This window comes from Sporichthya brevicatena (genome assembly GCF_039525035.1).
Classification (GTDB): Bacteria; Actinomycetota; Actinomycetes; order Sporichthyales; family Sporichthyaceae; genus Sporichthya; species Sporichthya brevicatena.
Genome location: NZ_BAAAHE010000017.1, coordinates 1 through 56,148, shown reverse-complemented (window position 1 = coordinate 56,148; position 56,148 = coordinate 1). Strand labels below are relative to the sequence as shown.

The 56,148-nt window shown below is 71.3% G+C and carries 53 protein-coding genes and 1 riboswitch (1 of these 54 only partly in view); of the genes, 35 read left to right on the top strand and 18 right to left on the bottom strand.

The window, feature by feature from the left end:
• From ABD401_RS11755 to ABD401_RS11735, 5 genes are all read left to right on the top strand, one after another.
• On the top strand, nt 1–2,091 hold the 3' portion of the coding sequence (locus ABD401_RS11755; RefSeq protein ID WP_344604867.1) for an LPXTG cell wall anchor domain-containing protein. Its footprint begins 1,746 nt before the window's first position; only the last 2,091 of its 3,837 coding nucleotides appear in the window; the start codon falls outside the window, past its left edge; it ends in the stop codon at nt 2,089–2,091.
• A 163-nt stretch (nt 2,092–2,254) separates the two neighbouring features.
• Nucleotides 2,255–3,373 carry a pyruvate dehydrogenase (acetyl-transferring) E1 component subunit alpha gene (gene pdhA / locus ABD401_RS11750; protein ID WP_344604865.1) on the top strand — a complete coding sequence of 373 codons (1,119 nt, stop codon included), beginning with the start codon at nt 2,255–2,257 and terminating at the stop codon, nt 3,371–3,373.
• A gap of 11 nt (nt 3,374–3,384) precedes the next feature.
• Nucleotides 3,385–4,398, top strand: coding sequence for an alpha-ketoacid dehydrogenase subunit beta (locus ABD401_RS11745; RefSeq protein WP_344604943.1), 1,014 nt, complete (start codon nt 3,385–3,387; stop codon nt 4,396–4,398).
• Between the two features lie 22 nt (nt 4,399–4,420).
• Nucleotides 4,421–5,929 (top strand): dihydrolipoamide acetyltransferase family protein, encoded by a 1,509-nt coding sequence (locus ABD401_RS11740; RefSeq protein WP_344604863.1) that lies wholly within the window; start codon nt 4,421–4,423, stop codon nt 5,927–5,929.
• Nucleotides 5,930–5,948: 19 nt separating this feature from the next.
• Complete coding sequence (locus ABD401_RS11735; protein ID WP_344604861.1) at nt 5,949–6,719, top strand: carbon-nitrogen family hydrolase; 771 nt, start codon at nt 5,949–5,951, stop codon at nt 6,717–6,719.
• Here ABD401_RS11735 and ABD401_RS11730 read toward each other — a convergent pair.
• On the bottom strand, nt 6,699–7,427 hold the full coding sequence (locus ABD401_RS11730) for a TetR/AcrR family transcriptional regulator (RefSeq protein ID WP_344604859.1): 729 nt from the start codon (nt 7,425–7,427) through the stop codon (nt 6,699–6,701). The genes ABD401_RS11735 and ABD401_RS11730 overlap by 21 nt on opposite strands.
• A gap of 230 nt (nt 7,428–7,657) precedes the next feature.
• On the opposite strand from ABD401_RS11730, the gene ABD401_RS11725 reads away from it, so the two are divergent.
• Complete coding sequence (locus tag ABD401_RS11725) at nt 7,658–8,911, top strand: SLC13 family permease (protein WP_344604857.1); 1,254 nt, start codon at nt 7,658–7,660, stop codon at nt 8,909–8,911.
• Nucleotides 8,912–9,208: 297 nt separating this feature from the next.
• Here the strand turns inward: ABD401_RS11725 and ABD401_RS11720 are convergent, their stop codons facing one another.
• Complete coding sequence (locus ABD401_RS11720; RefSeq protein WP_344604855.1) at nt 9,209–11,038, bottom strand: acyl-CoA dehydrogenase; 1,830 nt, start codon at nt 11,036–11,038, stop codon at nt 9,209–9,211.
• 134 nt (nt 11,039–11,172) lie between these two features.
• On the opposite strand from ABD401_RS11720, the gene ABD401_RS11715 reads away from it, so the two are divergent.
• On the top strand, nt 11,173–11,985 hold the full coding sequence (locus ABD401_RS11715; protein WP_344604853.1) for an alpha/beta fold hydrolase: 813 nt from the start codon (nt 11,173–11,175) through the stop codon (nt 11,983–11,985).
• On the opposite strand, the gene ABD401_RS11710 is transcribed toward ABD401_RS11715, so the two are convergent.
• The 4 genes from ABD401_RS11710 to ABD401_RS11695 all read right to left on the bottom strand — a co-directional run bounded on the left by ABD401_RS11710 (nt 11,982) and on the right by ABD401_RS11695 (nt 15,728).
• A complete protein-coding gene (locus ABD401_RS11710) occupies nt 11,982–12,302 on the bottom strand; it encodes an antibiotic biosynthesis monooxygenase family protein (RefSeq protein WP_344604851.1) in 321 nt (106 codons plus the stop codon). The genes ABD401_RS11715 and ABD401_RS11710 overlap by 4 nt on opposite strands.
• Nucleotides 12,303–12,364: 62 nt before the next feature.
• Nucleotides 12,365–13,033 carry a response regulator gene (locus ABD401_RS11705; protein ID WP_344604849.1) on the bottom strand — a complete coding sequence of 223 codons (669 nt, stop codon included), beginning with the start codon at nt 13,031–13,033 and terminating at the stop codon, nt 12,365–12,367.
• A complete protein-coding gene (locus ABD401_RS11700; RefSeq protein WP_344604847.1) occupies nt 13,030–15,009 on the bottom strand; it encodes a sensor histidine kinase in 1,980 nt (659 codons plus the stop codon). The genes ABD401_RS11705 and ABD401_RS11700 overlap by 4 nt, the downstream gene beginning before the upstream one ends.
• Nucleotides 15,010–15,038: 29 nt before the next feature.
• The gene (locus ABD401_RS11695; protein ID WP_344604845.1) at nt 15,039–15,728 is read right to left on the bottom strand and encodes a hypothetical protein; all 690 of its coding nucleotides are present in this window, start codon (nt 15,726–15,728) and stop codon (nt 15,039–15,041) included.
• Between the two features lie 229 nt (nt 15,729–15,957).
• Between ABD401_RS11695 and ABD401_RS11690 the strand changes: the two genes are divergently transcribed.
• On the top strand, nt 15,958–16,362 hold the full coding sequence (locus ABD401_RS11690; protein ID WP_344604843.1) for a hypothetical protein: 405 nt from the start codon (nt 15,958–15,960) through the stop codon (nt 16,360–16,362).
• 4 nt (nt 16,363–16,366) lie between these two features.
• Here the strand turns inward: ABD401_RS11690 and ABD401_RS11685 are convergent, their stop codons facing one another.
• Entirely contained in the window at nt 16,367–17,068 is a 702-nt protein-coding gene (locus ABD401_RS11685) for a winged helix-turn-helix transcriptional regulator (RefSeq protein WP_344604841.1), read from the bottom strand.
• A gap of 137 nt (nt 17,069–17,205) precedes the next feature.
• Between ABD401_RS11685 and ABD401_RS11680 the strand changes: the two genes are divergently transcribed.
• The 4 genes from ABD401_RS11680 to dinB are packed head-to-tail and all read left to right on the top strand — an operon-like array spanning nt 17,206 to nt 20,805.
• Complete coding sequence (locus tag ABD401_RS11680) at nt 17,206–17,718, top strand: DUF5701 family protein (RefSeq protein ID WP_344604839.1); 513 nt, start codon at nt 17,206–17,208, stop codon at nt 17,716–17,718.
• 23 nt (nt 17,719–17,741) lie between these two features.
• On the top strand, nt 17,742–18,758 hold the full coding sequence (locus tag ABD401_RS11675; RefSeq protein WP_344604837.1) for a sigma-70 family RNA polymerase sigma factor: 1,017 nt from the start codon (nt 17,742–17,744) through the stop codon (nt 18,756–18,758).
• Nucleotides 18,759–18,794: 36 nt separating this feature from the next.
• Nucleotides 18,795–19,592, top strand: coding sequence for a DUF899 domain-containing protein (locus ABD401_RS11670; protein WP_344604835.1), 798 nt, complete (start codon nt 18,795–18,797; stop codon nt 19,590–19,592).
• Nucleotides 19,570–20,805: a DNA polymerase IV gene (gene dinB / locus ABD401_RS11665; RefSeq protein ID WP_344604833.1), complete on the top strand. Its 1,236-nt coding sequence runs from the start codon at nt 19,570–19,572 to the stop codon at nt 20,803–20,805. The genes ABD401_RS11670 and dinB overlap by 23 nt, the downstream gene beginning before the upstream one ends.
• A gap of 7 nt (nt 20,806–20,812) precedes the next feature.
• On the opposite strand, the gene ABD401_RS11660 is transcribed toward dinB, so the two are convergent.
• The 3 genes from ABD401_RS11660 to ABD401_RS11650 form a co-directional block, all read right to left on the bottom strand.
• Nucleotides 20,813–21,895: a class I SAM-dependent methyltransferase gene (locus ABD401_RS11660; protein ID WP_344604831.1), complete on the bottom strand. Its 1,083-nt coding sequence runs from the start codon at nt 21,893–21,895 to the stop codon at nt 20,813–20,815.
• Between the two features lie 84 nt (nt 21,896–21,979).
• Nucleotides 21,980–22,498, bottom strand: coding sequence for an O-acetyl-ADP-ribose deacetylase (locus ABD401_RS11655; protein ID WP_344604829.1), 519 nt, complete (start codon nt 22,496–22,498; stop codon nt 21,980–21,982).
• Between the two features lie 16 nt (nt 22,499–22,514).
• Nucleotides 22,515–23,099, bottom strand: a complete 585-nt coding sequence (locus tag ABD401_RS11650) for a mismatch-specific DNA-glycosylase (RefSeq protein WP_344604827.1) — start codon at nt 23,097–23,099, stop codon at nt 22,515–22,517.
• A gap of 38 nt (nt 23,100–23,137) precedes the next feature.
• Between ABD401_RS11650 and ABD401_RS11645 the strand changes: the two genes are divergently transcribed.
• The 5 genes from ABD401_RS11645 to ABD401_RS11625 all read left to right on the top strand — a co-directional run bounded on the left by ABD401_RS11645 (nt 23,138) and on the right by ABD401_RS11625 (nt 28,447).
• Nucleotides 23,138–24,358, top strand: a complete 1,221-nt coding sequence (locus tag ABD401_RS11645; RefSeq protein WP_344604825.1) for an acetyl-CoA C-acetyltransferase — start codon at nt 23,138–23,140, stop codon at nt 24,356–24,358.
• Between the two features lie 48 nt (nt 24,359–24,406).
• Complete coding sequence (locus ABD401_RS11640) at nt 24,407–25,519, top strand: ABC transporter substrate-binding protein (protein ID WP_344604824.1); 1,113 nt, start codon at nt 24,407–24,409, stop codon at nt 25,517–25,519.
• 68 nt (nt 25,520–25,587) lie between these two features.
• Entirely contained in the window at nt 25,588–26,673 is a 1,086-nt protein-coding gene (locus ABD401_RS11635; RefSeq protein ID WP_344604823.1) for an iron-siderophore ABC transporter substrate-binding protein, read from the top strand.
• 22 nt (nt 26,674–26,695) lie between these two features.
• Entirely contained in the window at nt 26,696–27,751 is a 1,056-nt protein-coding gene (locus ABD401_RS11630; protein WP_344604821.1) for an ABC transporter substrate-binding protein, read from the top strand.
• Nucleotides 27,752–27,799: 48 nt separating this feature from the next.
• Nucleotides 27,800–28,447: an ABC transporter permease gene (locus ABD401_RS11625; protein ID WP_425566118.1), complete on the top strand. Its 648-nt coding sequence runs from the start codon at nt 27,800–27,802 to the stop codon at nt 28,445–28,447.
• Here ABD401_RS11625 and ABD401_RS11620 read toward each other — a convergent pair.
• Nucleotides 28,422–29,207: an alpha/beta fold hydrolase gene (locus ABD401_RS11620; RefSeq protein ID WP_344604819.1), complete on the bottom strand. Its 786-nt coding sequence runs from the start codon at nt 29,205–29,207 to the stop codon at nt 28,422–28,424. The genes ABD401_RS11625 and ABD401_RS11620 overlap by 26 nt on opposite strands.
• An 83-nt stretch (nt 29,208–29,290) precedes the next feature.
• A riboswitch (guanidine-III (ykkC-III) riboswitch) is annotated at nt 29,291–29,355 on the top strand.
• Between the two features lie 15 nt (nt 29,356–29,370).
• Between ABD401_RS11620 and ABD401_RS11615 the strand changes: the two genes are divergently transcribed.
• A complete protein-coding gene (locus ABD401_RS11615; protein WP_344604817.1) occupies nt 29,371–29,685 on the top strand; it encodes a DMT family transporter in 315 nt (104 codons plus the stop codon).
• A gap of 19 nt (nt 29,686–29,704) precedes the next feature.
• Here the strand turns inward: ABD401_RS11615 and ABD401_RS11610 are convergent, their stop codons facing one another.
• Entirely contained in the window at nt 29,705–30,475 is a 771-nt protein-coding gene (locus tag ABD401_RS11610; RefSeq protein WP_344604815.1) for an SDR family NAD(P)-dependent oxidoreductase, read from the bottom strand.
• Between the two features lie 93 nt (nt 30,476–30,568).
• Here ABD401_RS11610 and ABD401_RS11605 point away from each other — a divergent pair, with 93 nt between their 5' ends.
• Complete coding sequence (locus tag ABD401_RS11605; protein WP_344604813.1) at nt 30,569–31,336, top strand: SDR family NAD(P)-dependent oxidoreductase; 768 nt, start codon at nt 30,569–30,571, stop codon at nt 31,334–31,336.
• A 121-nt stretch (nt 31,337–31,457) separates the two neighbouring features.
• Here the strand turns inward: ABD401_RS11605 and ABD401_RS11600 are convergent, their stop codons facing one another.
• The 5 genes from ABD401_RS11600 to ABD401_RS11580 are packed head-to-tail and all read right to left on the bottom strand — an operon-like array spanning nt 31,458 to nt 36,367.
• A complete protein-coding gene (locus ABD401_RS11600; RefSeq protein WP_344604811.1) occupies nt 31,458–32,540 on the bottom strand; it encodes an alpha/beta fold hydrolase in 1,083 nt (360 codons plus the stop codon).
• On the bottom strand, nt 32,537–32,779 hold the full coding sequence (locus ABD401_RS11595) for a hypothetical protein (protein WP_344604809.1): 243 nt from the start codon (nt 32,777–32,779) through the stop codon (nt 32,537–32,539). Before ABD401_RS11595 ends, ABD401_RS11600 begins: the two co-directional genes overlap by 4 nt.
• Complete coding sequence (locus ABD401_RS11590) at nt 32,776–33,603, bottom strand: alpha/beta fold hydrolase (RefSeq protein WP_344604807.1); 828 nt, start codon at nt 33,601–33,603, stop codon at nt 32,776–32,778. The genes ABD401_RS11595 and ABD401_RS11590 overlap by 4 nt, the downstream gene beginning before the upstream one ends.
• Complete coding sequence (locus ABD401_RS11585) at nt 33,600–34,421, bottom strand: alpha/beta fold hydrolase (RefSeq protein ID WP_344604805.1); 822 nt, start codon at nt 34,419–34,421, stop codon at nt 33,600–33,602. The genes ABD401_RS11590 and ABD401_RS11585 overlap by 4 nt, the downstream gene beginning before the upstream one ends.
• 2 nt (nt 34,422–34,423) lie before the next feature.
• Nucleotides 34,424–36,367, bottom strand: a complete 1,944-nt coding sequence (locus ABD401_RS11580) for a flavin-containing monooxygenase (protein ID WP_344604803.1) — start codon at nt 36,365–36,367, stop codon at nt 34,424–34,426.
• A gap of 175 nt (nt 36,368–36,542) precedes the next feature.
• Here ABD401_RS11580 and ABD401_RS11575 point away from each other — a divergent pair, with 175 nt between their 5' ends.
• The 10 genes from ABD401_RS11575 (at nt 36,543) to ABD401_RS11530 (ending at nt 46,808) form a co-directional block, all read left to right on the top strand.
• Entirely contained in the window at nt 36,543–37,697 is a 1,155-nt protein-coding gene (locus ABD401_RS11575; protein ID WP_344604801.1) for a Zn-dependent alcohol dehydrogenase, read from the top strand.
• Nucleotides 37,694–39,487, top strand: a complete 1,794-nt coding sequence (locus tag ABD401_RS11570) for an AMP-dependent synthetase/ligase (RefSeq protein ID WP_344604799.1) — start codon at nt 37,694–37,696, stop codon at nt 39,485–39,487. The genes ABD401_RS11575 and ABD401_RS11570 overlap by 4 nt, the downstream gene beginning before the upstream one ends.
• 16 nt (nt 39,488–39,503) lie before the next feature.
• Nucleotides 39,504–40,172 carry a TetR/AcrR family transcriptional regulator gene (locus ABD401_RS11565; protein WP_211210868.1) on the top strand — a complete coding sequence of 223 codons (669 nt, stop codon included), beginning with the start codon at nt 39,504–39,506 and terminating at the stop codon, nt 40,170–40,172.
• A gap of 65 nt (nt 40,173–40,237) precedes the next feature.
• Nucleotides 40,238–41,026: an enoyl-CoA hydratase/isomerase family protein gene (locus ABD401_RS11560; protein ID WP_344604795.1), complete on the top strand. Its 789-nt coding sequence runs from the start codon at nt 40,238–40,240 to the stop codon at nt 41,024–41,026.
• 52 nt (nt 41,027–41,078) lie between these two features.
• Nucleotides 41,079–41,864 carry an alpha/beta fold hydrolase gene (locus ABD401_RS11555; protein ID WP_344604793.1) on the top strand — a complete coding sequence of 262 codons (786 nt, stop codon included), beginning with the start codon at nt 41,079–41,081 and terminating at the stop codon, nt 41,862–41,864.
• Between the two features lie 12 nt (nt 41,865–41,876).
• Nucleotides 41,877–43,004 carry an acyl-CoA dehydrogenase family protein gene (locus tag ABD401_RS11550; RefSeq protein WP_344604791.1) on the top strand — a complete coding sequence of 376 codons (1,128 nt, stop codon included), beginning with the start codon at nt 41,877–41,879 and terminating at the stop codon, nt 43,002–43,004.
• A gap of 10 nt (nt 43,005–43,014) precedes the next feature.
• The gene (locus ABD401_RS11545; RefSeq protein WP_344604789.1) at nt 43,015–44,214 is read left to right on the top strand and encodes a thiolase family protein; all 1,200 of its coding nucleotides are present in this window, start codon (nt 43,015–43,017) and stop codon (nt 44,212–44,214) included.
• A gap of 5 nt (nt 44,215–44,219) precedes the next feature.
• Complete coding sequence (locus ABD401_RS11540) at nt 44,220–44,978, top strand: SDR family NAD(P)-dependent oxidoreductase (RefSeq protein ID WP_344604787.1); 759 nt, start codon at nt 44,220–44,222, stop codon at nt 44,976–44,978.
• 70 nt (nt 44,979–45,048) lie between these two features.
• On the top strand, nt 45,049–45,816 hold the full coding sequence (locus ABD401_RS11535) for a crotonase/enoyl-CoA hydratase family protein (RefSeq protein ID WP_344604785.1): 768 nt from the start codon (nt 45,049–45,051) through the stop codon (nt 45,814–45,816).
• Entirely contained in the window at nt 45,813–46,808 is a 996-nt protein-coding gene (locus tag ABD401_RS11530) for an acyl-CoA dehydrogenase family protein (protein WP_344604783.1), read from the top strand. Before ABD401_RS11535 ends, ABD401_RS11530 begins: the two co-directional genes overlap by 4 nt.
• Before the next feature lie 39 nt (nt 46,809–46,847).
• Here the strand turns inward: ABD401_RS11530 and ABD401_RS11525 are convergent, their stop codons facing one another.
• Entirely contained in the window at nt 46,848–48,095 is a 1,248-nt protein-coding gene (locus tag ABD401_RS11525; protein WP_344604781.1) for an LLM class flavin-dependent oxidoreductase, read from the bottom strand.
• 189 nt (nt 48,096–48,284) lie between these two features.
• Between ABD401_RS11525 and ABD401_RS11520 the strand changes: the two genes are divergently transcribed.
• The 6 genes from ABD401_RS11520 (at nt 48,285) to ABD401_RS11495 (ending at nt 56,009) form a co-directional block, all read left to right on the top strand.
• A complete protein-coding gene (locus ABD401_RS11520) occupies nt 48,285–49,583 on the top strand; it encodes a cytochrome P450 (protein ID WP_344604779.1) in 1,299 nt (432 codons plus the stop codon).
• 235 nt (nt 49,584–49,818) lie between these two features.
• Nucleotides 49,819–50,946 (top strand): hypothetical protein, encoded by a 1,128-nt coding sequence (locus ABD401_RS11515; RefSeq protein WP_344604777.1) that lies wholly within the window; start codon nt 49,819–49,821, stop codon nt 50,944–50,946.
• 30 nt (nt 50,947–50,976) lie between these two features.
• Complete coding sequence (locus tag ABD401_RS11510; RefSeq protein ID WP_344604775.1) at nt 50,977–52,947, top strand: branched-chain amino acid ABC transporter permease; 1,971 nt, start codon at nt 50,977–50,979, stop codon at nt 52,945–52,947.
• A 2-nt stretch (nt 52,948–52,949) separates the two neighbouring features.
• Nucleotides 52,950–54,461, top strand: a complete 1,512-nt coding sequence (locus ABD401_RS11505) for an ABC transporter substrate-binding protein (protein WP_344604773.1) — start codon at nt 52,950–52,952, stop codon at nt 54,459–54,461.
• Nucleotides 54,462–54,463: 2 nt separating this feature from the next.
• Nucleotides 54,464–55,312: an ABC transporter ATP-binding protein gene (locus ABD401_RS11500; RefSeq protein ID WP_344604771.1), complete on the top strand. Its 849-nt coding sequence runs from the start codon at nt 54,464–54,466 to the stop codon at nt 55,310–55,312.
• A 4-nt stretch (nt 55,313–55,316) separates the two neighbouring features.
• A complete protein-coding gene (locus ABD401_RS11495) occupies nt 55,317–56,009 on the top strand; it encodes an ABC transporter ATP-binding protein (RefSeq protein WP_344604769.1) in 693 nt (230 codons plus the stop codon).
• Nucleotides 56,010–56,148 lie beyond the last annotated feature (139 nt).

Below are 56,148 nucleotides of genomic sequence, written 5' to 3'. Positions count from 1 at the left end.
TCGAAGACCCCGGGCGACGAGCTGCGTCCGACCGGCCAGATGGCCCCGGTCGAGGACCCGCCCTCGAGCGACGACGGCCCCCAGGGCGGTAACGGCGGCGACGGCGCGGTCGGCAACATCGGCAACGGTGGCGACGCCAAGGGCACCGCGACCGGCAACGGTGGCAACGGCACCATCGCCGGCGTCGGCAACGGTGGCGACGACAAGGGTTCCTCCTCCGGCAACGGTGGCAACGGCACCGGCGTCGAGGCTGGCACCGGTGGTGGCGACAAGGGCTCCGAGAGCGGCAACGCCGGCAACGGTGGCGTCGCCGAGGTCTCGAAGGCCGGGTCCTCGGACCGCGGCCACAACCACGGTGGCGACGGCACGGTCGCGGGCGTCGGCAACGGCGGCGGCGGCGCGAAGCCGAACTCCGACGGTGCGCGCAACGCGAACCCGGCCAACGGCGTCTCGGGCGCCACGGGCGCGCTGCTCAACGCCGGCAACGGCGGGCGCTCCTCCGGTGGCGGCACGGGCAACGGCGGTGCGGGCACGCTCGTCGACGCGGGCCTCGGCGGCAACGCCGGTGGCGGCAACGGCAGCGACGGCACGGGCGGCATCCTCAACGCCGGCAACGGTGGCGACGGCGCGGCGTCGAGTGACGGTGCCGGTGACGGCAGCGACGCCGAGCGCAAGGGCCTGATCAACATCGCCAACGGTGGCGACGCGATGTCCGACGGCTCCGGCTCCGGTGGCGACGGCTCGCTCGTCGAGGCCGCGACCGGTGGCGTCGGCGAGAACGACGACCACTCCGGCGACTCGGACAACCCGAAGACCGCGGGCAAGCCGGCCGACGGTGGCCTCCTCGCCCTCGGCAACGGCGGTAACTCCTCGGGCAACGGTGACGGCGGTTCGGCCGCGGTCGTCGGTGCGGCCAACGGCGGCAACGGCAAGCACGAGGAGAACGACAACAACCCGAACAGCGACGACGACACCAGCGGTGGTGGCGACGGCGACGGCGACGACGACGGCGTCCTGCCGGGCGGCGACGGCGCGCTGATCTCCCTGTTCAACGGCGCGGACAACGGCAAGAACCACCTCATCGAGATCGGCAACGGCAACAAGCCGCTGGTCGACGTCGCGAACGGTGGCCCCGGTGCCGGCACCCCGGCCGGCGCGAACGACGCTCCGGGCGTCCACATCGGCAACGGCGGCGCGGGCGGCAACGTCGGCTCCGACGAGCCGAGCGACGACGACTCGGGCACGTACAACGAGGGTCAGATCATCGAGGCCTTCAACGCGGCGGACGCCGACGGTGCGGGCCCGGACAAGGGCGACATCCCGCTCATCTCGGTCGCCAACGCCGGTGACGGCGCGGGCGCCAACACCGGTCCGGACACCGGCCGCAGCCCCGGCGCGATCGACGTCGGCAACGGCGGCAACTCCGGCAACACCGGCGGCCCTGCTCCGCACTCGCTGCCGACCCTCATCGAGATCGCCAACGGCGGTAACGGTGGCGGCCTCGACGGCGACGGTGGCGACAGCAACATCGTCCGCGCGGGTGAGGGTGGCGACGGCTCCGCCGGCGCCGGTCACTCCGGTGGCGACGGTGGTTCCGTGGCGGTCGTCGGCGCCGGCAACGGTGGCGACGGTGGCGCGGGCGACGAGTCCGGCGAGAACGGCGGCGACGTCGTCCTGGTCGGCCTCTACAACGGTGGCCCCGGCGGTAACGGCACCGGTGGCAAGGGTGGCGACGGTGGCCCCGGCGGCATCACCTCGATCGTCAACGGCGGCGACGGCGGCACCGGCCCCGGCGACGACGACGGCGGCCGTGGTGGCCCGGCTGACGGCCTGGTCAGCGTCGGCAACGGCGGCGACGGCATCCCGGGCAGCCCGTACGACGGTGGCTCCGGCGGTGGCATCGGCATCGGCAACGGTGGCGACGTCGGCGAGGTCCAGGTCAACGTCACCCCGCCGAGCGCCGGTGGCGTCGAGGTCGAGGAAGAGCTTCCGGCGACCGGTGGCAGCGCGGACGGTATGGGCGCGGCGGCCGGCCTCGGTGCGGTGCTCATGCTCGGTGGCGCGGCTCTCCGCCGTCGCTTCCGCGACTAGGACCCGCATCGCGCAAAACTGAACACAACGGACAACACGAACTCCCCCGTCGGCCTCGGCCGGCGGGGGAGTTCGCGTTGGGGGCGTGTGAGCGGCCCAATGTCACCGCGGGAACGGGTGCGAGTGGATACCGTGGATCTTCGGTGAGGTCTTCCTGACGGGAGTGGCCGTGACCCCTGACGACGCCGTCGAACTCGTGCAACTGCTCACGCCCGAGGGCGAGCTGGTCGAGCATCCGGAGTACCGGGTCGAGTTCAGTGATGAGGAGCTACGGGGGCTGTACCGCGACCTCGCACTCGTTCGCCGCATCGACGCCGAGGCGACCGCGTTGCAGCGCCAGGGCGAGCTCGGGATCTGGGCCTCCCTGCTCGGGCAGGAGGCGGCGCAGATCGGCTCGGGCCGCGCGATGGGCCCGAACGACCACGTCTTCCCGACCTACCGCGAGCACGGCGTCGCGTGGTGCCGTGGGGTCGACCCGCTCAAGCTGCTCGGCCTGTTCCGCGGTGTCGACATGGGCGGCTGGGACCCCGAGGAGCACCACTTCCACCTGTACACGATCGTCATCGGCGCGCAGACGCTGCACGCGGTCGGCTACGCGATGGGCATCCAGCGCGACGGCATGACCGGCGACGCCGACCCGGCGCGCAACGCGGCTGCCGTCGCGTACTTCGGCGACGGCGCGACCAGTCAGGGCGACGTCAACGAGGCCTTCATCTGGGCGGCGGTGAACAACGCCCCGGTCGTCTTCTTCTGCCAGAACAACCAGTGGGCGATCTCCGAGCCGCTCGAGCGGCAGTCGCGCATCCCGCTCTACCAGCGGGCCCGGGGCTTCGGCTTCCCCGGCGTGCGCGTCGACGGCAACGACGTCCTCGCGACCTACGCGGTCACGCAGGCGGCGCTGGCCCGAGCCCGGGAGGGCAGCGGTCCCACGTTCATCGAGGCGTACACGTACCGGATGGGCGCGCACACCACCTCCGACGACCCGACGCGGTACCGCATCGCCGCCGAGGTCGAGTCGTGGAAGCTCAAGGACCCGATCGAGCGGCTGCGTTCCTACCTGATCCGTACCGGCAAGGTCGACCAGGCGTGGTTCGAGGCGCTCGAGCAGGAGTCGGACGAACTCGCCAAGCACATCCGCTCCGGTTGCATCGAGATGCCGGACCCGGACCCGTTGTCGATGTTCGACCACGTCTACGCCGACCCGCATCCGCCGCTGGCGCGGCAGCGCGACGCGTTCGCCGCCTACCTGGCGTCGTTCGAGGGTGTGGAGGAGGAGCAGTGACGAGCACACCGGTGTCGAGCACGGCGGCCGCGGCTCCCGCGGCCGGCCAGACGACGACCCTCGCCAAGGCGATCACGATGGGCCTGCGCGCCGCGATGGAGCGCGACCCGAAGGTCGTCCTGATGGGTGAGGACATCGGCAAGCTGGGTGGCGTCTTCCGCGTCACCGACGGACTGCAGAAGGACTTCGGCGAGGACCGCGTCATCGACACCCCGCTCGCCGAGTCCGGGATCCTCGGCACCGCGATCGGCATGGCGCTGCGCGGCTACCGCCCGGTGTGCGAGATCCAGTTCGACGGCTTCGTCTTCCCGGCCTTCGACCAGATCGTCTGCCAGCTCGCGAAGATGCACGCGCGGTCCAAGGGGCACTCGAAGCTGCCGGTCGTCGTGCGCATCCCCTTCGGTGGGGGCATCGGTGCGGTCGAGCACCACTCCGAGTCGCCCGAGGCGTACTTCGCCCACACCGCCGGCCTGCGCGTCGTCGCGTGCTCCAACCCGGTCGACGCCTACTGGATGATCCAGCAGGCCATCGCCTCCGACGACCCCGTCATCTTCTTCGAGCCGAAGCGGCGCTACTGGGAGAAGTCCTCCCTCGACGTCTCGGCCGGGCCGCCGCCGGAGGGGCTCGACCAGGCGCGCGTGGTCCGCGAGGGCGCGGACATCACGGTCGCGGCCTACGGACCGATGGTGAAGGTCTGCATGGACGCCGCGTCCGCCGCGGCGGAGGACGGCACGAGCATCGAGGTGCTCGACCTCCGTTCGCTCTCACCGCTCGACATGGACACGATCGTCGCGTCGGTGCGCCGCACCAGCCGGCTCGTCGTCGTCCACGAGGCACCGGTGACGCTCGGCATGGGCGCGGAGATCGCAGCCGCGGTCACCGAGGCCTGCTTCCACCACCTCGAGGCGCCGGTGCTGCGCGTGGGCGGGTTCGACACGCCCTACCCGCCGTCGCGGATCGAGGAGGAGTATCTGCCGGACCTCGATCGTGTGCTCGACGCCGTGGACCGCTCGCTCGCGTACTGAATCGTCGAAGGGAAGGTCGCAGGTGGCTCGTCGCCAGTTCAAGCTCCCCGACGTCGGTGAGGGTCTCACCGAGGGCGAGATCCTGCAGTGGTTCGTCCAGGTCGGCGACCGCGTGACGACCAATCAGACCCTGGTCGAGATCGAGACGGCCAAGGCCGCGGTCGAGCTCCCCAGCCCGTACGAGGGCGAGGTCGTCGAACTGCTGGCGAGCGTCGGCGACATGGTCGACGTGGGTGCTCCGATCATCACCATCGAGACCGAGCCGGGATCCGCGCCGGCGGCCCCGTCCGAGGCGCCGGCCGTGCCGGCGCAGGCCGCGGTCGCCGAGGCGATGGGTGGTGCCGACGAGGAACCCGCGGTCGCCGCCGGTCTGATCGGCGGCGAGGCGCCGGGCGGGCGCACCGCCGTCCTCGTCGGGTACGGGCCGCGGAACACGACGGCGAAGCGTCGCCCGCGACGCGCAGTCCACGACGGAGCTCACCAGCCGCCGCCCGCGGGCGACCCGGAGGTCCCCGGCGGTCCGCTCGGCAGCGAGGGCGTGAAGCCGGTGCGCCACGGCGGCCTCGAGGTCGGTCGCCTGGTCGAGGCCCGCGAAGCCCCGCACGCCGGCTCGGCCGTCCCGGCCCGCACCATCGCGGTCGAGGAGCAGGGCGAGATCGGCAAGGTCACCGTCCTGGCCAAGCCGCCGGTCCGCAAGATGGCGCGCGACCTCGGCGTCGACCTGCGCACGGTGACCCCGACCGGCCCGGGCGGGACCATCACCCGCGCCGACGTCGCCGCGGCGGCCGGGCCCTCGGCCGTCTCCCTCGCCGGGGAGTCGCGCCCGTCGACCGCCCGCGAGGAGCGGATCCCGATCAAGGGCGTCCGCAAGATGACGGCGCAGGCGATGGTGACGAGTGCGTTCACCGCGCCGCACGTCACGGAGTTCGTCACCGTCGACGCGACGCGCACGATGGACTTCGTCGAGCAGTTGAAGAAGCACCCCGGCATGGCCGGCATCAAGGTCTCGCCGCTGCTCGTCCTCGCGAAGGCCGTGTGCCTCGCGGTGCGCAACACCCCCGAGGTGAACGCGACGTGGGACGAGCAGGCGCAGGAGATCGTCCTCAAGCGGTACGTGAACCTCGGCATCGCCGCGGCCACCCCGCGCGGGCTGATCGTCCCGAACATCAAGGACGCGGACGCGATGTCCTGGCCGGAGCTCGCCACGGCGCTCAACCAGCTCACCGAGACCGCGCGCGCCGGGCGCACCGCGCCGTCGGACATGGCCGGCGGCACGTTCACCATCACGAACGTCGGCGTGTTCGGCGTGGACACCGGAACGCCGATCATCAACCCCGGCGAGTCCGCGATCCTCGCCTTCGGCGCGATCAAGCCGCAGCCGTGGGTCGTCGAAGGCGTCGTGATGCCCCGTCAGGTGACGACGTTGGCGCTGTCCTTCGACCACCGGATCGTCGACGGTGCGGCCGGGTCGAAGTTCCTCGTCGACGTCGCCAACGTCATCGAGAACCCCATCGCGGCCCTGCTCTTCTGAGGGCGGGCAGGATGGGGGGATGAGGGTCTGCCTGGTCCAGCTCGAGGTCAACCTGGCGCAGCCGCTCGCCGAGCGGGTGGCGCAGGCGTGCGAGACGGTGCGGAGCTGCGCCGGGGCCGACCTGGTCGTGCTCCCGGAGCTCTGGCCGCAGGGCGCGTGGGCGTACCGCGAGTGGGAGCAGACGGCGGAGCCGCTCGACGGGCCGACGGTCGCCGCGCTCGCCCAGGCGGCCAAGGACGCCGGCGTCATGCTGCACGGCGGATCGGTCGTCGAGCGCGCGGGGGACGACCTGTTCAACACCTCCGTGCTCCTCGGTCCGCACGGGGACCTGCGCGCGATCTACCGCAAGATCCACCGCTTCGGCTTCGCCGAGGGGGAGGCCGCGGTGATGACCGCGGGCGACGAGTTCCTGACCGTGACCGGTGGCGAACTGACGATGGGTGTCGCCACCTGCTACGACCTCCGGTTCCCGGAGCTGTTCCGGCGCCTCACCGAGGCCGGGGCGCAGATGTTCGTCATCGCGTCGTCGTGGCCCGAGCGGCGCCTCGAGCACTGGCGCCTGCTCACGCGCGCGCGGGCGGTGGAGAACCTCGCGTACGTCGTCGCCGCCGACGCGTGCGGTGAGCACCACGGCGTGCGGCAGGCCGGGCACAGCGTCGTCATCGACCCGTGGGGCGAGGTCGTGGCCGAGGCCGGCACCGAGCCCACGGTGATCGACGTCGAGATCGACCCGGCCCGCGTCGAGCAGGTGCGGGCCGACTTCCCGGCGCTACGCGACCGGCGACTCTGACGCAGTCGAGCCCGCAGAATCTGACGACGCCTCAGCTTCTGATGGAGCGTCGGACTCGGTCGGATCCCCGAAGCGCCGTGCGAGATGCGCGCGCACGAGGCGCTTGGCCTCGCCCAGCACCGCCTGGTCGCCGTTCGGGTCACGCTCGAACGCGTAGCGGGTCAGGACGTCGGCGATCTTGACGGCGATGACCATGTCCAGCTCGAGGTCGACGTCCTCCGCCACGTCGACCGTCGGCCGGATCAGCTTCACGAAACGCTCGGCGACGACGCTGTCGTTGTCGCGCACCGGGTCGAGCAGATGAAGATCCGCAACGTCGCCGAAACGGATCGTCTGGAAGCCCGGGATGTCGTGGTGCATCGCGACATAGGCGTCGAGCACGGCGTTGGTGAGGTCCCACCAGGTCGTGTGCTCCTTCGACCCCGCGAGGTCCGTGAGGCGCTCGGTGAAGCGCTCCAGGTTCCGCAGGGCGACGGCACGGACGACCGCCTGCTTGTCCGGGAAGAACTGGTACAGCGAGCCGATCGAGACGTCTGCGCGCTCGGCGATCAGCGTCGTCGTCAGCGCGTCGTACCCGACCTCGGCGACGAGTTGCTGGGCGGCGTCGAGCATCCGCTGGACACGCTCGACGCTGCGACGCTGCATGGGTGCGCGTCGGAGTGGCTGCAGCGGTGTCCCGGAGCCGGTCTCGAAGTGCTGGAGGGTCATGGACCTCGTCCTCGCCTGTCGGGGGAGACCGCCGGCGGTAGCGGTGTCGTCCAAGATCTTCTTTCTACAAAGCCCGAAGATTACTCCTGCTTGTGCACCGACGCGCTACTCGGTCCTCACCGACGGCTCGCCGACCAAGATCATCTTTGCCACTTTTCGGGCGGAAAACGAGATCGCCACGCCCGTCCGATTTGTGCAACTGACGAGGCATCGGAAAACGGGAGAGCAGCATGGGGCTGGTGATGGCGCTCGTGTTGCTCGCCGTCACACTTGCGGCAGCCATCGTGCGTCCGCCCCGGTTCACCGAGGCGGTCGTCGCGGTGCCCGCCGCCGCGCTGTGCGTCCTCGGCCCGACGAACGTGCGGACCGCCGCCGACGAGGTCGAGGCGATCGCGCCGACGCTCGGCTTCCTCGCCGCCGTGCTCGTGCTGGGGCGGTTGTGCGCCCGGGAGGGCCTGTTCCGGTGGGCCGGTGCGGTGCTCTCGGCCGCGGCCCGGGGGCGCCCGTCCGCCTTGCTGGCGTGGGTGTTGTTCGTCGGGACAACGATCACGACCGTGCTGAGTCTGGACGCGACCGTCGTGCTGTTCACGCCGGTCGTGATCGCGGCGGCAGTGCGCGTCCGGACCCCCGCCCGTCCGCACCTGCACGCCACCGTGCACCTGGCGAACTCGGCGTCGCTCCTGCTGCCGGTCTCGAACCTGACGAACCTGCTGGCCTACGAGGCGAGCGGTCTTTCGTTCGCGAGGTTCGCGGCGCTCATGGCGCTGCCGCTGCTCGTCGTGCTGGTGGTGGAGTACGTCGGGACGCGGGTCTGCTTCGCGGGCGACCTGCGGCCGGCCGCGACCGCGCCGGTACCGGACCGTACTGCCGGGCCGGACGAACGCGCGCCGGTCCTCGCACTCGCGGTCCTCGTCGTCACCCTCGCCGGGCTGGTGGCGAGTTCGCCGCTCGGCATCCACCCGGGCTGGGTGGTCGCGGCCGCCGCGCTGGTGCTGGCGGGGAAGCAGTGGCGGGGCGCCGGGCCGACACCGGTCGACCTGGTCCGCTGGTGCGAGCCGGGGTTCCTGCTGTTCGTGGCCGCGCTCGCCGTCGTCGTGCGCACGGCCACCGACGAGGGCCTGGGCGACGTCGTCGACGGGCTCGTCGACCAGCCCGACACCCTCGCGGGGCTGCTGGTGATCGCGGTCGTCGGCGCCGTCGCCGCCAATCTGCTCAACAACCTGCCCGCGACGTTGCTGTTGCTCCCGTTCGTCGCGCCGAGCGGCAGCGGCCCGGTGCTCGCCCTGTTGCTCGGCGTCAACATCGGGCCGAACCTGACCTACGTCGGCTCGCTGGCCTCGATGCTCTGGCTCCGCGTCTCGCGCTCCGAAGGCGCGCACCCGAAGCTCGCGGACTTCACCCGCCACGGTCTGGTCACCGTCCCCGTCGCTCTCCTCGGAGCAACCGCTGCCCTCTGGGCGAGCCTCCACACCATCGGCGCCTGACGCCGCACGCCACGGGGTCGCGAGCGCAGCGAGCCGTCCCCCCGCCGAGCGCGACGCGTGCGGAGCACGCACCAGAGAAATTGATACGGGTGAGGCGCGCGGCTGCCGATCCGCTGCGCCTCACCCGTATCGGGGCCGGTCGCTGGTGCCGGTGTTGCGACCTGCCGGTGGCGACTCGGGAACCCCCACCAGGTGCCCAGTCGCCCGATATCGAACGAGGGACCGTGGCGACGTGCTCCACGGTCCCTCGTCGATTACCCGGGCAAACGGCGTCGTACACCTGCCTCGGCGAAATTCCTAGAAGCTGTCCTCGGCGACGTCCATGAGGCTGTTGTCGACCGTCCCGGCGATGACGCGCTGGGCGGTGAGCAGCGGCAGGACCTGCGCGGCGAAGAAGCGGGCCGCGGCGACCTTGCCCTCGTAGAACGCCTTGTCGCGGGCGGACGGCTCGCCGGCGAGCTTGGTCAGAGCCACCTCGGCCTGACGGAGCAGGAGCCAGCCGATGACGAGGTCGCCGGCGGCGAACAGCAGGCGGTTCGCGTTCTGGCCGACCTTGTACATCTCGGTGACCTCGCCCATGGCGTTGGTCAGCGACTCCACCATCGTGCCGACGATGCCCTGGACGTCCTCCAGCGCGCGGGCGAGCAGGGCCCGCTCGATGGCCAGCGGGCCGTCCTGGTCGGAGGTCGCGAAGGTCTCGATCTCGCCGGCGAGGCGGGTGAGGGCCTGGCCGGAGTCGCGGACGATCTTCCGGAAGAAGAAGTCCATCGCCTGGATCGCCGTGGTGCCCTCGTAGAGGGTGTCGATCTTGGCGTCGCGGATGTACTGCTCGAGCGGGTACTCCTGCAGGTAGCCGGAGCCGCCGAAGATCTGCAGCGCCTCGCTCAGCAGGGCCCAGGAGCGCTCCGAGCCGACGCCCTTGACGATCGGGAGCAGCAGGTCGTTGAGACGCTCGGCGTCGGAGTCGACCTCCCCGCCGGTCGCCTGGGCGGCGTGGATCTCGTCCTGGATGCTCGCGGTGTAGAGCACGAGGGCGCGCATGCCCTCGGCGTACGCCTTCTGCATCATCAGCGAGCGGCGGACCTCCGGGTGGTGGAGGATCGTGACCCGCGGCGCGGCCTTGTCGGTGAAGCGGGTGAGGTCGGCGCCCTGGACGCGCTCCTTGGCGTACTCGAGCGCGTTGAGGTAGCCGGTCGAGAGCGTCGCGATGGCCTTGGTGCCGACCATCATGCGGGCGTTCTCGATGATGAGGAACATCTGCGCAATGCCGTTGTGCACGTCGCCGAGCAGGGTGCCGACGGCCGGGATCGAGTCGCCGAGGGTGAGCTCGCAGGTCGTCGAGACCTTCAGGCCCATCTTGTGCTCGACGTTGGTGACGAAGGCGCCGTTGCGCTCGCCGAGCTCACCGGTCTCCAGGTTCACGTGGAACTTGGGGACGATGAACAGCGAGAGGCCCTTGGTGCCGATGCCGGCGCCCTCGGGGCGAGCCAGCACGAAGTGCACGATGTTGTCGGCCATGTCGTGCTCGGCCGAGGTGATGAAGCGCTTCACGCCGGTGATGTGCCAGGTGCCGTCGGGCTGCTGGACGGCCTTGGTGCGGCCGGCGCCGACGTCGGAGCCCGCGTCGGGCTCGGTGAGGCACATCGTGGCGCCCCAGCGCTTGTCGACCATGAGCTGCGCGAGCTTGCGCTGGTCCTCGGTGCCGTTCTGGTACAGCATGCTCGCGAAGCCGGGGCCGGCCGCGAACATGTGGATCGCGGGGTTGGCGCCGAGCACCATCTCCTGGACGGCCCAGCGCAGCGAGGCCGGCGCGCGCGTGCCGTCGAGCTCGACGGGGATGTCGAGACGCCACATCTCGGAGTTCATGTAGGCGTTCATCGACTTCTTGAACGACTCCGGCATCGTCACCGAATTCGTCTTCGGGTCGAAGACGGGCGGGTTGCGGTCGGAATCGATCATCGAGTCGGCGAGGTCCTCCACCGCGAGGCGCTCGACCTCGTCCAGGATGGAGCGGGCGGACTCCACGTCCATGTCCGCGTACGCGCCCGAGCCGAGAATCTCGTCGCGCCGGAGGAACTCGAAGAGGTTGAACTCGATGTCGCGGCGGTTGCTCTTGTAGTGACCCATGTCAGCCCCCTGGCCGAGCGTCCCGGGCTACCCCGGAACAATGCGGGAAGTCGTTTCCTACTGCTTGGTAACCTTAGCATACTCGCCAGTAACTTAGGCCGATCCGGCCCAGGATCCGCAAGGAGATGCACCCGATGGCGGCACGCCGGACCGAGATCGTCCTGGAACACACCCGGACCGGCGAGGGCCCGCCGCTCGTGCTGCTTCACGGGATCGGCGGCCGCCGCGCCATGTGGGACCCGATCGTTCCGCTGCTGGCGCCGCACCGCGAGGTGATCACGATCGACCTGCCCGGGTTCGGGGCCAGCCCGCTCCCGGAGGGCCAGGACCTGCGCGCGGTCGGGATCGCGCGGACCGTCGCGGACTTCTGCGCCTCGATCGGGCTGGAGCGCCCGCACTACGGCGGCAACTCCCTCGGCGGATGGCTGTCGCTGGAGATCGCCAAGGCCGGCCGCGCCGCCTCCGTCACCGGCATCGCCCCGGCCGGGCTGTGGCGCACCCGCGTCCCGCGGTACACGAAGTGGCAGGTCGTCAGCCTCTACGACCTGCCCAAGCTGTTCGGGCCGCTGATGGACCCGGTCACCCGCATCACCCCGCTCCGCCTGGCGATGACGGCGAACGTCATGGGCAAGCCGTGGCGGACGCCGCGCTCGGTCCTGCTCGAGGACTCCCGCGCGATGCTCGCCTCCGAGGCGTTCAAGCTGACGATGGCGTCGGCGTCCGGGCAGCGCTTCGCCGACGGGCACGACATCGACGTGCCGATCACGATCGCGTTCGGCACGCGCGACGTCATCCTCGGCCCGGGCTGCCGCTACCGCGGCGAGCTGCCCGAGCACACCCGCTGGCTCACGCCGCGCGGCTGGGGGCACATGCCGATGTACGACGACCCGAAGGGCGTCGCGGCGGTCCTGCTCGACGGCTCGAGCGTCTCCGCCCTGGCGGCCTAGGAGGAGGGGGCGACGTCCAGGACGACGTCGAAGGCCCACAGCTCGGAGCCGGAGGCGGCCATCGGGCCGTTCTGCTGGCGCTCGGCGTCGTGGGCGGCGGCGCCCATGCCGTCCCGCCACTTCTCGAAGGCGGCCTTGCTCTCCCAGCGGGTGAAGACGAAGTACTTGTCGGTGCCCTCGGCGGGGCGCAGGAGCTGGAAGCCGCGGAAGCCCTCGGACTTCTCGACCATGCCCGCGCGGGCGCTGAAGCGCTCCTCCAGGTGGGCACCCATCTCGGCGGGGACGGTCAGCACGTTGATGGCCACGTAGTCACTCATGAGCGGCAGCTTAGGCCCCCCTAACTTCTCGCCGAAAAGGGTGACACCCTTTCTGGTGATCGTCAGTCCGGGTCGAGGCCGAGGCCGGCCTCGCGGGCCCGGACGATCGCGGCCGAGCGGTCGGGCAGGTTCAGCTTCGTGAGGACGTTCGCCACGACGTTGCGGACGGTCTTCGGGCTGAGCGAGAGGCGCCGGGAGATCGCGGTGTTGTCGTGCCCGCGGGCGACGAGGTCGAGGACCTCGCGCTCCCGGTCGGTCAGCTCGGGGAACGCGCCGCCGCCAGTGGTCCGGGTGCCCGCGACGTAGCCCATCGCCCGGGCCGCGACGGCCGGGCCGAGGATCATCTCGCCGTTGGCGACGGCCCGGAGGGCGCGTTCGACCTCGGCGGGCGTCGCACCCTTGAGCAGGTAGCCGCGGGCGCCGGCCCGGATCGCGGCGAACACCGAGTCGTCGTCCTCGTGCATGGTCACGACCAGCACGCGCAGGTCCGGGTGGGCGCGCACCAGCGTGCGGGTGACGTCGATGCCGTTCCCGTCGCCGAGCTCGAGATCCATGAGCACGACGTCGACGTCCGCACCGACGGTCGCCTCCGCCTCGGCGGCGGAGGACGCCTGGCCGACCACTGCGATGTCGTCGAGGGTCTCCAGCAGCGCGACCATCCCGAGGCGGAACATCGGGTGGTCGTCGACGACGGCGACGCGGATCTCCGACCCGCGGCTGGGTCCGCTCATGTCCGAACTCCGGTGGGGACGGGAAGACGGGCCTCGACGCGGGTGCCGCCGGTCGGCAGCGCGCCGATCCGGACCGAGCCGCCCTGCTCCTCGGCGCGCTCGCGCATCGAGCGGGTCCCGACCCCGGGCGGCGCGTCGGGGGCGAGGCCCCGCCCGTCGTCGTCGACGCGCACGACCAGCTCGGCACCCTCCGCCCGGACCTCGACGCGCGCGGACCGCGCGCGGCTGTGCCGGGCCACGTTCATCATCGCCTCGACCGCGATGCCGTAGACCGCCGCGGCGAGGTCGCCCCGCAGGTCGGCGGCGGCGCAGTCCACCTCGACGGCGAGCCCACCCGCGCGGTGCCGGGCGGCGAGCTCGTCGAGCGCGGGTCCGAGACCGGCGGTGTCGAGCGTCGGCGGGAGCAGGCTGCGGGACAGGGCACGCACGTCCTCGACCCGGCCGTCGAGCTCGTCCTGCAGGGCGGCGAGCAGGGTTTCGGCCTGGACCGGGTCCCGGGTCAGCAGGTTCCGCGCCCCCTGCAGCCCCAGCCGGATCCCGGCCAGCGCCGGCCCGAGCCCGTCGTGGAGCTCGCGGCGCAGGACGCGGCGTTCCTCGAGCCGGACCGACGCGAGCCGGTCCCGGGCCTCGGCCAGGTCCGCCGACGACCGTGCGAGGGCGACGCCGGTCGTGATCAGCGGCACCAGGTCGTCCAGGGCCCGGCGGGCGCGGCCGTCGAGCGTCTCGCCGGGCGGTGCGGTGACCGCGAGCTCGGCGATGACGTCGTCCCCGCGCACGAGCGGGACGATCAGCGGCGGACCGGTCGGTGTCCCGGTCGCCGCGGCCGGGGTGCCGTCCAGCAGCAGCGTCACCGACTCCAGGCGGAGCGCGGCGGCCACGTTCGCGGTCAGGCCGGTGAGCAGGTCCTCGACCGTCCCCGCCCCGAGCGAGGATCCGAGCCCGCGCAGGGCGGAATCCGGTTCGACGCCGGTGCCGTAGACGAGCCGGTGGACCCGGCGGTTGAGCCAGAGCCGCGAGGGCTGGACCGCGACCGCGACCGCGGCGGCCGCCATCACCTGGGCCGCGCCGTCCCACGGCAGCGCCGCCGTGACCGCCGCGGTGACCGCGACGTAGATCGCGACGAGGCCGACGGTGAGGGTCGAGGCGAGGGCGGTCCGGCTGATGGCGAGGTCCATGCCCCACAGCCGCTGGCGGAGGACCACGACGAGGATCGCCGCGGGGAAGAAGGCCTGCGACGCCAGGTGCAGCGTCGGGGTGAACCACAGCGGCAGGTCGAAGCCGTCGTTGCGCGTCAGCGGGACGAACGTCGCGGTCATGATCCCGGTGCCGAGGGCCAGCCAGCCGAGCCCGATGCGTTCGGCGGCCGGGCCGCGCAGCCGCCGCCACCCCACCTCGAGCGCGGCGAGGGTCCCGCCGACGACGGTGAGGGCGAACATCAGGCGGAAGTCCCAGTCCGACCTCGCGAAGCTCCACCAGGTGAGCACCGCGGTGATCGCGAGCCCGACGATCAGGCCGGCACCCGCCACCGGGGTCAGGCGCCGCTCCCGCACCAGGTACGGCAGGACGCACATCAGCGCGATCGTGCCGGGGACCCACGCCTGGCCCTGCAGCTGCAGCGCCCACTCCGGCGCCGGGAGGTCGGGATGCCGGATCGTCAGAACGGTCCAGGCGTAGGAGAGCGCGGCCACCCCGCCCCCCACTGCGGTGAGCGCGAGGATCCACCCGACCGGGTGCCGCCGGCGGGCGAGCGTCACCGCGGCGACCGTGCCGTAGACGCAGGCGTCGGTGGCGTCGACGACGTAGAAGAGCAGGTTCTCGTCGACCGGCGGCCGGCCGGCGACCAGGATCCCGAGCGAGATCAGGGCGAGGGCCCACGCCGAGGTGACGACGGCGAACGCCACCCGGGGCAGGCCGCCCTCGGGACGCGGTTCGGCCCCGGGAGAGGGGGCTCCCGGGGCCGAGTTTCCGGACGTCATTCGCTGGACTCTACGAGCGCGAAGGACGATCAGCGGGTCGAACGCTCGCTGAGGGTGAAGCCGAGGGCGGCGACGAACAGCCACACCGGGGCGAAGAAACCGGCCATGTACTGCAGCGGGCTCACACCGAAGGCGGTGGTGATGCCGCCGAGCACGAGCGAGACCCAGCCGATCCAGCGCGGGGCGGCGTCGTGCTTGAGCGCGGCGATGCCGACGGCGAGGGCGGTCACGCCGGCGCCGACCCACAGCCACGGCACGGTGCCGACCCAGTGGCCGAAGAACATCGCGTTGGACTCGGAGAAGCCCTCGTCCTCGCCGAGGCCGAACAGGAACTCGGTGTCGAGCGCCGACCCCATCAGGCCCGCAACCGAGACCAGCAGCAGACCCGACGCCGCGACGTTCGGCAGCAGGCTCCCGACGGGGGCCTGCTCCTCCAGACGCCGCTTGAGGCCGGCGGCGAACACGAGCAGCAGGAGGACGGTCGCCATCGTCGCGGTGTGGAACACGACGAGCCAGCCGCGGTCGTCGGCGAGGGTCTCGACCGTCGCGGCGCCGTTCGCGAGGTGGTCGTCCTCGTAGACCGGGGCGCCGTAGGTCAGCGAGGCGAAGATGCTCAGCGCGCCCGTCAGGCCGGCCGCGATGCCGGTGACGGCCCAGGCGCGGGACCGGCCCAGGACGGAGGCCGGGGAGTACGTGGCCGAGGGGGCGAGGGTGGTCATGGCAGTTCCTTCGTGAAGTTCGGCGGAGTACGTGCGGACCGTCCCGGCGCGGGTTGCGCCGCGGGGCACACGAAGGACTCTGGGGCGCCCGGCGTCCCGGGTACGAGGGCGCGGCGCCCGAGTTCCCGGGCAGTTCTCCCGGGTCGCTGTGGCGCATGTCATGCTGACACCCGCCCGGATACCCCCGGTCCGGCGCAGCAGATGCAGACCTCGAAAGGCACGACTTTCCATGACCGACCAACCGATCGACGAGGTCGTCAACTGCGAGATCCACGAGGCGTACCGCGTGGAGTTCGCGGCGATCGAGGACGTCGACTGGGCCTCCTACGCGGCCCCGGATGCCGACAACGCGCTGCAGGTGTGGCTCGGCAAGGACACCGAGGCCGGTGACACCGAGCTGCTGAACCTGCTCAAGTACGAGTCCCGCAGCTCGTTCGCCGACCAGGTGATCTTCGCCGGCCTGTTCGGTGACGGCACGACCCACGCCTCGATCACGGCCAGCAAGCAGCCCGGTGGCGACGTCTGGGCCGTCACCCACGCCGTCGTCTGCACCCTCGAAGAGGTTCCCCCGGAGGAGGCCGAGGAGGAGGACGAGTTCGGCTACCTCGAGGACGACGACCTGTTCGAGGAGTAGATCCTCAGGCCGGCACCGGCTCCGGTGCCGGCACCCCGTCCCCGAGCCGGAACGCGACGGTGAACGCCGTCAGCAGCGCCTCCGGGTCGGGGGCCGGGCCGTCGAGGTGGACCAGCCCGGCCGCGATCGCCTCGCGCGCGGAGACCTCGCCCGCGAACAGCCGCCGGACGTCGGGGCCGCCCACGATCACGAGGTCCGCCTCCGGGCCGGGGCCGGGCCCCGCCTCCAGCATGGCGCCCTCGACGCGGGCGAAGAACACCGTGGGTGCGTCCGGCGGACCGAGCACGAACCGGAACGCGGCCTGCAGGTCGGTCGCCGCGGACGGGCGGAACATCGCGCGCAGCGCGATCACCATCGCGTCCGGCGTCAGCACCTCGCCCGGCCGCGGGTCGGCCAGGTGCGCTGCGCCCCAGCTCCCGAGGCGCAGCACGACGTCCTCCAGCGCCCGGCCGTAGTCGGTCAGCTCGTAGACGACCCCGGAGTCCGGGCGCGGCAGCGGCCGTCGGCGGACGACACCGCCCTCCTCCAGTTCGCGCAGCCGCGTGCTGAGCACGTTGGACGGGATCTTCGGCAGCCCGCGGCGCAGGTCGGTGAACCGCTTGGGCCCGACCAACAGGTCGCGGATCAGCAGCAGGGCCCAGCGCTCGCCGACGAGATCGAGGGCGCGCGCGAGCCCGCAGTACTGTCCGTAGCTGCGTTCGGCCATGGTCCGGATTCTAGAGTCCAGTTCTCTTGACAAGCAATGGTTGTAAATAGCAACCTGACTGCGTGGCGCCCCGCGGAACTTCTCCGAGCACCCACTCGTCCGGTCCTGGTCGGTCCGGATCGGCAAGGGGAGTCCGAATGACAGACGCCGGTACGAGCGTGGCGGTGGCGGAGGTCGTCGTCCCGGCGGGGCCGGTGGACGTCGCCGCGGCGATGGCGCAGATCCGGATCGGGGACAAGCCGGGGTTCGTCTCGGCCGATCTCGCGGACTGGGGACGGTTCGCCCCGCGGCCCGACCTGGAGATACCGACCGGGTCCTACCGGCTCGTCGACGTCGAGCGCGGCGACGAGTACCGAAACTGGTCGCCGGACGAGGCGCTCCCGGCGATCACCGAGCGCGGGCGCACCCCGCTCACGATCGTCGAGGGCATCGCGCTGGTCACCGCGCACCCCGATCTGCTCGTGGCGAACCGCTGCTTCATGCTGCTCGGCTCCCGGTGCGGCGACAAACGCGTCCCGGCCCTCTGGATCAGCGGCGGCACCGGCAAGGACGGCCGCGAGCGCAAGGGCGCGGCCAAGCTCGGCTGGTGCTGGGCCGGTAACCGACACACCTGGCTCGGTCACGCCTCGGCCGCGTCCCGCGTCCCCTGACCGACCCGACCCCGGGAGTGCTCATGACGTCCTCCGTGCTCGACCCCGCCGGCGACCCCGCGGCCGCCGACGTCCTCGCCGAGGTCGAAACGCACCGCGTCGGGCTCACGGGCTACTGCTATCGGATGCTCGGGTCGAGCTTCGAGGCCGAGGACGCCGTCCAGGAGACGATGCTCCGGGCGTGGAAGGCGCAGGACTCCTTCGAGGGGCGCTCGTCGCGCAAGTCCTGGCTGTACCGCATCGCGACCAACGTCTGCTTCGACATGCTGGCGGCCCGTCAGCGGCGGGCGCGCCCGATGGATCTCGGCCCGTGTTCGCAGGCGCTGGACAACCACGCCCCGCCCACCGCCGAGTCGGTGTGGGTGGAGCCGTCGGTCGACGCGCGGACCCTTCCGGGGGTCGTCGACCCGGCCGAGGCGGCGCTGGCGAAGGAGTCCGTCCGGCTGGCCTTCGTCGCCGCCCTGCAGAAACTGCCGCCCCGTCAGCGCGCGGTCCTGCTCCTGCGTGAGGTGCTCCGCTGGTCCGCGGCCGAGGTGGCGGAACTGCTCGGGACGTCGGTCGCGTCGGTGAACAGTGCGCTGCAACGCGCCCGCGCGACGCTGGACACCTCGCCCGCGGTCGAGGCCGAGACCTACGAGCCCACCGACGCCGCGCAGCGCGAGCTGCTCGAGAAGTACCTCGACGCGTTCACCCGTTACGACATCGACGGCCTGGTGAAGCTGCTGCACTCCGACGCGACGATGTGCATGCCGCCGTACCCGATGTGGCTGTCCGGCCCCGAGCAGGTGTTCGCCTGGATGACCGGGCCCGGCAACCGGTGCGAGGGCTCGACGATGGTGCCGGTCTCCGCGAACGGCATGCCCGCCTTCGCCCAGTGGCGGCGGACCGAGGACGGGACGTCCTACTACCCCTGGTCGATCCAGGTCCTCGAGGTGCGCGACGGCGTCATCGTCGGGCTCAACTTCTTCCTCGACGTCGAACGCCTCTTCCCGCTCTACGGCCTTCCCGCGCACCCGGACGACCTGCCCGTCCCCGTCTGAGCGATGAGTTCCCCGCCCCCGGGCGGTCTGGGAGGTATGGGCACTCCCGAGGTGGTGGACCGCGCAACCTGGCTGGCGGCGCGCAAGGCCCTTCTTGAGCTCGAGAAGGAGGAGACGCGCTGGCGTGACCGCATCAATCGGGCCCGCCGGGCGATGCCGGCGGTGCGTGTCGAGCAGCCGTACGAGTTCCGCGGGCCGGACGGCCGGCGGACGCTGGCGGACCTCTTCGCCGGCCGGCGCCAGTTGATCGTCCTGCACCTGATGTTCGGCCCGGGGTGGGGCCGGTCGTGCCCGGGCTGCGCCTTCCACGCCGACGCCATCGGCGATCTGACGCACCTGCACGCCCGCGACACGACCTTGGTCGCGGTGTCCCGCGCGCCGTGGCCTGAGCTCGCCGCCTTCGCCCGCCGGATGGGCTGGGCCTTTCCCTGGTACTCCTCGGCCGGCAGCACGTTCCACTACGACTTCGGGGTCTCGCTCGACGAGCGCATCGCCCCCGTGCTGTGGAACCACCGGACCGCCGCCGAACTGCGGCAGGCCGGACTGGGCGCCCTCGCCGAGGCCGAGGAGCTCAACGGGGTCTCCGTGTTCCTGCGTCCCGAGCCGGACCGGGACACCGTCCTGCACACCTACTCGACCTACGGCCGCGGCGTCGAGCTCCTGCTGAGCACGTACATGTGGCTCGACCTCACCCCGTTCGGGAGGGGCGAGGGATGGGACGGCATGCCCGACCTCGGTGGGGGCCGGACCTGGGTCCGCCTGCACGACGAGTACGCGACAACCCCGCACCCGGCATGGGAACATATGTTCGATGAGCCGGGTGGAGAACGCTGACCGCCGCGAGGCGTCGATCCTGCACGCCGACCTGGACTCGTTCTACGCGTCGGTCGAGCAGCGGGACGACCCCGCGCTGCGCGGGCGGCCGGTCCTGGTCGGCGGCGGCGTGGTGCTCGCGGCCAGCTACGAGGCCAAGGCGTACGGCGTGCGTGGGGCGATGGGCGGGGTGCAGGCCCGTCGGCTCTGCCCCCACGCGGTCGTGGTGCCGCCGCGGTTCGAGGCCTACACCGAGGCGAGCCGCGCGGTGTTCCAGATCTTCGAGGACGTCACCCCGCTGGTGGAGGGCATCTCGATCGACGAGGCCTTCCTCGACGTCGGCGGGCTGCGGCGGCTCTCGGGTGCGCCGGCCGAGATCGGGATGCGCCTGCGGACCCGCGTCCGTGAGGAGGTCGGGCTCGCGATCACCGTCGGCATCGCGCGCACCAAGTTCCTCGCCAAGGTCGCGAGCCGGGTCGCCAAGCCCGACGGCCTGCTCCTCGTCCCGCCGGAGACCGAACTGGAGTTCCTGCACCCGCTGCCGGTGAACGCGCTCTGGGGCGTCGGGCCGGTGACGACGGCGAAGCTCGCCGAACGCGGGATCACGACCGTCGGCGAGGTCGCGACGCTTGCCCCCGAGGCGCTCACGGCGATGCTCGGCCCGGCGGCCGGGCGCCAGCTCTTCGCGCTCTCGCACAACCTCGACCCGCGCCCGGTCGTGGTCGGGCGCCGGCGGAGGTCGATCGGCTCCCAGTCGGCGTTCGGCCGCGGCCGCCGAATTCCGGCCGAGGTCGACGCCCTGACGATCGCGATCGTCGACCGGGTGATGCGGCGCGTGCGCGCGGCGCATCGGGTCGGGCGCACGGTGGTGCTGCGGCTGCGGTTCGACGACTTCACCTCGGTGACGCGCTCGCACACCCTTCCGGCCCCGACCGACGACACCGCCACCGTCCTGGCGGCGGTGCAGGCCCTGCTGGCCGCGGCCCGGCCGGTGATCGCGGAGCGCGGGCTGACGCTCGTCGGCGTCTCGGTCGCGGACCTCGACGACGCGGACGCCGTGCAGCTCGCGCTGCCGTTGCCGCGCTCGGGCACCGAGACGCCGACCGCCGGTGAAGCCGGGGCCCTCGACGCCACGCTCGACGCGGTGCGCGAACGCTTCGGCCGCGCCGCGATCGACCGGGCCGTTCTGCTCGGTCGGTCGACCGGGTTCGAGGTACCGAAGCTGCCCGACTGACGGGGCGTCAGTCGCGGCGCGAGACGTACACCGAGTCCATCGGGTCGTCCGGGACGTCGTGGACGGCGAGCACCTCGAACCCGGCCTCGGCGAGCATCGCCCGTGCGGTCTGCTCGCCCCACACGGTGCCGAGGCCGGCGCCGCCGAGGGCCAGGGACACGGTCATGCAGTGCAGGGTGCTGACGCCGTAGAGCAGCGGGGCGAACGGGTTGTCCAGGTTGTCCTCCAGGGCGCTGTTCGCCTTGATGTCGATCATCACGAACGTGCCACCCGGCGCGAGGGCGTCGTGGACGGCGCGCAGGACGCCGGCCGGGTCGCGCTGGTCGTGGATCGAGTCGATCGCGAAGACGACGTCGAACGAACCTGCGGGCAGCGTGCTGACGTCGCGGACCTCGAACGTTGCGTTGGACAGCCCGAGTTCGGCCGCCTCCTTGCGCCCGGCGTCGATGGCCTCGGTGGAGAAATCGAACCCGGTGAAGGCCGACGCGGGGAACTCCCCGGCCATCAGGTTGATCGCGTGCCCGGTCCCGCAGCCGATGTCGGCGACGCGAGCGCCCGAGCGGAACTGCTCCACCAGGCCGGCCGTCGGCAGGATGTCCTGGAGCAGGTGGCCGTCCAGCAGACCGCGGGACAGCAGGTCCATCGTGACGGTGAACTCGGGCCGGAAGGCCTCGTACGGGACACCACCGCCCTCGCGGAACGCCGTGGCGACCGCAGGCACGTGCGGGGCCATGACCGTCGCCATCCGCGTCATCGGGGCCAGGTCGGTCGGACCACCCCCGGTGAGACAGGCGGCGTGCTCCGCGGGGATCGAGTACGTGCGCGTCGTCGCGTCGTAGTCGACGATGCCGGCGGTGACGAGGGAACCGAGGCACTCGCGGACGTACCGCTCCTGCAGACCCGCGCGCGTCGCCAGGTCCTCGCTCGTCCCGGACCCGGTCGCCAGGGTGTCCAGCAGGCCGGTCCGGGCCGCGAGGTCGATCATCATCACCACGACCGAGGACGAGAGCATCTCGAACAGGCGACCGCCGAACTCCTCGGCCTTGGTCGCGTCGAACGAGGCGTTGACGGTGTCGGTGGGTGCGCTCATCGCGGTCTCCTCCCGCTCGGTCGATGCGCCCGACGCTAGACCGGCGGTCGAATCGGCGGAACCGCTCCGGCGCTTTCGAAGCTCTTACGAACCGTCAGACGCCGAGGCGGTGCGGAGCAACGCCGCCGTCCGGTCGTCGAAGGCGACGAGCAGGACGCGTGCGACGTCGGTGGCGGTGGACCGGATCGTGCGCACGGCGACCTCGGCGGCGAGCGCGGGCGGGTAGCCGTAGATCCCGGTCGAGATCGCGGGGAACGCGACGGTCCGCGCGCCCAGCGAGTCCGCGACCTCGAGGGAGCGGCGGTAGCAGGAGGCGAGCAGCTCGGGCTCGCCGGCGTCCCCGCCGTCCCAGACCGGTCCGACGGTGTGGATGACGTGCCGGATCGGCGGGTCCAGGTCGAAGGCCGGGGTCGCCTTCGCGTCGCCGGTCGCACACGGCGCCAGCCGTGCCCCCGCCCGCGCGAGCTCCGGCCCGGCTGCGCGGTGGATCGCGCCGTCCACGCCGCCCCCGCCGCGGAGGGCGGAGTTCGCCGCGTTGACGATCGCGTCGACCTCGAGCTCGGTGATGTCCCCGACGACGACCAGGATCTCGGCTGTGGCCATGACCCCACTGTGCCCGTCAGGCGACCGGCGGCGGGAACAGGGCGAGGCCGGCGGCGAGGGCGATCTCCCGGTAGGCGGCGGCGAGGTCGGGGATCTGGGCGTGGGCGTTGAGACCACTGGGGTTCGGCGCGACCCAGAGTTCGGCGCCGCCGAGGGTCTCGTCCTGACGGCCCGGCACCGCCTTGGGCCGGGCGAACGCGGCGCGGTAGGCCGTCACGCCGAGGACGGCGACGACCGCCGGCCGGATCCGGCGGACGCGGCGGACGAGCGCGCGGCCGCCGGCGACGAATTGCTCCGGGGTCAACTCGTCGGCGCGTGCGGTGGCGATCGGGACCACGTTGGTGATTCCGATGCCCCGCTCCAGCAGGTGCTCCCGGTCGCCCGGGCGGTAGCCGGCGGAGGCGTCGATCAGGTGGCCGGTGATGCCGGCCCCGTACAGCGCGGGGTAGAAGCGGTTGCCACGCTTGGCGAAGTGCGCCTGCGCCGCAGCGGTCCAGAGGCCGGGATTGATGCCGACGAGCAGCAGCCTCGTTTCCGGGCCCACGAGGTCGGGCACGGTTGCGCCGCGGTGGCGCTCCAGCTCCGCCCGTGAGAACCCCATCACACAGCCTTTCGCCGGGGGCGCTCTACGCTGCGGCCATGAGCGCCGGTACCGACATCGTCATCTGCGAGCCCCTGCGTACGCCCGTCGGGGGCTTCGGTGGGGGCCTGGCCCCGCTGGCTCCGCACCAGCTCGCGAGCATCGTCATCCAAGCCCTGATCGAGCGCACCGGGATTCCGGCGGACCGGGTCGACGACGTACTGCTCGGTAACTGCTACCCGACGATGGACGCCCCGGCGATCGGCCGCGTCGCGGCGCTGGACGCCGGACTGCCGGTGACCGTGACGGGCCTGCAGATCGACCGGCGTTGCGGGTCCGGCCTGCAGGCCGTCCTCTACGCCGCCATGCAGATCCGGGACGGCGCGTCCGAGATCGTGCTCGCCGGTGGCGCGGAGTCGATGTCGAACGCCGCGTTCTACTCGACCTCGATGCGCTGGGGCGCCAAGGGTGCCGGCGGCGTGATGCTGCACGACGCGCTGGCCCGTGGCCGCGTCACCGCCGGTGGGCAGAACTACCCCGTCCCCGGCGGGATGCTCGAGACCGCGGAGAACCTGCGCCGCGAGTACTCGATCCCCCGGGCCGAGCAGGACGAGTTCGCCGTCGAGAGCCACCGCCGGGCGACCGCCGCCCGCGACGCCGGGATCTTCGCTGAGGAGATCGTCCCGGTCACCGTGCCGGGCCGGAAGGGCGACACCGTCATCGACACCGACGAGCACATCCGCCCGGATGCCTCGATCGAGTCCCTCGCCAAGCTCAAGCCGGTGCTGGCCAAGCAGGACCCCGAGGCCACCGTCACCGCCGGCAACGCCTCCGGCCAGAACGACGGCGCCTCCATCTGCGCGGTCATGACCCGCGCGACGGCCGAGTCGCTCGGCCTGCGCCCGCTGGTCCGTCTCGTCAGCTGGGGCGTCGCCGGCGTCCCGCCGAAGACGATGGGCATCGGGCCGGTCCCGTCGACCGCCAAGGCGCTCGCCGCGGCGGAGCTCAAGCTCGCCGACATCGACCTGATCGAGCTCAACGAGGCCTTCGCCGCCCAGGTGCTCGCCTGCACCCGCGAGTGGGGCTTCACCGGCGACGACTTCGCCCGGCTCAACGTCCACGGCTCCGGCATCTCGATGGGTCACCCCGTCGGCGCCACCGGCGGCCGGATCCTCGCCACCCTCGCCCGCGAGATGGTCCGCCGCGACGCCCGGTACGGCCTCGAGACCATGTGCATCGGCGGCGGTCAGGGCCTGACCGCGATCTTCGAGAAGGCCTGACACACCGGCGAAACCCACGGTTTGGTAAGCCTGCCCTAAGGTGGGCGCATGCCGGTGACGTTGCGTTCCCGCCGTGTCCGCCGCGGTTGCGCCGCGCTCGCCCTCGTCGTCCTCGCGCCGCTCACCGCGTGCGCGAACGACGACGACCCGCTCGCCTCGTCCTCGGGGTCGTCGTCGGCGTCGACCGCCGAGACCCCGACCGAGTCCGCCGCCCCGGCCGCGGACTCGTTCCCGGTGACGATCGAGCAGTCCGTCGGCAACGTGACGATCCCGTCGGCGCCGAGCCGCGTGGTCGCGCTGGACTTCCCCAGCGCCGACGCCTCGATCGCGCTCGGGGTGATCCCGGTCGGGATGCAGAACATCACCTACGTCGAGGGCGGCGTCCAGGAGTGGACGAAGGAGGCGCTCGGCACGAACCCGGTGCCCGAACTGATCGATCAGGACAACGGCTTCCCGTTCGAGCAGATCGCGGCGCTCGACCCCGACGTCATCCTCGCGACGAACACGTACCCGCTGATCACCGAGAACTGGTCGCAGCTGAACGCGATCGCCCCGGTCGTCGGGCACGTCGACGAGGCCGGCGGTGACGACTGGCAGGACGGCTTCCGCAAGATCGCGCGGGCGCTCGGGAAGACCACCGACGGCGACCGCCTCCTCGCCGAGGCCGAGAGCGTGATCACCCAGACCAAGCGCGACCACCCCGAGTTCCTGGGTCGGACGGCGTCGTTCTTCAACTTCGTGCCCAACGACGGCCTGTACGTCATCAGCTCCAACGACGACGTGTCGATGCGCTTCATCCGCGACCTCGGCTTCGCCGGGGCGCCGACGTCGGTCACCGCGCTCAACAACAGCGGAACCCCCGTCTCGGCGCGCGCGCTGATCAGCGCCGAGCGGTACTCGGTGATCGACGCCGACGTCCTCCTCGGCACCAGCACGGACCCCGCTGCGCTGGACGAGCTGGAGAACAGCGACCTGTTTCAGCGGGTACCCGCGGTCGCCCGCGGTTCGTTCCTCGGCTTCGGCATCGGTCCGGCCACCGCGATGGCGTTCCCCTCGATCCTGTCCGTCCAGTACGCGGTGCGGGAACTGATCGACGACCTGGCCGACGCGGTGCGGGCGGACGAGACAGCCGGTGCGAGCGCCTCCCCGACCTCTAGTTAGGATCGCCTAACCTAATGCCGCCGGAGGTTCAGATGACGGTCCGCCGATCCCTGCGCAGATTTTCCGTGGTGGCGGCGGTTGCCGCGTTGGCCCTCGGCCTCACCGCCTGCGCGGACGACGACGACGATCTCGCGTCGTCCTCGGCCTCCGAGCCGGCGGCCACGGCGACCACGAGCGCGACCAGCGCGCCCGCGTTCCCGGTGTCGATCGAGCACGCCTGGGGGACCGCGGTCGTCGAGCGGGAGCCGACCCGTGTGCTGAGCCTGGGCTACCAGGACCAGGACTCGATCCTGGCGCTCGGGGTGAAGCCCATCGCGGTCCGTTACTGGTTCGGCCCCGACGACGACCAGATCTGGCCGTGGGCCGAGGAGGCCGCGGGCAGCGACGGCAAGGACGTCGAGATCCTGACGATGACCGACGGCATCCAGTTCGAGAAGATCGCCGCGCTCGACCCGGACCTCATCGTCGGCGTCTACTCCGACCTCGACCAGACCAGCTACGACCGGCTGTCGCAGATCGCGCCGACCATCGGCCGGCCGAAGGACCACATCGACTACGGCACCCCTTGGGACGTCCAGCTCGAGATCACGGCGAAGGCGCTCGGCCGGTCCGATCGAGCTCGTGAGTTGATCGACGCCGTCGAGGCGAAGTTCTCCGAGATCAGGGACCGGCACCCCGAGTGGGCCGGCAAGGAGGTCGCGGTCGCGAGCTTCGGCGGCGCCGACGACTCCCTCGCCACCTTCGCCGGCTCCGACCCGCGGTCCCGCTTCTTCCAGAAGCTGGGCTTCGTCACGCCGAAGGAGATCGACGACGCGGCGGGCGATGCGTTCTACCTCAAGGTCGCCAAGGAGAACGCGCGGATGCTCGACCGGGACCTGTTGGTCTGGGACCAGGTCTCCTACACCGAGGGCGGCCGCTCGACCATCGACAATGACCCGCTGTTCAGTCAGTTCGACGCGATGAAGGAAGGCCGCGTCGTCTACACCGAGGGCGACATCGAGTTCGCGTACGCCTTCAACACCGTGCTCAGTCTTCCGTACGTCCTCGACCGGATCGAGGCCCTGATCGAAGCCGCCCTCGACAGGGACGGCGGCGAAGGCGCCACCGGTTCCGAGGAGTCGGCGAGCCCCTCTGCCAGTACATCGTCCAGTTGACGGCCCCTCAGGAGGACTGCCCGTGAAGCCCCCGCTCGCCGGAATCAACCGTCGCACCTTCCTCACCGGATCCGCGTCGCTGCTGCTGCTCGCCGCCTGCGCGGACGACGACGACGATCTCGCCAGCCCGTCGGCGAGCGTCCCGGAGGAGGAGCCCTCGGCCTCGGCGAGCGCGGTGCCGTCCGACGGCCCGTGGCGCTACACCGACGACCTCGGTCAGCTCATCGAACTGGAGAAGCGCCCGGAGCGGATCGTCGCCTACAGCAGCGCGGCCGCCGTCCTGTGGGACCTCGGCATCGAGGTCGTCGGGACGCTGGGCCCGGTCAAGGACGCCGACGGCACCGCGCTGAAGGTGGCCGGGCGCATCGACGTCTCGCGGATCACCGACACCGGTGCCGAGGAGACCGATCTGGAGAAGCTCGCGGCGCTGGACCCGGACATCATCGTCCTCCAGCGCAACGCCGAGGCGATCGACTACTACCCGATCACCGAGTCCCAGGAGGCCGACGCCCGCAAGATCGCGCCGTTCGTCGCGGTCTGGGCCTACGGCACCGACGCCGAGACCGTCGTGCGGTCCTACGAGCGGCTGGCCGAGGCGCTGGGCGCGGACCTGAACGCGCCCGACCGGCAGGCTGAGCGCACCCGGCTCGTCGACGCGCAGGCCAACCTCAAGAGCACCCTCGAGGGCAAGTCGGGGCTGAAGGTCATGTTCGTCTCGGCGTACGAGGACCAGCTCTACGTCGCCAAGACCGCGGACTACCCGGACCTGAAGACGTTCCAGGCCCTCGGCATGGACATCGTGGATCCGGGCGGCAGCGAGCCCTACTACGAGGCGCTGTCCTGGGAGAACGCCAACAAGTTCCCGGCAGACCTGATCTTCGTCGACGACCGTTCCGCCGCCCTGCAGCCCGACGTGCTCGAGCGCGACCAGCCGACCTGGGCCAACCTGCCCGCGGTGAAGGCGGGTCAGATCGGCGCCTGGAACGGCGAGGCGGTCTTCAGCCCGCGCGGGTTCGCCGACGCGATCGAGGAACTGACCAAGGTGGTGGCCGAGGCCGACACGGCGGTGGTGAGCTAGTCCCGGGCCCTGCCCGGGGGCTCGCCGCCGTAGGGAGCCCGGGAGGTTCTGGTCGCGGCGGCGCGGGCCGCCCTCCAACTGACGGTGGTCGCGCTCGTCATCGCGGCCGTTCTGCCGTCCGACGCCCTGTCGTTCGTGTTCGTCGGCGGGATGCTCGTTGCGGCCGCCGTCACCAGTGCCCAGCGGATCGTCGGGTGGCGGAGCGCGCCCTGGGCCGGGCTCGCGGTGGCGACCGGCGCGGTCCCGGTGCTGACGTTGATTCTCGCGTCCGGCGCCGTGCCCTTCTCTGGCCCGGCGATAGTCGCGACCTCCGGCATCGTGATCGGGGGAGCGATGACCGCGTGCGGACAGGCCGGACGGCGGGCGCGGGACGAGCTGCGCGCCCGGGCGGGGGAGTTCGAGGCCGCGCTGGCGCTCGGCTTCGACCGCCGCGCCGCCGGCCTGGAGATCGCGCGGCCGTCCGCGGCGCAGGCGCTGTTCCCCCCGCTCGACCAGACCCGCACCGTCGGCCTGGTCACGCTGCCGGGCGCCTTCATCGGCGTCCTGCTCGGCGGCGGCAGCGCGGCTGAGGCGGCGTCAGCTCAGATCCTCGTGCTGTTCGGCCTGCTCGCCGCCGAGATCGTCGCGGTCGCCGTGACGCTCGAGCTGGTGGTGCGGAATCGCTTCGCCGTCAGGACAGCGAACGCAGGAACTTGAGGATCGCCGCGTTCACCGGCTCGGGGTGGGTCAGGTTCGCGGCGTGCGCTCCGCCGCGGACGACGACCACGCCGTCGCTCCCCGACAGTCGCGCGCTCATCTCCTCCGCGCGCTCGAGCTCGATCGCCGAGTCGTTGTCGCCGTGGATCACCAGTGCCGGACAGGTGATGTCCCCGAGGCGGTCGACGAGGCTCTCGCGCTCGAGCAGGCAACGGCCGGGTTCGCGGATCGTCTCGTGCGGCCGGGACTGCCAGCGCGCGATCCACTGCCTGTTGAGGTCGGGGTCGTCGAGGATGATCCCGGCGACGATGTTCGCGAGGTCGTCGCCGGGACCGACCGTCGCCCACGCCTCGATCAGGTCGGCGTAGAGGTCGACCTTGTCCGGATTCTCGGCGCCCGCCTGAGTGTCGATCAGGATCAGGCCGCGCCTGCGTTCCGGCGCGAGGAGGGCGACGCGCAGCGAGGCGAACCCGCCCTGGGACATTCCGGCGAACACCGCGCGCTCGATGCCCAGGTGGTCGCAGAGCGCGAGGACGTCGCTCGCGTTGTCCCAGTAGGTGAAGGGCTTCTCGTCGAACTCGGTGGCCCCGAACCCGCGGGCGTCCCAGGTGATCACCCGGAACTCGCCGGCGAGCGCCGCCACCTGGGGCGCGAACATCGAGGAGTCCATCAGAAAGCCGTGCGAGAACACGACCGGGGGCCCGTCGCCACCGCTGTCGGTGTAGAAGATGCGCTGCCCGTTGATGTCCGCGTACGCCATGGGGGCCTCCTCCGCTGCGCGCACGCTACCGGCGGGAGGTCGCCGGCAGAAGGTCCGCGGCGGCCGGGTCGTCTACCCTGAAGGCGGAGCCGCAGCCGCGGCCTCCCCGGACGAGTGCGTCGTACCCGGCACGACAAGACGACGCCCACCGCGGAGGTGCGTCATGGCGTGGTTCGTTCTCGTGATCTCCGGGCTGCTCGAAGCCGTCTGGGCCTCGGCGCTCGCCCAGTCCCGTGGCCTGACCCGCCTCGGGCCGTCGGTGCTGTTCGCCGTCGCCGTGGTGCTCAGCATGATCGGCCTGGCCTACGCGCTGCGCACCTTGCCCGTCGGCACCGGTTACGCGGTGTGGGTGGGCATCGGCGCGACCGGCACCGCGCTCTACGGCATGGTCGCCCTCGACGAGCCGGCGTCCCTCGCCCGGATCCTCTGCCTGCTCGCGATCGTCGCCGGGGTCGTGGGGCTCAAGCTGGCGCACTGACGCCCCGACGTGGCGGTGGTCAGGCCCGCATGTAGGCGCCGGAGGAGACGTTGATCGTCTCGCCGGTGATCGACCGGCCGGAGTCGCCGGCGAGGAACAGCACCGCGTTGGCGATGTCCTCCGGCGTGATGGTGTGCTGCAGCGGGGCGCGCTCGTGCAGGCGCCGCAGGTCGTCGGCGGGGATCATCCGGGACAGGAACGGGTTCGGGACCAGCCCGGGGGCGACGCCGTTGACGCGGACCCCGAAGCGGCCGACCTGCGCGGCCGTCGCGCGCGTGAGCCCCACGACCCCGGACTTCGCGGTCTGGTAGACGACGTTGTCGGGGATGACGTCGGTCCACGCCTCGATCGAGGCGATGTTGACGATGCAGCCCGACCCGCGCTCGATCATGTGCGGCAGGACCGCTCGCATCAGCAGGAAGTGCCCCGTCAGACAGACGTCGAGCACCCGGTGCCACGACTCGGTCGACGTCTCCCACAGCGGCGCCGGCTCCGAGGTCCCCGCATTGTTCACGAGCAGGTCGATCCGGCCGCGGTCGGCGAGCACCTCGTCGACGAGCGCGGTGATCGCCGCCTCGTCCCGCACGTCGAGCGGCCGGCCGACGATCTTGCGCCCGGTCTCCTCGGCGAGCGCGTCCGCGACCTTCGCGGTCCGGCCCGCGTCGAGATCGGTGATGACGACGTCCGCGCCGGCGAGTGCCAGCGTCCGCGCCGTCGCCCGGCCGATGCCCGCGCCCGCGGCCGCGGTGATCAGCGCGACCTGGCCGTCGAGCGCTCCTGCTGCCGTCATCGGTTGCTCCTTCGGCCCGCACCCTAGAAATATTGCGACGATGTGTCGCAGAATAGGGGCGGAGATCTCGCGACGTAAAGGAGCGCAGCGCAGATGGCAGGACTGGTCGAGGGCAAGGTCGCAGTCGTCACCGGAGCGGCGAGCGGCATCGGACGTGCGGCTGCGCTCGCGCTCGCGCGCGAGGGTGCGAAGGCCGTCGTGGTGGCCGACATCCGCAAGGACCCGCGGGAGGGTGGGACCCCGACCCAGGAGGCCGTCGCCGAGCACGGCGCCGAGGGTCGCTTTGTCTCCTGCGACGTCTCGCGGCCGGCGGACCTCGAGGCGGCGGTCGCCGCCGCCGACGAGTTCGGCGGCATCGACATCATGGTGAACAACGCCGGCATCGTGATCCCGAAGGACTTCCTCGACATCACCGAGGAGGACTACGACCGCCAGATGGACACCAACGCCAAGGGCGCGTTCTTCGGCACGCAGGCCGCGGCGAAGAAGATGGCCGAGAAGGGCGCCGGCGTCATCGTCAACGTCTCCAGCATCCTCGGCTTCGCGGGCAGTGCCGGCGTCGCGGCGTACAGCAGCTCGAAGGGCGCCATCAAGCTGATGACCTACTCCGCGGCGCAGGCCCTGGCGCCGAAGGGAATCCGGGTCAACGCGATCCACCCCGGCGTCATCACGACCGAACTCGTCACCGGCGACTTCGGTCTCCCCGCCGAAATGGCGGCTCAGGTCTTCCCGATCCCGATGGGCCGCCCCGCCGGTCCCGACGAGATCGGTGACGCGATCGCCCTGCTGTGCAGCAACCACGCCCGCTACATGACCGGCTCCTCGCTGCTCGTCGACGGCGGTCTGATCAACACGACCTGACCGCGGCACACCGCCACACCGCGGTCGGCGACGGGGCGGCCGACCTGCGGTCAAGAAAGGGTGACACCCCTTACTGCGGAGTAAGGGGTGTCACCCTTTTCCGACAGGGGGTCAGCGGGGGTCAGCGGGGGTCGCTGTGGTCGGCGAGCCAGCCGAGGATCCGCGGCACGGTGTGGCGGGCGGCGGTGCGGCCGGTGGTCAGGCTGGCGTGGCCGGCGGAGAGCTCGAGGGTCTCGGGCTTCGTGCCGGTCAACAGGTCCGCGAGCGGGCCGGTCGCGCCGGCGGGCACGAGTTCGTCGCGGTCGCCGGTCACGATCAGGACGGGCATCGTCAGGTCCGCGAGGTGGACGGCGCGGCCGTCGAGACGCAGCGAGTCGGTGACGAACGCGTTCGCCTGTATCCACTGATCGGCGATCTGGAGGAAGAAGCCACCGGGCAGGGGTGAGTGCTGCTCGAAGCACCGGTTGAGGGCCTGATAACCCTTCAGATACTCCTCGTTCCAAAGGTTCTGCCAGAGATTCGAATACTTGACCACCGGCGCGGTCGGCTTGAGCACGGAGAAGAACGCCGCGATCAGCGCGGCCGGGACGTTCCCGTCGGAGTCGAGGACGGTCGCGGGGTCCAGTCGACGCTCGGCGACGGCGTCGACCATCGCGCCGAGGTGACGGAAGTCCACCGGCGTCGCGATGACGACGAGGTTGCGCACCGGCGCGGCGGGGTCCGCGGCCAGCGCCTGCAGCGCCATGGTGCCGCCCATGCAGTAGCCGAGAACGCTGAGCTCGGCGCTGCCGGTCTCGCGCTGTGCGGCGCGCAGGGCGCGGGGGAGGTACCGCGCCAGGTAGGTCTCCAGGGTGTTCGCGCAGTCGTCGGCGTCCGGGATCCCCCAGTCGAGCACGAAGGTGTCGAAGCCCGCCTCGAGCATCCGCGCGACGAAGCTGTTCCCGGTGTGCAGGTCGAAGATGTAGGACCGTCCGACCAGCCCACCGAGCACGACGACCGGTGGACCCAGCCGCGGTTCGGGACCCAGGCCGTGTCCGCTGTAGTGCCGCAGCTCCGCCTTGCCCTCCCGCCACACGACGCGACTCGGCGTCGGACCGATCGGCGCGAACTCGGTCCCGGCGAGGTAGCGGACGCCGTTGCGGAACCGCCCGACGCTGCGGCCGACCTCTCGGGTCACCCAGGCGATCGGGCCGACCGCGCTCATCGCGGCGGCGCCCCGTCCTCCAACCGCCGCGAGAGCTCCGCCAGTTCCTCACGGGTGCTCGCCAGCTGACGGCGCAGGGCAGCGACGTCGCCCCGGGTCGGCAGGTTCACCGCGTGCAGCACCGCGCCCGCCGGGCGTTCGACCAGGCGCGTCACCGAACCCTGCAACCGGAAGCCGCGCAGCAGCAGGTCGGTCGCGGTGCGCGTGCCGAGGGCCGCTTCCAGGCGGCGCCCGATCATTGCCCCGCCGCCAGGAAGTCGTCGATCACGGAGCTCACCTCGTCCGGACGTTCGAGGAACAGATGGTGCCCGGCGCCGCGCACCAGGTGCAGTTCGGCGTGGGGGATCAGCGCGGCGATCGCCTTCGCGTTGACCGGGCGGGCCAGTGGGTCGTCGTCGCCGTTCACGACGAGCGTCGGCTGCCGGATCAGGCGGAGCATCGGCATCGTCGACCAGGTCGTGACCGCCAGCATCTGGTAGAGGTAGCCGCGGGTGTCGGGGGACTCGGTCGTCCGCAGCGCAGCGGCCTGCTGGACGAGGTCGGGGTTGCGGCGCATCTCGCCGCCGAGCAGCTTCGGCGCCAGGGCGGCGTAGTGCTGGGGGTCGCGCAGGCGCCGCATCGAGAGCAGACCGGCGAAGGCGATCGGGTGCGAGGGGATGCTGCCCCACCCGGTGTTCGTCGACATCAGGACCACGCGACGGACCCGTCGCGGCGACGTCCACGCGAGCTGTTGCGCGATCATCCCGCCGAGGGAGTAGCCGAGGACGTCGACCCGGTCGAGCTCGAGGGCGTCCATCAGCTTCGTCAGCATCCGCGCCGACCCGGCGATCCCGAGCGGAAGCGTCGGGGTGGGCGACTCCCCGGTTCCGGGGGCGTCGAAGGCGAACGTCCGAATCCCCGTCAGATGGCGGCGCAGCGGGTCCCACATCCGGACGTGTCCGCCGAGCCCGTTGACGAGCAGCAACGGCGTGCCGCTGCTCTCCGCCGGCCCGGCGACGGAGACGCGCAGGTCGTGGCGGCCCGCCCGGACCGTGCGCTCCTCGGTGGTGACCGGGGCGCTCACGTCTCGACCTCGGCGAGGAAGGTCAGCAGCGTCTCGTCGAAGGCCTCGGGAACTTCGAGCATCGGGTAGTGCCCGCAGTCGAGTTCCACCAGCCGGCCGTCCGGCAGGCGTTGCTGCAGCCAGGCCGCGCCCGCGATCGGGGACACCGGGTCGACGGCGCCCATGATCTGCAGAACCGGGAGCTTGAGCGCCCCGACGTCCGCGATCTGGTCCGTGTGCAGGTAGGTCCGGTAGCAGGCGATCGCCGCCCACGACGGCATCTGCAGCTGCATGCGCAGCAGCCAGCCGAGCACGTCGGGGTCGGGCTCGACACGGAACGCGGAGGCGATCGTGCGCCGCCGCGTCTCGATGCGCTTGGTCCGCTCCAGCCGGACGAGCCGCGCCTCGAGGTCCGCGGCGTCCCCGCCGAACGGGAACTCCGCGCTCGCGCTCGCGCGCACCGCGTTGGAGCCGACGAACACCAGTTGAGCCAGGCGCTCCGGCGCGGTGACCGCGGCGCGCATGGCGATCTGTGCCCCGAACGACCAGCCGACGAGCGTGACGTGGCGCAGGTCCAGACGGTCGAGCACCGCGACGACGTCGGCGGCGAGTCGGTCCATGCCGTAGTCGTTCAACGGCTTCGACGACTGACCCGTCCCCCGGACGTCGAGGGCGAGGGCGCGGTAGCCCGCGGTGGTGAGGGGATGGACCTGACCCTGCCACGCGTCGGAGTGCAGACCGAAGCCGGCGACGAACAGGACCGGCCGGCCCGCGCCCTCCGCGGGCCGGTGGTCCTCGACGTGGATCTCGACGCCGGGTTCGACCTCGAGGCGAGGCACGGTCAGCCGGCCTGGACCGGCGCCGGATCCGTGGCCGGCGTGAGGTGGAAGTCGTCGAGGTTCACGTCGTGCGTCATCTGCCAGAACTCGACGTTGGTCCAGGGCATCGGGATCACGATGCGTCCGGCGGCGTTCCGGTAGTACGTCGTCATGCCCGGGTGTGACCAGATCGTGCGGGTGAGCGCGTCGCTGATCCGGCGGTCGTAGGCCTCGAAGACCTCCTGCCGTACCTCGATGCTGCTCGTCTCGCCGCTCGCGAGCGTCAGCAGCAACGACATGACGTAGCGGACCTGCATCTCGATCGTCAGTGCCGCGCTGCCGCCGTGCGCGGCGAAGGTGTTCGGGCCGAGCAGCAGGAAGAAGTTGGGGAAGTCCGGCACGGTGGTGCCGAGGTAGGCACGGGCGTCGTCCTCGCCCCAGACCTCGCGCAGGCTCTTGCCGGACCGGCCGCGAACCTCCATCGGACCGAGCACGCGCACCGCCTGAAATCCCGTGGCCAGCACGAGGATGTCCGCCGGGTGCTCGACGCCGTTCGCATCGACGACGCTGTGCTCCCGCACCTCGACGACCGGGTCCGTGCACAGCGTCACGTCGTCGCGGGTCATCGTGCGGAACCAGCCGTTGTCCAGCAGCGGGCGCTTGCCGTACGGCGGGTAGGTCGGCAGGCACTTGTCAAGCAGGTCCTGCCGGTCGCCGAGCTCGGAGCGGATGTACTCCGTGAGGTACTCGCGGTGCTTGTCGTTGCTGCGGTTGACGGCGCGCTCCGGGTGCGGCCAGTCGGGGTCGATCTGCAGCGCCGGGTAGAGCCGGTCGCCGAAGTTCCAGACCAGCCGCAGGCGGTACCAACCCAGGTAGAACGGGACGTGCGCCATCAGCGTCCGCGTCGCCTCGCTGGTCTCGCGCATGTAGTTGGGGTTCGGCAGGCCCCACTGAGGGGAACGCTGAAAGACCGTCACATGAGCAGCGGTGCCCGCGATCGCCGGCACGAGTTGCATTGCGCTGGCGCCGGTGCCGATGACGAGGACCCGCTTGCCGGTCACGTCCACCGAGGTGTCCCAGTTCGCGGTGTGCATACTCGGGCCGGCGAACGTCTCCAGCCCGGGGATCGCCGGGATCGACGGCCGGTTCAGCAGGCCGACGCCGCTGATGACCGCGTTCGCAGTGAGGGTGTCGCGCTCGCCGGCGGAGCTGCGAACGGTCACGCGCCACTGCTGCGTGTCCTCGTCCCAGCTCATCGTCTCGACCTCGGAGTCGAACCGGATGTGGCGACGCAGGTCGTAGTGGTCGGCGACCTCTTCGAGGTAGCCGTAGAGCTCGTCGCGCTTGGCGAAGTACCGCGACCAGCTGGGCGACTGGGCGAACGAGTAGCAGTAGAGGTGGCTCGGGGTGTCGACGCCGCAGGCGGGGTAGACGTTCTCCAGCCAGGTGCCACCGACGGCCGGATTCTTGTCGAGAATCGTGAAGGCGATGCCGGCCCTCTTGAGCTTGACCGCGGCGCACAGCCCCGACAGACCGGCGCCGATCACCAGCACCTCGATGTGACGGATCGTCATGCCCGGCGGGGGCACCGGGTCGCGGTCGGCGACGCCGAACTCCTCGGCCAGCAGGCCGCCCAAGTCGGCCGGCAGTTGCTGGGACGAGCCGAGCGAGACGTGCAGCATCTCGGTCAGGCGCTCCGGCGAGGGTGGTGGCGCGGCTTCGAACTCGCCGTCGTGCCAGGCGCGGAGCACCGTGAAGGCCTCCGCGCGTGCCTGCGCCTGGAGCTCGGGGGTCAGGCCCGCCGAGTCGTGGTCGTCGACGCCGAGGGGGCTCGTCGGCCGGTACCTCCCGGTCAGCCAGGTGTCGTCCCCGGTGAGCTGGGCCAGCGCGGCGAGCAGCGTCGGGAGGTTCGCTTCCTGCAGTGCGCTGCGCAACTCGTCGTCGCCGATCTCGGTGCGCAAGGGCACGGCCGCCGACCGGATGTCGGCAGACCATCTTTTTTGACTCGGCACGTCTCAATAATAGGCGGGCCGAGGTCCGCGTCAAGTGCGGACTCGAGCCGTCGTCAGCCGTTGACGTGCCGCCCACCTGCGGGAAAGTATTGAGATACCTCGTTCAAAAAATGGTCGGGAAGGGCTCGAGATGGCGGTCCGGGCGGCGGTCTGCGCGCAGCTGGAGAAGCCGCTCGAGGTGCGCGAACTCGTCCTGGAACCGCCGCGGGCGGGTGAGGTCGCGGTCCGCATCGCGGCGGCCGGAATCTGCGCCTCGGACGCCTCCGTCCGCAACGGTGCGCTCCCGAGCCCGCTGCCGATCGTGCTCGGCCACGAGGCCGCCGGGGTCGTCGAGGCGGTGGGGCCGGGCGTCGAGACCGTCACGGTCGGGGACCGCGTCGCCGTCGCCGCGATGCCGCAGTGCGGGGTCTGCTACCGCTGCACGCGGGGGCAGCCCGGCCTCTGCGAGCAGGGTGACGGCGTCCTGCTGACCGGGGCACTGATGGACGGCACGACGCGGTGGCGCACGGCCGACGGTGTCGCCGTCGCCCAGTTCGTCGCGGCGGGTACCTTCGCCGAACGTGTGGTCGTGCCCGCGATCTCCGTCGTCGGCATCGGCGCCGACATGCCGTTCGCACCGGCCGCGCTGCTCGGGTGCGCGGTGCTCACCGGAGTCGGAGCGGCGCTGAACACCGCCGCGATCCGTCCGGGCGGCACGGTGGCCGTGATCGGCTGCGGCAGCGTAGGTCTGATGGCCATTCAGGGCGCGCGGATCGCGGGTGCTGAACGCATTCTCGCCGTCGACCTGGTGCCGGAAAAGCTCGATCTCGCGCGGCGGGTGGGCGCCACGGACACGCTCACCGCCGGCGAGGTCGACGTCCTGGCGGCGGTCAAGGACCTGACGGCCGGCCGCGGGACGGACACGACGATCGAGGCGGCGGGCCTCCAGCTGACCGTGGATCAGGCGATCCGGATGACCGGCAAGGGCGGCGAGGTCGTCCTCGTCGGCGCGGGTGGACCCGACGTCCGGATCAATCTCCCGCAGTTCACCGGCCTGGTCGGGAGCGCCAAGACGTTGAAGGGCTGCCTGTTCGGCTCGGCCGACGTGCACCGCGACATCCCGCTCCTGGTCGAGCACTACCGCACCGGTGCGCTGTTGCTCGACGAGCTGGTGACCCGCAGCTTCTCCCTGGACGAGATCAACGACGGCCTCGCCGCGGTCAGCGCGGGCGAGGTCGTTTCCGCAGTGGTGACTTTCGGTCCGGCGCCGGACGGGCCGAGCTTCGAGACGGAGGAACGGGCATGACGACGACGAGTGGCGCGGCCCTGCAGGCAACCGACCTGTGCGAGGCGTTCGCCTGCACGGTGGCGGAACGGCCCGACGAGGAGGCGATGCGTGCCTCTGACGGCTCCGTCTCCCTGACGTGGTCTCAGGTGGACGCCGAGGTGCGCCGCGTCGCCGGCGGCCTGGCGGCGCTCGGCGTCACGACCGGCGGCACCACCTGCATGATGCTGGCGAACCGGTACCAGGCCGCGGTCACCGACCTCGCGACGCTGCACCTCGGCGCGGTGCCCGTCTCGCTCTACAACAGCACCGCCACCTCGCAGCTGACGTACCTGCTCGACGACGCCCGCTGCGACGTGCTGGTGACCGAAACCGCCTTCGCGGACAAGGCCCGCACCGCCATCGCCGCAACCTCACGGAAACCGAAGCTGGTCGTGATCGACGGCACGGGCGACGAGCCCGACTGGGCGACGCTGACGTCGATGGGTGAGCCGCTCGCGCCCGGGGCGCGTCCGGAACTTTCCGCCGACGACGTGCTGACCGTCGTCTACACCTCCGGCACCACCGGGGTCCCGAAGGGCGCGGAGCTCACGCACGACAACATCCTGGAGCAGATCCGCGGCCTGCACTCCCTCGGCCGGCTGCCGATGGGCGGCCGTTCGCTGTCGTACCTGCCGTTCGCGCACATGGGCGACCGGCTCTGCGCGTACTACATGCCGATCGTCAGCGGGTCCTCGATCACCTACCACCTGAACCCGAAGACCGCGGCGCTGCTGCTGCCCGAGCTGCAGCCCACGCTCTACATGGCCGTGCCACGGATCTGGAACTACGTGATGGGCCTGGCCCACGCCGCGATCGAGGCCTCGCCCCAGCGTGCCGAGTTGGAGAAGGCCCTGGAGCTCGGACTGCGGCTGCATGACGACCGGCTGGCCGGGAAGGAGGTCGACACCGCGCTGCGCGGGGAGTGGCTCAGCTACGACGAGGCGCTCGACGGCCTCCGTCGCACTCTCGGGCTGGCGGCCGGTGAGCTCCTCTTCACCGGAGCCGCCCCGCTGCCGCCGGAGACGCTGCGCTTCTTCGCCGCGATCGGGGTGGACCTGTGCGAGTGCTACGGCCAGAGCGAGACGGCGGGCATCATCCTGTGCAACCCGGCCGGCGCCGCCCGGCCGGTGACGAACGGCCTGCCGCTGCCGGGCGTCGAGGCCAGGATCGCCGACGACGGCGAGTTGCTGCTCAAGGGCCCAATGGTCATGAAGGGCTATCGCGGGAAACCCGACCTCACCGCCGAGGCGTTCGACCCCGACGGTTGGCTGCGGACGGGCGACATCTTCGTGCAGGACGAGGCGGGCTACTACCGGATCGTCGACCGCAAGAAGGAGATCCTCGTCTCGTCGACCGGCAAGAACGTCTCGCCGGTCCTGGTGGAGAACACCCTCGTCGCGAACTGTCCGCTGATCGCACCGGCCGTGTGCATCGGCGACGCGCGGCCCTACGTCACCGCGCTGATCGCGCTGGAGCCGGAGGGCACCGCGGCCCTGACCGGCGAGGCGGACCCGGCCCGGAATGCGGCGAATCCTCTGGTGCGCGAGCGAATCCGCGACGGGATCCGGGCCGCGAACGAGCATCTGAACGCGGCGGAGCAGGTCCGGCGCTTCCTTCTCGTCGAGTCGACGTGGTTGCCGGGCACCGACGAGCTCACCCCGACGATGAAGCTGCGGCGCAAGCCGATCGCGGAAAAGTACGCGAAGGAGATCGAGCTGCTCTACGGTCCTCCGTCCGACCGGGTGGTCGAGGTGGTCGAGCCCCGATGAGCGCTACCGTGGTCCGGTGAGCCGCCGGACCGTGAAAGCACCTGCGGACGACGCCGGAACAGTGGAGGTCGCGGGCGACGGCGACGCGCCCGTGCGCCGGGGCCGTGGGCGCCCGCGGCGCAGCATCGATCGCGAACAGGTCGCCGACGTCGTCGAGGAACTCTTCGAGGAGGGCGGCTACGAGGCGGTCTCGATAGAGGAGACGGCCAAGCGCCTGACGGTGTCGCGGGCGACGCTCTACCGGACGGTGCCGTCGAAGGAGCACCTGCTCGCCATCCTCTTCGAGCGGATGACGACCGAGCTCTACGACGCCGCGCTCGAGATCGTGGAGAACGCCGACCTGACGCCGCGTGAGCGGGTCGAGCAACTCGTCCGCGCCCAGATCGACGCGGCCTTCCGGCAGCGCAACTACCTGCTCGTGTTCTTCGGCGGCGGCAACCTGCCCGCCGAGGACTACGAGAAGTGGAAGACCTGGCGGCGACGGTACGAGGGTTTGTGGTTGAAGGTCGTCGAGGAGGCCATCGCCAACGGGGACCTGCCGGACGACGATCCGCGTCTGGTCACCCGCCTGGTGACGGGCATGACGACGTGGGTCGCGCGGTGGGCTCGCCCGGGCGGGCCGCACGACGCCGGCCACATCGCGGACGTCGCTCTGCGGCTTGTGCTGTCCGACCCGAAACGTTAAGCTCCGGATTACTGAGACGCCCGGGCTCAAAAAGAGCTCGCGGCATCGGAGCGAAGGGTCTTGCGGTGACCACACCTGCCCTGGACGTTCGGGTCGACGGGCACGTCGCCGAGGTCACGCTGACCCGGCCCGAGCTGTTCAACCGCTTCGACGACGAGCTCCACGTCGAGTTCACCGCGGTGCTCGAATCGCTGCGGCGGGACGAGAAGGTGCGGGCCGTCGTCCTCGCGTCCACCGGCTCGGTGTTCTCCGCGGGCGGCGACTTCGACCTGATGCGCGCGGCCCAGGCCGATGTCGCGACGCGGTTGCGGATCGTCGACGACGGACGCCGCCTCCTCGACGCGCTGATCTCGCTGCCGCAACCGCTGGTCGTGGCGATGCAGGGTCCGGCGATCGGGCTGGGCGCCACCGTGGTGCTCACCGCGGACGCGATCGTCGCCGCACGGGGGGCGACGATCGCGGACCCGCACGTGGTGCTCGGGCTGGTGGCCGGGGACGGCGGCTGTCTCGTGTGGCCGCAGGCCGTCGGCATGCTCCGGGCGCGCCGCCACCTGCTCACCGGCGACCCTGTCGACGCCGAGACCGCGCACGCCATGGGCCTGATCACCGACCTCGTCGACGCCCCCGACGACGTGCTGCCCGCCGCGCAGGCGCTGGCCGCCCGCATCGCCGCACTGCCCCCGCTGGCGGTCCAGGGCACCAAGCGCGCGCTGAACCGCGTCACGCAGCTGCGCGCCGGCGAGGTCGTCGAACTCTCGCTCGCGCACGAGGAGACATCGCTGGCGTCGCGTGATCTGCTCGAGGCGATCGACGCGTTCACCGAGCGCCGACCCGGCATCTACCAGGGTCACTGACGCCCACACACGACAGCCCCCGCGAACTGACCACCCGTCATCGGAGGAACCCATGCCGTTCGCAGAGCTCAATGGCAACCAGATCTACTACGAGGTCACCGGCGACGGCCCGGAGACGATCGTCTTCTCCCACGGTGCGTTCCTCGACCACACGCTCTGGCAGCCGGTGGTCGACCTGCTCTCGGGTGAGTACCGCTGCATCACCTGGGACGCGCGCGGGCACGGCATGAGCGAGTGCAACGGTCCGTTCGACTACTACGACCTCGCGGCCGACGCCGTCGGCCTGCTCGACCTGGTCGGCGCGCCGAACGCGGTCTTCGTCGGCATGTCGCAGGGCGGCTGGATCAGCCAGCGCGCCGCACTCGCGAGCCCGGACCGTGTCCGCGGCCTCGGCCTGGTCGGCACCTCGCTGCCGCTGCTGAGCGAGCAGGAGACCGCCGGGTTCACCCAGCTCTCGCAGGGGTGGCTGGGCATGGGCCCGGTCGGGCCGATCGCGGACGCGATCTACGGCATCCAGTTCTCCGACGTCCCCTTCGACGGTTCGCGCTACCGCGCCGCCTGGCAGGGCAAGCCGCCGTCGGCGTGGTCGGAGGTCTGGACGACCATCCTCACCAAGCGCGACGACATCACCGACCGCGCGAAGGACATCACCTGCCCGGTGATCGTCGTGCACGGCACCGTCGACGCCGCCTTCACCGTGGACAGTGCGCGCGCGATGGCCGAGGCCTTCCCGAACAACCGCGGCGTCACGATCGTCGAGGGCGCGCCCCACGCGGTCGCGCTCACGCACCCGCACGAGGTCGCCGACGCGCTGCGTTCCCTCGGCAAGAGCCTGTAGTCGCAGGTTCGCGTGAGAAGGACGGTCTTCGCCGACCGGCACGAGCTCTGGCGCAAGGAGGTGCGCGACTTCCTGCTCCGGGAGGTCGTGCCCGAGTACCCGTCGTGGGAGGAGGCCGGTGCCCCGCCGCGGGACTTCTGGCCGCGCGCGGGCGCCGCGGGAATCCTCGGTGTGGGGATCCCCGTCGAGTACGGCGGGACGCCGGACACCTCCTACCTGCACAGCGCGGTGTTCGCCGAGGAGGCGCAGGCCCTCGGCCTGGCGATCAGCGGCGTGCGCGTGCACGTCGACATCTGCGCGCCGTACTTCCTGCACTGCACGAACGTTGAGCAGAAGCAGCGCTGGCTCCCGCGCATCGCGTCGGGGCAGGCGCTGACCGCGATCGCGATGTCCGAGCCCGGGGCGGGCTCGGACCTGAAGGCGATGGCGACCTCGGCCCGGCGGGAGGGCGATGTCTACGTCGTCAACGGGGCGAAGACCTTCATCTCCAACGGCATGTACGCCGACCTGATCGTGCTGGCGGTGAAGACCGATCGCGACGCGGGCCGAGACGGGATCAGCCTGCTCGTGGTCGAGGAGGGCATGCCTGGCTTTTCCCGAGGGCGCAAGCTGGAGAAGGTCGGGCTGCATGCCCAGGACCTGGCGGAGTTGTTCTTCGACGACGTCGAGGTGCCGGTGGCGAACCTCCTCGGGGAGGAGAACAACGGCTTCGCCTATCTGACGGCGAACCTGGCGCAGGAACGGCTCTCGATCGCGGTCAACTCCCAGGCCGCCGCGGCGGCGGCGCTGAGCGCGACGGTCGAGATCGTGCGCGCGCAGCCGGGCCGGCCGGCGCAGCCGGTGAAGTTCGAGCTGGCCGTGGCGGCGACCGAGGTCGCGGCCGGGCAGGCGTTGGTGGATCAGGCCCTGGCCGCGCACGAGGCCGGTGAGCTCTCGCCCGCGGACGCGGCGATGGTGAAGCTGCATGCCACCGAGACGCAGGGCCGGGTGGTGGACCGGTGCGTGCAGGTGCTGGGCGAGGCGGGGTTGCGTCGCTCCTCGCCCCTCGGTCGCGCCTACGCGGACGCGCGGGTGTCCCGCATCTTCGGTGGGTCGAGCGAAATCATGAAAGTGATTGTCAGTCAGTCGATGGGGCTGTGAAGGGATCGTCATGCATGAGGCAGTGATCGTCGACGCGGTGCGGTCGCCGATGGCGAAGGGCAAGGCGCCGCGCGACGGCAAGCCCGGCGGGGCGTTGTCCGGCGTGCACCCGGTCGAACTCCTCGGACAGACCGTGAAGGCACTGCTGGAGCGCAACCCGGCGCTCGATCCCGGTGACGTCGAGGACTTCATCGTCGGCTGCGTCAGTCAGGTCGCCGAGCAGGCCGGATGCCCCGGCCGGTGGGCGTGGCTGGCGGCGGGCCTGCCCGAGCACGTGCCCTCGACGACCGTCGACCGCCGTTGCGGATCGAGCCAGCAGGCGGCGGACTTCGCGGCGCAGGGGATTCTCGCCGGCGCCTACGACGTGGTGGTCGCCGGTGGCGTCGAGTCGATGAGCCGGGTGCCGATGGGATCGGCGCGGCAGGGCGCGGATGTCTACGGGCCCTCGGCCACCGCGCGCTACGCCCCGGGCCTGGTCCCCCAGGGCATCTCGGCGGAGCTCGTCGCGGCGCGGTGGAAGCTGGACCGCACGACGCTGGACGAGTTCTCCGCCGCCTCGCACGCCCGCGCCGCGGCCGCGGCCGCGAACGGCGGGTTCGCGAACGAGATCGTCCCGATCACGACCCCGGACGGGGTGGTGTCGGCGGACGAGACGATCCGCCCCTCGACGACGGTGGAGGGGCTCGCGGCGCTTCAGCCCGCCTTCGAGAACGCGGACATGGCGGCACGCTTCCCCGAGATCACCTGGTCGATCACCGCCGGCAACTCCTCGCAGATCACCGACGGCGCGGCGGCGCTGCTGATCATGAGCGCGGAGCGGGCCGCGGCCCTCGGGCTGCGGCCGCGGGCGCGGTTCCACGCCTTCGCGGTCGCGTCCGACGACCCGATCACGATGCTCTCCGGCCCGATCCCGGCGACGGAGAAGGCGCTCAAGCGCGCCGGCATGACGATCGATCAGATCGACCACTACGAGGTCAACGAGGCCTTCGCCTCCGTCCCGCTCGCGTGGGCGGAGCACTTCGGCGCCGACCCGGCCAAGCTCAACCCCCGCGGTGGGGCGATCGCGCTCGGGCACCCGCTCGGGGCGTCCGGGGCCCGCCTGATGACCACCATGCTCAACCACCTCGAGGCCACCGGCGGCCGCTTCGGCCTGCAGACCATGTGCGAGGCCGGCGGCATGGCCAACGCCACCATTCTCGAAAGGCTCTGACCACCATGGAGATCGCCGGCAACTCCGCGCTCGTCACCGGCGGCGCGTCCGGACTCGGCCTCGGCACGGCGCGCGCGCTGGCCAAGGCCGGCGCGAAGGTGACGATCCTCGACCTGCCGTCCTCGGCCGGGGCCGAGGTCGCCGCCGAGATCGGTGGCGTGTTCGCCCCCGCGGACGTCACCGACACGGCGCAGGTCGAGGCGGCGCTGGACGCGGCTGAGGCGCAGGCCCCGTTGCGCGCGGTCGTGCACTGCGCCGGCCGCGGCGGCCCCGTTCGCCTCGTGGAGAAGGACGGCAGCCCCGGCTCGCTGGAGACCTACACCGCGATCGTGAACGTCAACCTGATCGGTTCGTTCAACGTGCTGCGCCTGGCTGCGGCGCGGATGGCGCGCACCGAGGCGGTCGACGGCGAGCGCGGCGTCTGCATCCTCACCGCCTCGGTCGCCGCGTACGAGGGGCAGATCGGCCAGATCCCCTACACCTCGTCCAAGGCCGGGATCGTCGGCATGACGATCGTCGCGGCGCGCGACCTGGCGTCCAAGCAGATCCGGGTCTGCACCATCGCCCCCGGGCTGTTCGACACGCCCCTGCTCGCGCGCCTGCCCGAAGAGGTCAAAGCCTCCCTCGGGAAGTCGGTGCCGCACCCGAGCCGCCTCGGCACGCCCGAGGAGTACGCCAAGCTCGCGCTCGCGATCATCGACAACCCGATGCTCAATGGCGAGACGATCCGGCTCGACGGAGCGATCCGGATGGCGCCGCGATGAGCGAGCGCAGCGAGCTCATCATGAACACCGATGGCGGCCCCGCGAGGACGAAGTCCGTGGCGGTGACGCCATGAGTGATCTCGTGCTCTTCGAGGTCACCGACGGGGTCGCGCTGATCACGCTGAACCGGCCCGAGCGGCGCAACGCGATCGACCTGCCCACCGCGGAGGCGATCGACGCGGCGCTGACCCAGCTCGACGAGCGCGACGACGTGGTCGTCGGCGTTATCGCCGGCAACGGACCGGTGTTCTCGGCCGGCATGGACCTCAAGGTCATCGCCGCGGGAGGACCGCGCCCGATCGTGCCCGGCCGCGGCGCGTTCGGCATCGTCGAGAAGCCGCCGGCCAAGCCCCTGATCGCGGCCGTCGAAGGCGCGGCGCTGGCGGGCGGGTTCGAGATCGCGCTCGCGTGCGACCTCATCGTCGCCGCCGACAACGCCTCGTTCGGCCTGCCCGAGGTCAAACGCGGTCTCGCCGCGGCCGCCGGTGGCGCGGTCCGCCTTCCCCAGCGGATCCCGTACTCCCACGCGATGCGCATGATCCTCACCGGCGAACCGATTCCGGCCCAGCGGGCCTACGAGCTCGGCCTCGTCGTCGAGCTCACCCCACCCGGCGGAGCGCTAGCCGCGGCCCAGGCGCTCGCCGCCTCCATCGCGGTCAACGCCCCGCTGGCGGTCCGCACCTCGAAGCAGGTGATCAACCTCGTCCAGGGCAAGTCCATGCCCGAGGCGTTCGAGGCGCAACGACCGCTGATGCAGCGAATCCGGGAATCGGCCGACGCCCTCGAAGGAGCGAAGGCGTTCGCGGAGAAGCGCGAACCCCGCTGGACCGGCCGATGACGATCCGCCGGCGCCGCGTCTACGACGCCGACCACGAGGCGTTGCGAGCGAGCGTCGCCCGGTTCCTCGACTCCGGCGCCGCGGAGCGGCAGGACCTCTGGGCGGCCGCGGCCGAGCACGGGTTCGTCGGCCTGGGTGCTCCGGAGGTGGACGACCCGCGGTTCGCCGCCGTCGTCCTGGAGGCGGCGATGGCGGCCGGACTACCTGCGTTCGCCCTGTCCCTGGCCGCGCACGACGGCTTCGCGCTGCCGCTGCTGGCCGGCCGCCGGGCCGCGACCCGGCCCGCGGTCGTCGACGGCGGGGACGTCCGGCTGGCCGGCGGCCTCCTGCGCGGTCGGGCCGAGACCGTGGTCAACGGCATGAGCGCCGACCTGCTGCTGGTGGTCGCCCGGACCGACGACGGCGACGAGCACGTGGTCCTCGTCGAGGCCGGCGCGGTCCACCGGGCGCCGGCCGAACCGCTGCTCGGGCTCGAGGGGCTGGACGTCGCCGACTGCGCCTTCGACCTCGCGCTCGACGGCAACGACGCCGGGAACGGCACCGTTGAGCCGATCGACGCGGACCTGGAGCGGGCCCGAGCGAGCCATCAGCTGGCGCTCGCGGTCGCGGCGGTCGCGGGGGCCCGGACGGCGCTCGACATCACCGTTGCGTACACGCGCGACCGCAAGGCGTTCGGGACGCCGATCGCGTCCTTCGGCAACACCCGGCACGTCCTCGGCTCCCTGGGTGCGCGGATCGCGGCGGTCGAGTCGTTCGTCGACGCCGCGCTCGAATCCCCGTCAGGACTCTCGCTCGCGTCGGCGGCGGCGCTGCGCCTGTGCGCGACGGAGATTCTCGGGACCGCCGTCGACACCGGCGTCCAGCTCCACGGCGGTTACGGCTACATGTGGGAGTACCCGATCGCCCGCGCCTACGCGGCGGCGCGTTTCTTCCGGGTGCACGACGCCGGCGAGCACCTCCAGGAGGTCCTCGCCGGCGCCGTCGGTCTCTGACTCGTTGGCAAAGGGTGACACCCCTTGTCAACGGGCGGGTCAGCGTACGGCGGGCAGCACCTTCTCCGCGAACAGTTCGAGCTGACGCTTCTGCACGTCGAGGGGCACGGTGCCCTGCTGGAAGAACTGCCAGACCATCCAGTCCAGCTGGCCCTCCTCCTCGCCGGGGCCGGCGTGGCAGGTGTGAAGCTCCTCCATCTGGCGGCGGACGTCGTCGACGGTGCCGCAGAGCAGCTGGCGGGTCTCGATCAGGCGCTTGGCCAGGGCGGCCTCGTCGGGGAAGGACAGCGGGGTGTTCGGGTCGTCCTCCGCGGTGCGCCACATCTCGGTGAAGCCGAACTTGTTGAAGTAGTTGTGCCACTCGTAGGCCGCGGTGCGCACGGCCATCTCGAAGGCCTCCTCGCGGGTCTCGCCGATGCAGACCGAGCGGGTGGCGCCGAACAGTTCGCCGAGTTTGAGATCGCGGCCCTGTTCCTTGGCGGCGGCCTGGTAGGCCTGCGCGTGCGCGCGGAAGCTCTCCGGCCGGCTCTCGGTCGCGATGCAGGTGAACCCGCGCTTCGCGGCCGCGATCATGCTGGCCGGAGAGACCGTGTACGGGACCCAGATCGGCGGGTACGGCCGCTGGTACGGCGGGGGAGTGACGCCGATCTTGCGGATCACGCCGTCGGCGTCGACCTCGTCCTCGGACCCGAAGTCACGCGTCCAGTCGACGCCGCCGAAGCCTTTGATGCCCTCGCCGTACGGGAACGGCACCTGGTAGTGCTTGCCGTCGTGGTCCCAGGAGTCCTGCGTCCACGCCTTGAGGATGACGTCGATGTGCTCGTTGTAGACCTCGCGGTTGCGCACGTCGGAGTCGGCGTCGACGAGCGAGGTGGACCCGCCCTGGGACAGGATCTGGATCCAGCGCTTCTGGTAACCGCGGGCGAAGGTGGCCCCGACGCGACCCTTCGTCAGTTGGTCGAGCAGCGCGATGCTCTCGGCGATCCGAATCGGGTCACCGGCCGTCGGCACGATCGACATCGGGTAGAAGTGGATGTTCTGGGTCCGGACCGCGAGGTCGGCGTACAGCGTGATCGGGTCCGGCATCACCTCACCACCCTCGGAGTGCAGGTGGTGCTCGGTGGTGGAGAAGGCGTCGTAGCCCAGTTCGTCGGCCAGGACCGCGATCTCGCGGACCTCTTCGAGCATCATCTGGTAGCGCTCGGTGTTGCGGCCGATGGGCCGCAGAGCCTTCCGCTCCTTCAACGTCGCCGGGATCGTCGGCATCGCGAACACGCTGACCTTCATGGCATCCCATCCATTTTTGAGCCGGGTCGTCGCACAAAACATAGACCCGTTCGGTGACGGCGTCTACGCCTGTTCGCCACCCTGCTCGGCAGGGCGAATCGACGGAACCCTTGACCCATCGAACGTCGGCTTTCTAAATTGAGACTCACCGGCGCAAAAATCGCGCCGAGCCCGGAGAGAGGGACACCGATGTCCGCTGACGCTCAAGCTGCCCCGACCGGCCTCACCCCGCTGAACCCCGAGGTCCAGCGGTGCCCCTACGACTGGTACGCGGCGATGCACGCGTCCGGCGAGGGGGCGTTCGACGCGGGCCCGCTCGGTTATGTGATCGCCGGTCACGCGGAGCTCTCCCAGGTCACGTTCGACACGGGTGGGTTCTCCTCGGAGTTCTACGGCCCCGAGGGACCGCAGCTCGCCGGCGTCAGCCCCGAGCCCTGGTCGACGGAGGTCCAGGAGTTCTGGGCGACGATCCCCAAGCTGAAGAACGCCCTGTTCTCGTGCGACCCGCCGACCCAGACGCGGCAGAAGGCCATCGCGAACAAGTCGATGAACATCGCGCGGGTACGCAAGATGGAGCCCACGATCCGCGCCGAGGCGAACACTCTCGTCGACTCGTTCATCGAAGACGGCCGGTGCAACTTCTACACCGCGTACGCCGAGCCCCTGCCGGTCATCATGATCGCGACGATGCTGGGGATGGACGGCGACCGCGAGCTGTTCAAGAAGTGGAGCGACGACATCGCGGACGGGTACCTCGCGCCGATGGACAACACGCGGCGGATGGAGGTCCTGCGCTCGGCGAAGGCGTTCATCGAGGATCTGATGCCTCGTATCGAGGCGCGGCGGGCCAACCCCACCGACGACCTGCTCTCGGCGCTCGTCAACTCGACGATCGACGAGGAGGACGAGCAGAAGTTCGGTGAGATGGCCGGACCGCGGCACCTGACGGACGGCGAACTGCTCTGCGCCGTCTCCCAGCTGCTGCCCGCCGGCAACCACACCACGACGAATCTGATCGGCAACCTGCTGATCGAGCTCATCGAGCGGCCCGAGGTGATGGCGGATCTGCGCGCCAACCCCGAGCTGATCCCCGCCGCGATCGACGAATCCTTGCGCAAGGACTCCCCGCTGCGGGCCACCTACCGCGTCTGCACCAAGGACGCCGAGGTCTCCGGGACGAAGATTCCGGCCGGCGCGCTGGTCCCGATGATGTGGGGTGGCGCCGGCCACGACCCGGAGGTGTTCGAGAACCCGCAGGAGTTCGACATCCACCGCCCGAACGTCAAGAAGCACCTCGCTTTCGGCTACGGGCCCCACGTCTGCGTCGGCATGCCGCTGGCGCGCGCGGTCTCCCGGATCGCGTTCGAGGTGCTGCTGGAGCGCGTCGACAACATCCGGTACGCCGCGGGCTTCACCCCGACGCGCGCGGCTCAGTTCCCGTTCTCCGCGTACGAGGGCCTGGAGATCGAGTTCGACAAGCGCACCTGACGAACCGTGAGCGGGCGATGACCGCCTGTTGAACGGAGTTCCCCGGATATTTCCAAAAAGTGAACATTTTTCCCGACACGACCCGCGCCGCTGCGACGATCCAACCAGTGCGCGCAGCGCGCGGTGGTCGGGCGAACACCCCTAACAGCTTGCCGCCCCAACGGCGACCCGACGGTGCGTCAGAAATCTGTCGGCGTACGACCACCCAGACGGGTCGTCACGTGAGGAGAATGGAATGAAGGTTCGGACTGTCGGTCTGCGGTTGACCGCGGCCATGGGCGCGGTCGGTTGCGTCGCGGCGTACACGTTGCTGCCCTCCACGGCGAACGCGGACGTCTCGACGTTCACCGCGAGTGCCATCGCGTATCCGTTCCGGACGGCTACGACGAACCCGACGTTACCGCTCGGTATGCCCTACGAGGGGTACGGCCCGTTCGCGAGCACCAACCTCACCTCGATCGGCGCGGCCGACGCGGTCGCGGCCGGCCCGTACCCGGGCCCGGTGGCGGTGCAGGGGCCCGGCCTCGTCAACGCCATTACCGGCGCGCAGCTGCCGACCTACCCGTTCTTCGTGACCGCCGAGGCCGGCGAGGGGGCGCGGAGTGTCGACAATCCCTTCTCCACGCTGAACGCCGCCAGCAACCCCGGCGTGGTCACCGCGGACGCCGTCCTCGGCGCGGCGTTCTCGGGCGCGTCCGCCAACGCCCGCTCCGAGCGGCTCGAGTTCGGCGGCGTGCGCTCCACGGCGGAGAGCACCTACGACATTCTCGAGCTCGCCAACAACATCGAGATCCGTGGACTGCGCAGCGTCGCCTCCGCCGTCTCGGAGGGCAACGGCGAGGCCGTCACGTCCTCGCTGCTGGAGTTCGACTCGATCACCGCGCCGGGCCTGATCTACCAGACTCCGTGCGCCCTGCCCCCGCAGCTCGGGCTGCCCGAGGGTCAGGGTGAGCTGCCCTGCACCAAGTCCGAGGGCCTGGTGCTCTCGTTCCGGAACGGGCAGTTCCTCCTCACCACGCCCGACGGCACGAAGCAGGCGCAGCCGATCGACGCGGGCGCGGTGAAGAGCGCGTTCGCCGCGATCGGCGTGAAGATGACCTACCAGGAGCCGGTCGTCACCAAGGACGGCGTCACCGCCGCCGGAATGACCTTCTCCACCGATCTTCCCGAACTGCCGGACAACGAGACCGGCATCGCCGGTGTCACGACGCAGCTGTTCGAGATCGGCTTCGCGGCCGCGTCCGCGAAGGCACAGACCACGGTGAGCACGTTCGGCGCGGGCACCGCGCCGGCAGCGGCTCTGACGGCGCTGGGACTGCTCGCGTTCGCCGGCGTGGGGCGCACCCGCACCACCGGTGAGTGACCGAGCAGAAGAAGGGGTGGAGGTTCGTCGATGAGCGACTATGTGCCGTACCTGATCTTCGGGATCTCCCTGGGGTCGGTGTACGGACTCGCCGCGATGGGCCTGGTGCTCACGTACAAGACCTCGGGGCTGTTCAACATCGCTCAGGGCGCCATCTCGGCCGCCGGCGCGTACGCGTTCTACGAGCTGCGTGACGACGCCGGGCTGTCCTGGCCGGTCGCCGCGCTGATCGTCCTGCTGCTCTTCGGCCTGGGCCTCGGGTTCCTGCTGGAACGGATGTCCGCGGCGCTGCGTGAGGTCCCCACCGCGCAGAAGGTCACCGCCACCATCGGTCTGCTGGTGGCGATCCAGTCGCTGCTGATCCTGCGGTACGGATTCACCGGCCTGTCCGTCGAGTCGTTCCTGCCCACGGACGAGGCGTTCACGATCACCGGCGTCCCGGTGAAGTACGACAGCCTGATCGTGCTGGCGCTCGGGGTCGCGTCCGCCGCCGCGCTGTTCGTCTTCTTCAAGCGGACGCGGCTGGGCACGGCGATGCGGGCCGTGGTCGACGACCAGGAGCTGCTGGACCAGACCGGGCTGAACCCGTTCCGGATCCGGCTGTCGGCGTGGGTGATCGGCTCCTGCTTCGCGGCGGCCGCCGGCGTGCTCCTCGCCTCGATCCAGCTCCAGCTCGACGTGTTCATCCTGTCCGTGATCGTCATTCAGGCCTTCGGTGCTGCCGCGATCGGCCGGTTCACGAGCCTGCCGTGGAGCTTCGTCGGTGGCCTCATCGTCGGCGTCCTTCAGGGCGTGACGTCCAAGATCTTCGCCCCGCACCCGAACCTGTCCGGCATCGACTTCAACATGCCGTTCATCGTGCTGTTCGGCATCCTCGTCTTCGCCCGCCGCGGCTGGCTGGTCGAGGTCGGCCGCGAGATCAAGACGCGCGCGGTGCCGCCGAGCCGGGTTCCGGTACCGGCGCGCGCCGCCGGCTGGGGCGCGCTGCTGGTGGTGGCCCTGCTGGTCCCGTCCTTCGCCGACACGAAGATCAGCTACTACAACGCCGCCATCTCCTCGGTCGTGCTGTTCCTGAGCCTGTCGCTGCTGGTGCGGACGTCGGGTCAGATCTCGCTCTGCCACATCGGCTTCGCCGCGGTGGGCGCCGCCGGGTTCGCGCACATGCTCGACAAGGGCATGCCGTGGATGGTCGCGATGTTGATCGGCGGCCTGCTCGCCGTCCCGATCGGGGCGGTCATCGCGATTCCGGCGATCCGGCTCTCCGGGCTGTACCTGGCGCTGGCGACGCTCGGCTTCGGGATCCTGCTGGCGCAGTACGCGTACAGCCGGGACTACATGTTCTCCTCGGGCATCCCGACCCGACGGCCCGAGGGCTTCACCGACGACGACAACTACTACTACCTGCTGCTGGGCATCGCGCTGGTCGCGATCGCGATCGTGGTCACCATCGAGCAGACGCGCATGGGCCGGTTGCTGCGCGGCATGGCGGACTCCCCGGTGGCGCTCACAACGCTCGGGGCGAACGTCAAGATCAGCCGGGTCATCGTCTTCTGCATCTCCGCGTTCCTCGCGGGGATCAGCGGCGCGACGACCGCCGGGTTGTTCTCGCGCGTCAGCCAGGACACCTTCTCCAGCCAGGACTCGCTGGTGATCCTGGCCTTCCTGGCGATCAGCGGTCGCCGGACGGTGTCGTCCGCGATCGTCGCGGCGTCCCTGTTCCACGTGCTGCCGGCGTACATCAGCGGTGAGAAGACGACGCTGTGGAGCTACGTGATCTTTGGTCTCGCGGCAATCTTCCTCGCCGCCAACTCCCAGGGCGCGTTGCAGCGCCAGGCCCGTGAGGTCTGGGCCCGTCGCCACCCCGCGACCACGCCTGCGCACGCCCGCGCCGACAGCGCTCCGGCGCGAGCGGTGCCCCCTGACGCCGGTGAAGCGCCGGCGTCCCCTGCTCCGGCTGGTGCGTACGCGCCGTCCCGGTATGAAACCGACGAAGGAGTCTGACTATGTTCCAGCCACGCGGGAGGAGATACCGCCTCACCCAGGCGGTGTGCCTCAGCCTCGCCGTTGCGCTGAGCGCCACCGCGTGCGGCGGCGACGACAGCGACGCGGACCAGGCAGCGGTAGGCGCCGACGCCGCGATCCAGGACCCGGCGACCGACACGGCGGCGGACCCGGCCGCCCCCGCCGACCCGGAGGCGATTCCCGCCGACCCGGCCGCTCCGGACGCCACGGCGGCGCCGGGCGCCACCGCCGCGCCGGACACCGCCGGCGAGGCGAACAAGCCTGCCAAGGGCGGCGGCAAGGACGCCAAGACCAAGGGCAACAAGGGCAACGCCGCCGGCGGGGCCAAGACGCCGGCGATCGTGCCCTGCACGAAGCAGCTGGACCCGGTCAAGATCGGTCAGGTCGGCACGTTCAGCGGTCTCGTCGGCCAGACCACGGGTCGGCACAAGGAGGGCCTGGCGCTCTGGGCCAGCGCGATCAACGCCAAGGGCGGCCTGGAGTGCCACCCCGTCCAGGTCATCGCGGTCGATGACCAGAACGACCCGCAGCGCACCGCGTCGGTCACCGAGGACCTGATCGTCAACAAGAAGGTGCAGGCGATCGTCGGGTCGGCCATGCCGATCTCGTTCGCGGCGATGGTTCCGACGCTGGAGAAGCACAAGTTCCCGCAGATCGGCGGTGACCTGGTCGACCCGATCTGGAACGAGAGCCAGTACGTCTTCCCGCAGGGCGGCGGCACGCTGTCGGCCTTCGCCGGACCCATGGACGCGATCCGGCGGGCCGAGGGGATGACGAAGACGTTCATCCTCTACTGCGTCGAGGCGACGATCTGCACCACGAGCGCCAAGTCGGCGCAGACCAAGGGTGGCATGGCCGACATGGCCAAGGTCGAGGTTGTGGGCACCCAGGGCGTCTCCCTGACCCAGCCCAGCTTCACCTCGGGTTGCCAGCTCGCGAAGGACAAGGGCGCGCAGTTCATCACCGCGTACGTCGACGCCGCCTCCGAGCTCCGTCTGGCGCGCTCCTGCGACAGCATCGGCTTCCGTGTGCCGATCGTGGGTGCCTCGTTCAGCTTCACCTCGGCGGCGTTGAGCGACCCGTTCATCTCCAAGATCAAGGTCTACTCCGGCTCGCCGAACGCTCCGCTCGCCGCCACCGGCATCCCGGCGATCGACGCCTTCCGCACCGCGCTGAAGACGTTCATGCCGGACTTCGTGCCGGACCAGTCGGCGCTGTCCGGCTGGGCCTCGGGCAAGTTGCTGGAGGCGGCGATGGGGTCCGTGTCCGCCAAGGCCCGCGCGGGTTCGATCACCACGGCCATGATCTACGACGGGCTGTACAGCCTGAAGAACGAGACCCTCGGGGGTCTCGGGCCGGGCGTCACCTTCGAGCGCGGCAAGCTCCCGAAGACCCAACCGTGCTACTACGCGGTGGCGGTCATCGACAAGGCGTACCGGGCACCGCTGGGCGCGCAGAAGCTCTGCTTCGCCCACGAACCGGTGAAGGGATAACCGTGACGGACTCTCCTTCGAGGAAACCGGCGAAGGAATCCCGCGGGCTCGAGGTCGAGGGGGTCTCCGTCCGGTACGGAGGCCACCTCGCCCTCGACACCCTCTCGCTGACCGCTCCGTTGGGCCGGATCACCGGATTGATCGGGCCCAACGGGGCGGGCAAGACCACGACGTTCAACGCCTGCACCGGCCTGCTGCGTCCGACGACCGGCACGGTGCGGCTGTTCGGCGAGGACGTCACGCACGCCGCCCCGCAGGTCCGGGCCCAGCGTGGTCTGGGCCGGACGTTCCAGCGGATGGAGCTGTTCGACAGCCTCACCGTGCGGGCGAACGTGGCCCTCGGCCGCGAGGCCGCCATGGCGGGCTCGAAGCCGTGGCGGCACCTCGTGCCCGCGCGCGGAAATCGCGCGCGGGTCAGCGAGGTGACCGATCAGGCGTTGGAGCTGTGCGACATCACGCACCTGGCGACCCGTCAGGCCGCGGCGCTGTCCACGGGCCAGCGCCGACTGGTCGAGTTGGCCCGCGTCATCGCCGGCGGGTTCCAGGTGCTCCTGCTCGACGAACCGAGCAGCGGTCTGGACCGTGTCGAGACGGCGCGATTCGGCGAGATCCTGGAGGGGCTGCTCGAGGCCCGTGAGCTCGGGATCCTCCTCGTCGAGCACGACATGTCGCTGGTGATGAAGATCTGCGGCTACATCCACGTGCTGGACTTCGGCAAGCCGATCTTCGAGGGGACCGCCGAGCAGGTCCGGACCAGCGAACTCGTGCGCGCCGCCTACCTCGGTGACGAGAGCGTCGAGACCGAGGTCGAGGCCGAGGAGCACTCCTCCTCCCAGACGAGAGCGGGCTGACGGAATGTTTTCGGTCACCGACGTCACCGCCGGTTACGGCGAGTCCACCGTCCTGCGCGGGGTGTCCCTGGAGGTCCCCGACGGGACGGTGGCCGCCCTGCTCGGCCCCAACGGCGCCGGCAAGACCACCCTCATGCGGGTGGCCGCCGGCCTGATCCGGCCGCGATCGGGACGGCTCAGCCTGGGCGGGGCGGACATCACGCGGAGTTCGCCCAACCAGCGCGTCAAGCGCGGCCTGTGCCACATCCCGGAGGGACGAGGCGTCTTCCCGTCCCTGACGGTGCGTGAGAACCTCTCGCTCCAGTCGGCACCTGGTCAGCAGGCCCAGTCGATCGAACGTGCCGTGTCGGCCTTTCCTCGCCTCGGCGAGCGCCTGCCGCAGCTGGCGGGGACGATGAGCGGTGGTGAGCAGCAGATGCTCGCCCTCGCCCGCGCCTACATTCAGAACCCGCGCGTCGTCCTGCTGGACGAGGTGAGCCTCGGCCTCGCCCCCAAGGTCGTCGACGAGATTTTCGAGTTCCTCGCGAAGCTCCGCGACGGCGGTGCCGCCCTCGTCCTCGTCGAGCAGTACGTCAACCGCGCCCTCGCCCTCGCGGACCAGGTGTATCTCCTCAACCGCGGCGAGATCGTGTTCTCCGGCAGCCCCGACCAGGTCGACGAGGCCACCCTCTTCGAGCAGTACGTCGGCGTCGGCTAGGGCACGTCTCCTAACCCGGTGGCCCAGATGACGATCGCCCGCAGGACCGCGCCGCCGCGGTAGGTCAGGGCGAGCTTTCGTAACGGGTGGCCAATCCGCGCCACTGCTTGAAGATGTTGAACCCGCGCTCGATGGTGTT

Coding starts and splice junctions, on each gene's coding strand:
- ABD401_RS11620 (WP_344604819.1), bottom strand. CDS start 29,207: ATGGCGTACGCGGACATCAACGGGCAGCGCATCTTCTACACCGACAGC.
- ABD401_RS11700 (WP_344604847.1), bottom strand. CDS start 15,009: ATGACGTCCGGAAACTCGGCCCCGGGAGCCCCCTCTCCCGGGGCCGAA.
- ABD401_RS11570 (WP_344604799.1), top strand. CDS start 37,694: ATGACGACGACGAGTGGCGCGGCCCTGCAGGCAACCGACCTGTGCGAG.
- ABD401_RS11615 (WP_344604817.1), top strand. CDS start 29,371: ATGGCGTGGTTCGTTCTCGTGATCTCCGGGCTGCTCGAAGCCGTCTGG.
- ABD401_RS11680 (WP_344604839.1), top strand. CDS start 17,206: ATGACAGACGCCGGTACGAGCGTGGCGGTGGCGGAGGTCGTCGTCCCG.
- ABD401_RS11730 (WP_344604859.1), bottom strand. CDS start 7,427: ATGACCCTCCAGCACTTCGAGACCGGCTCCGGGACACCGCTGCAGCCA.
- ABD401_RS11520 (WP_344604779.1), top strand. CDS start 48,285: ATGTCCGCTGACGCTCAAGCTGCCCCGACCGGCCTCACCCCGCTGAAC.
- ABD401_RS11725 (WP_344604857.1), top strand. CDS start 7,658: ATGGGGCTGGTGATGGCGCTCGTGTTGCTCGCCGTCACACTTGCGGCA.
- ABD401_RS11655 (WP_344604829.1), bottom strand. CDS start 22,498: ATGGCCACAGCCGAGATCCTGGTCGTCGTCGGGGACATCACCGAGCTC.
- ABD401_RS11645 (WP_344604825.1), top strand. CDS start 23,138: ATGAGCGCCGGTACCGACATCGTCATCTGCGAGCCCCTGCGTACGCCC.
- ABD401_RS11670 (WP_344604835.1), top strand. CDS start 18,795: ATGGGCACTCCCGAGGTGGTGGACCGCGCAACCTGGCTGGCGGCGCGC.
- ABD401_RS11495 (WP_344604769.1), top strand. CDS start 55,317: ATGTTTTCGGTCACCGACGTCACCGCCGGTTACGGCGAGTCCACCGTC.
- ABD401_RS11610 (WP_344604815.1), bottom strand. CDS start 30,475: ATGACGGCAGCAGGAGCGCTCGACGGCCAGGTCGCGCTGATCACCGCG.
- ABD401_RS11690 (WP_344604843.1), top strand. CDS start 15,958: ATGACCGACCAACCGATCGACGAGGTCGTCAACTGCGAGATCCACGAG.
- ABD401_RS11530 (WP_344604783.1), top strand. CDS start 45,813: ATGACGATCCGCCGGCGCCGCGTCTACGACGCCGACCACGAGGCGTTG.
- ABD401_RS11555 (WP_344604793.1), top strand. CDS start 41,079: ATGCCGTTCGCAGAGCTCAATGGCAACCAGATCTACTACGAGGTCACC.
- ABD401_RS11605 (WP_344604813.1), top strand. CDS start 30,569: ATGGCAGGACTGGTCGAGGGCAAGGTCGCAGTCGTCACCGGAGCGGCG.
- ABD401_RS11510 (WP_344604775.1), top strand. CDS start 50,977: ATGAGCGACTATGTGCCGTACCTGATCTTCGGGATCTCCCTGGGGTCG.
- ABD401_RS11720 (WP_344604855.1), bottom strand. CDS start 11,038: ATGGGTCACTACAAGAGCAACCGCCGCGACATCGAGTTCAACCTCTTC.
- ABD401_RS11675 (WP_344604837.1), top strand. CDS start 17,742: ATGACGTCCTCCGTGCTCGACCCCGCCGGCGACCCCGCGGCCGCCGAC.
- ABD401_RS11515 (WP_344604777.1), top strand. CDS start 49,819: ATGAAGGTTCGGACTGTCGGTCTGCGGTTGACCGCGGCCATGGGCGCG.
- ABD401_RS11540 (WP_344604787.1), top strand. CDS start 44,220: ATGGAGATCGCCGGCAACTCCGCGCTCGTCACCGGCGGCGCGTCCGGA.
- ABD401_RS11505 (WP_344604773.1), top strand. CDS start 52,950: ATGTTCCAGCCACGCGGGAGGAGATACCGCCTCACCCAGGCGGTGTGC.
- ABD401_RS11575 (WP_344604801.1), top strand. CDS start 36,543: ATGGCGGTCCGGGCGGCGGTCTGCGCGCAGCTGGAGAAGCCGCTCGAG.
- ABD401_RS11705 (WP_344604849.1), bottom strand. CDS start 13,033: ATGAGCGGACCCAGCCGCGGGTCGGAGATCCGCGTCGCCGTCGTCGAC.
- ABD401_RS11710 (WP_344604851.1), bottom strand. CDS start 12,302: ATGAGTGACTACGTGGCCATCAACGTGCTGACCGTCCCCGCCGAGATG.
- dinB (WP_344604833.1), top strand. CDS start 19,570: ATGAGCCGGGTGGAGAACGCTGACCGCCGCGAGGCGTCGATCCTGCAC.
- ABD401_RS11695 (WP_344604845.1), bottom strand. CDS start 15,728: ATGACCACCCTCGCCCCCTCGGCCACGTACTCCCCGGCCTCCGTCCTG.
- ABD401_RS11600 (WP_344604811.1), bottom strand. CDS start 32,540: ATGAGCGCGGTCGGCCCGATCGCCTGGGTGACCCGAGAGGTCGGCCGC.
- ABD401_RS11535 (WP_344604785.1), top strand. CDS start 45,049: ATGAGTGATCTCGTGCTCTTCGAGGTCACCGACGGGGTCGCGCTGATC.
- ABD401_RS11640 (WP_344604824.1), top strand. CDS start 24,407: ATGCCGGTGACGTTGCGTTCCCGCCGTGTCCGCCGCGGTTGCGCCGCG.
- ABD401_RS11660 (WP_344604831.1), bottom strand. CDS start 21,895: ATGAGCGCACCCACCGACACCGTCAACGCCTCGTTCGACGCGACCAAG.
- ABD401_RS11715 (WP_344604853.1), top strand. CDS start 11,173: ATGGCGGCACGCCGGACCGAGATCGTCCTGGAACACACCCGGACCGGC.
- ABD401_RS11685 (WP_344604841.1), bottom strand. CDS start 17,068: ATGGCCGAACGCAGCTACGGACAGTACTGCGGGCTCGCGCGCGCCCTC.
- ABD401_RS11545 (WP_344604789.1), top strand. CDS start 43,015: ATGCATGAGGCAGTGATCGTCGACGCGGTGCGGTCGCCGATGGCGAAG.
- ABD401_RS11735 (WP_344604861.1), top strand. CDS start 5,949: ATGAGGGTCTGCCTGGTCCAGCTCGAGGTCAACCTGGCGCAGCCGCTC.
- ABD401_RS11595 (WP_344604809.1), bottom strand. CDS start 32,779: ATGATCGGGCGCCGCCTGGAAGCGGCCCTCGGCACGCGCACCGCGACC.
- ABD401_RS11525 (WP_344604781.1), bottom strand. CDS start 48,095: ATGAAGGTCAGCGTGTTCGCGATGCCGACGATCCCGGCGACGTTGAAG.
- ABD401_RS11650 (WP_344604827.1), bottom strand. CDS start 23,099: ATGGGGTTCTCACGGGCGGAGCTGGAGCGCCACCGCGGCGCAACCGTG.